Genomic DNA, 55,524 nt, shown 5'->3' with positions numbered 1-55,524 from the left:
TCTGCGTCTACCCGTTCGTCCGCTCGTACGAGTGGTACCTGCTCCCCGACGAGGAGCGTCGCAAGATGCTCGCCGATCACGGTATGGCTGCTCGTTCGTACAAGGACGTTCGCGCTAACACGGTCCCGGCCTTCGCGCTGGGGGACTACGAGTGGATTCTCGCGTTCGAAGCGCCGGAGCTCATCCGTATCGTCGATCTGATGCGCGATCTGCGTGCCACCGAAGCTCGCTTGCACGTTCGCGAAGAGGTGCCGTTCTTCACGGGGCCGCGCGTGGACATCGAGAAGCTGGTCCTTTCCCTTCCCTGACCTACTTCGAAGGTAGTTTCTGTGACAACTGCACCGAACCGGCGTCGTCAACACATGTCCCATTGGGGAATGTTCACCGCCGCGTCGGTCGCCGGCGAGGTGACCGCAGTGCATCCGTACGAGGGTGATTCGAACCCCTCGCCGATGCTCGGTAACCTCGCCGGTTCGGTGCGCAGTCGAGCTCGCGTTGCCGGCCCGGCGGTGCGCCGAGGTTGGCTCGAGAACGGACCGGGTCCCAGCGACCAACGTGGAGCGGACGAATTCGTCTCGGTCTCCTGGGACGAGCTGACCGAACTCCTCTCCCGTGAACTGCGCCGCGTGGTCGACACACATGGAAACAACGCGATCTTCGGTGGCTCGTACGGTTGGGCCAGCGCCGGTCGATTCCATCACGCGCAGAGCCAAGTTCACCGATTTCTGAATCAGCTGGGCGGATACACCAAGTCGGTCCACAGCTACTCACTCGGCGCCACCGGCGTCATCATGCCGCGCGTGGTCGGAACGCACTGGAAGTTGTTCGCGCGCTCCACGTCGTGGGACGTCATCGCGGAGCATTCCGATCTCCTCGTCTCATTCGGGGGAGTGCCGATCAAGAACACCGGAGTCAATGCCGGTGGTACGAGCGATCATCCGACGCTCGGGGCGCTCAACGCGTTTCGGGCCCGCGGCGGAAAGATCGTCTCGTTCAGTCCGCTGCGTGACGACGTCGATGGCGACTGCGAGTGGATCGCACCCGTTCCGGGCACCGACGTGGCAATCATGCTTGCCCTGGCGTTTGTCCTGGCGTCGGAGAACCTGCACGATCGCGAATTCCTGGGCCGCTTCTGTGTCGGCTACGAACGCTTCGAGGACTACCTGCTCGGACGGACGGACGGAGTCCCGAAGGATCCCCGCTGGGCGCAGGAGATCTCCGGAGTTTCTGCCGAGTTCATCACCGACCTGGCTCGGAGAATGGCGTCCGGCCGGACGCTGGTGACCGTCACGTGGTCGTTGCAACGCATCAAACACGGTGAGCAAGCGCCGTGGATGGGCGTGACACTCGCAGCGATGCTCGGTCAGTTCGGGCTTCCGGGTGGCGGTTTCGGGCACGGCTACGGTTCGATGAACGAGCCCGGTCTAGCCCCGGTCCCGTATCCGTTGCCGACATTTTCCCAAGGTCTGAATCCGGTGTCGGATTTCATACCGGTAGCCGCGATTTCCGATCTGCTGCTCTCGCCCGGGGAGGAGTTCGACTACGACGGCCGACGCCTGACCTATCCTGACATTCGGTTGGTCTACTGGGCCGGTGGCAATCCCTTCCATCACCATCAGGATCTCCCGCGGCTGCGACGCGCTTTTGCACGGCCGGACACGATCGTCGTTCACGATCCGTACTGGACGCCGATGGCTCGCAGCGCAGACATCGTTGTCCCGTCGACCACCTCGCTCGAACGAAATGACCTGAGCTGCACTCGGAACGACCCGCTTCTGGTTGCGATGCAGCAGGTCGTTCCACCTTTCGAGAACTCGCGTGACGATTACGACACGTTTGCCGATCTGGCTTCTGCGCTCGGATTCGGGGAACAGTTCACCGAGGGGCGATCCTCACAGGAGTGGATCGAGCACCTCTACGATCGATGGCGGCCGTTTGTCGATGCAGACGGCGGCAACACACCGACGTTCGAGGATTTCTGGGCAGACGGGCACTACCGGATGCGAACCGAAGACAACCTCGTGCTCTTCGGCGACTTCCGCGAGGATCCCGAGAAGTATCCGCTCTCGACTCCCAGTGGGAAGATCGAGATCTTCTCCGAGACCATCGAGTCCTTCGGCTACGACGACTGCTCCGGGCATCCGCGCTGGTACGAGCCCGACGAATGGTTGGGTGGCCCGCGTGCCTCGCAGTTCCCGCTTCACCTGATCGCCAACCAGCCCAAGTCGCGGCTGCACAGCCAACTCGATCACGGCGCTGCGAGCCAGGCGTCGAAGATTCAGGGACGCGAGCCGATTCGTATGCACCCCGATGCGGCGGCAGCGCGCGGCGTGTCGGGTGGTGACGTGGTGCGCGTGTTCAACGATCGCGGGGCGTGCCTTGCTGGTGTGATCGTCGATTCGGATTTGCGGAGCGATGTCGTCCAGCTGTCCACCGGTGCGTGGTACGACCCGCTCGATCCTGCCGATCCCGACGCCATGTGTGTTCACGGAAATCCCAACGTTCTGACGCCGGACATCGGTACGTCCTCACTCTCGCACGGGTGCACCGGCCAGCACGTTCTGGTACAGATCGAGAAATTCGACGGGGACCTGCCGCCGGTCAAGGCGTTCGATCCGCCGGTGCTTCGTTCGCGCTGACGGAACCGATCGGCCACCTCTCGCGTCGAACCTCGTGAGCGCCTGAATCAGGTGTCACGATCTATCGAAGGTGGGGGCCATCGTGAGTGCAGCGGATGTTGGTTCGATGCGAGGGCAAGTCGAAGTTCTTCGGGCCCAGATCGATTCGATGCAGGACGTTCTGTTGGAGCGGACCCGATCGCTGGCGGACTTGCAGGAGAGGATCGCTCGATCCGCGGCGAGCGCGCGTTCGAGTGACGGCTGCGTGGAAATCGTCGTGGACGCTTCGGGGGCAGTTGTCGAAGTTACCCTCTCGGGGAGTTCTTACGGCAAGCATTCGCCGGCAGCGTTGGGGAATCTGATTCTGGCTACGGCCACCTCTGCGGCAGAAGACATGCGCCGACAGGTTGCCGAGATGACGAAGCCGTTCACGGAGGCGGCCAGAATCGACTTGCCGGACCTGGTTCCGGGTGTGCTCGGATTGCGCGAGATTCTCGAGCCTCGTCCGAGCTCCACACCGGTCACCGGCGACGAACACTGGGACCGCACCGTTCTGAGGAGCTCCGGCAATGTCTGAACTAGGTGTGGACGTGGCCGCGATGAAGAGTGCTGCACCAGCCTTCGCGGTGGTCGCTGCCGATCTCGACGAGGCTCGGAGCGCTCTCGACGCAGTGGTCGCCGCCGAAGAGGGTTGCTGGGGAGGTGACCAGTTCGGAACCACATTCTCGGGCGCATACCTTCCCGGTTCGGCGTCAGCGGTCGGTGGGATGTCGCTGGTCGCGGGCGCGCTGCGCGAATTCACCGCCACGCTGATCGAGATCGCCGATCGTTTCGAAACGATCGACTCCTCGCTCGCCGACGACATGGCGGGTGGGCTCTGATGGGACTCGAGATTCCGGGCTGGTTACAGGCGGTTGCGTCGGTCGCGGTAGGCAGCGACTGGCCGCAAGGAGACGAAACGGCACTGTGGCGATTAGGTGATGCCTGGTCAGGTGCGGCTGATCAAATCGAGGCTTCGGCCGCTGCCGGTGGTTACGGATTGCAGGCCGTACTGGCATCGATCGACGGTCAAGCCGGCGACTCGTTGTCTCGGTATTGGTCGGAGGCCGGCGGAGTTGCGGAGGTCTTCGAGCGGTTGTCCTCTGCTGCAGCCGAACTGGGCCAGTCGTGCACCGACACAGGCACGGACATCGAGTACACCAAACTGTCGATCCTCGCGGCGCTGAGCGCACTGGCGCTCGAGATTGCCGCCATGGTGGCGGCCGCTGTCCCGACGTTGGGTGTCAGTACCGCCGGGGTCGTGGCGGCGGAGGTGGCAACAACCCTCACGGTCCGAATGTTGTTGCAGCAATTATTGATACGAGTGATCGAGGCTGCGGCAGTGGAAGCTGCGGCAGCCGTCTTCTCCGGTCTCGCCATTCAACTGGGCCAGATGTCGATGGATCACCGCCAGTCGATCGACGGTGGCAAGGTTGTGACCGAAGGGCGCGACGGTTTCATCAAGGGGCTCGCGAACGCAGGATTGAAGACGACGCCGGATCGTGTCGGGCCGGACCCGAACCCGCTTCCGACCGGTTCGAGGTTGCAGGAGATCGCGCGAGGCGCCTTCGACGACGCGGTCTCGGGAGCGTCCGCTGCGATCGTGACGAAGGAGGTCACGGGCGGCGACGCCTCACTGACGGACATCACTTCCGGCGCTATCGGTGGCGGGATCGGGTCCGTCAAAGACGGTCTTGTCGCTCGCAACGAGGACCTGAATGCGGCCGGTCTGAGCCCGACTGCGCTGAACTGGGACTTCTGAGTCGAAGTCTCGAACCGTGGGCTACTCCCGTACCACGGGGGTAGCCCACGGACTGCTTACTCAGCAGGCTTGAGAACCAGCGAGATCGAGTTGATGCAGTACCGCTGATCGGTCGGCGTCGGGTATCCCTCACCCTCGAAGACGTGACCGAGGTGGCTGTGGCACTTCTTGCAGATCACCTCGACGCGGCGCATTCCGAGGCTCACGTCTTCCTTCAGGATGACGGCGTCGGAGTTTGCGGGATCGAAGAACGACGGCCACCCGCAATGTGATTCGAACTTCTCCGTGCTGCGGAAAAGTTCGGCGCCGCACGCGCGGCAGGAGTACACACCTTCGGTGGTGGTGTCGGTGTATTCGCCCACGCCGGGCCGTTCGGTGCCGGCTTGCCGCAGAACCGCGAACTCCTCCGGCGTCAATTTTTCGCGCCACTCGCTCTCGGTGTACGTGACCTCAGGTGTGCTGTCGATGCCATCGTGTGAAGAACTCATGCCTCCACGCTAATGCTTTGTCGCCGTTTCGGCTTCGCCGGCAGGTGAGACGGCTGCGAGCGGGGGATCGAGGAGGTAGGCGGGATCGATTCCGCGATCCAAGCGACCTTCGCGACGCGCGACCAGATACCGGTATCCGAGGACACAGAAGATCACGATCAGCAGGAGGCTCCAGCCGAGGGTGCTCTTGGTGTATTCGGCGGCCCGACCGAAGGTCGGCCAGCGGTTCGACCACCAGCTGTCGAAAGTCATGAAGCCGTAGACGGCGAGCCAGGCCGGCCAGTTCCGCATGACCGAGTTCTTGAGCACCACGGACATCAGGAGCGGGAGCAGCATCATCGAGTAGTACATCTGACCGAGCGAGGGCAGCAGGAAGGATGCGGTCATGATCACACCGGTTGCGGTGGTGAGGAAGAAGAGTTCGTCGTTGCGGTAGTAGCGGTACAGAAGCCACAGAGAGACGGCGACCATGGCGGCCAACACGACGCGCAGCAGCAGGATCAACCATTCGGGCAGACCGAAGTAGGCGCCGTTTCCGACAATCGAACTGTTGAAGTAGTCACGCGATTCGAGAAGGTACGGCACGGTGCGGCGGACGAAGTCCATCGGATCCGACGCCAGTGGCCACGCCACGACGGTGAGAATGAACGGGATGCCCAGGGCGGTGACGAACACCTTCCACTGGCCGCGAACGAGTGGCAGCAGGAGCAGCGGCGCGAGAGTGGGTTTCACTGCGATGGTGAGCCCGATCGCGGCGCCGGCCCACAGATCCTTCTTGCGCATCAGCAGCAGGAGGAAGGCAATTTCGCCGAGCAGCACGAGCCCGTTGATGTTGGTGAACACCAATGTGTTGGTGACCGTCTCCGACATGAAAGCGCCGAGCACGAGAATCGGCGCGGCAATGGAACTGATCGTCAGGTCGAACAGGCGCAACAGCAGGTAGAGGGCCACGAGGATGGCGACGGCATTGACACCGATGAACAGCCACCGCGAACGCTCGGGATCGAGGATGGCCAGGGGCGCCATCAACAACGAACCCGATGGTGGGTACAGGTAATGGGGGTCTACCGAGTTGAAATCTGCGGTGTAGACGTCACGCCCGTTCCAGAACGCCAGCGCGGCGTTGTAGACCGGTCGGAAGTCATCGGTGATGGCGCCGTTGACTGCTGTGACGATGACACGATTGAGCACGGTCATCACGGCGATCGGCCACAAAACGAAGTTGACGACTTGTTGGGTTGTCCGCCCGGTACGCGGCTCGAGCTGTCGAAGGAACACTTCGGCACGGTACACCGGAGCAGGGTGTGATCGGGGGATGCACCCCTTTTCGGTCGTGGTGGACAAGCGCCCGAGTCAGGCCGGACACACGCTTCCGTTGCTGGGCAGGGAGGCGTCGCTGAGGTAGAGGCGCATCGCCTGTTGAGCGCACGTGGATTGCGCCGCGGGATGACCCGCACCCTGCCAGTCCAGGGTTGCGAAGCGCGACCCTGCGTTAGTCACGACGCCGGTGACGGTCGAGAGTCCGGAGTTCCCGACGGCCGGGTCACCCTGACCGCTCAGCACGAGGACTGGGGGCTTCAACTGATTTGGCAGGGGAGAGTTGGCGGTCGACGGCCAGCTGGCGCATGCGAGCAATCCGAGCGCGGCTTCTCGACCGAATACCGGATAGTTGGTGCCCCACGTGTCCGCCAGTTCGCGGACACGCCCGATCCCCGGCCACTGCATACCGTCGGTGCACCGTCCGATGAACTGGCCGTCGCCGTCCACCTCGTTCTCCGCCCGGGCGGCGCGCTCCCGAATCGGTGAAGCGTTTCCGGTACCGAGCGCGGTCAGAGCGTCGGCGAGTGAGCGGGTTTCTTGCTCACGATTGGTTCCGGCTGTCCACAGGCTTGCCGAAATCGCGTTAGACACTGCTGCGGCGGACAGTGGTTGGAATTCATCGGCCCGAGCGCGTTCCATCAAGTCGGTGACCGCTTTTTTCGGATCCGGTCCGAGCGAGCACCCCAGCGCCACGCATCGCTGAGCGAACGCGGTCAATGCCGCTTCCTCGCCCTGCACGCGGCTCTCGGCTTCGGTGGCAGCGTCAGTGGCCACAGGAGCGGGAGAATCGAGGATCAATCTCGCGAGGTTGTTCGGGTGGGCTGCCGCATAGCTCAGCGCTATGTCCGAGCCGGACCCTGCCGACCACAGAGCGATGGTCTCGACGCCCCACCGTGTGCGCAACGCGTCGATGTCCTCGGCTGCGGAGTCGGCGCCGAACTTCAGTTCTTGGGGGTCGAGGTAGTCCGTGCAGGCAATGGTGGCGTCGTGACCGAGGGCCGCGACCGCATCGGCGGCGTCACCGGTGGTGTCCGAGTCGAATTGGCCCAGATCGTGAAGTCCGCGCCGAATTTCCGGCGTCATGCAGTCGATTGCGGTGGACCTGTCGATTCCGCGGCGATCGAGGGCAACCACGGGATGTTCGGCGAGAACCGTGTTCAAGCCGGATGCGGCGAGCATGGCGAGCGAGTTTCCCGACGAACGATCGGTGCCGGATGTGAACACGATCGGGTATGCGTCGGCAGGCGTCGACGACGTACGAGCGCGGGTCAACCCGGCCGTGAAGTTGCCGTCGATGGCGCCGGTCACGTCGATGGGAGCACTGAATTCGGCGCATTCGAGGATGACTCCGGCGCTCGACGCTGCGAGAGCCTGGTCGGCGAGTGACGTGCCGGTGCAGTCTCGCCACGGAATGTCGTCGGTCGGGACGCCAGGGACAGCCGGCGGCGCATCGGGCGACGGGCCCTCGCTCTGGGCCGGGCTGCCGTCGGTGCGGCCTTCGACCGCGACGGCGGGCCGAAGCGACGGTCCGGCGCCGCACGCACAACACGTCGCGAGGACGACGGCCATCAAAGCAACTCTGCGCATGCCGACCAGAGTGCCAGGTTCATCGACGTGGCTGCTGACGAACCCATCGAGTGAGGATCGTGCCGTCCGAATCGCCGAGGATGTGCGCGGGACGCATGGCTGTGGGCATTGCGTTGGGGGAGAGTGAGATTCGGCCGACTTTGCTACCCACCAGTTGAGGTGACGTGGTGACGCAGAGTTCGTCGACGGCATTGTCCTCGATCAACTGGCCGAAAAGTGACGGTCCGCCCTCGCACAGCACGCGACGGAGCTTGCGAACCGACAAGGCCCTGTCGATGTCGCCGCTGGTGACGTTCGGTGAGTCCGTCACCTCCACCTGCGCTCCGGCAGATCTCAGCGCCGAAATTGCCGCGGAGTCCGCGTCGCGACCGACAACAAGGACCGGTGGAACTTCGGTATCGCGAAGGAGTCGGCTTTCGGGGTCGATCGACGCGTGCGCCGAGACGACCAGTATCGGTGGCACCGGAGCAAGGCCGCCTGCCGTGCGTCGGGCCCGGGCTGCGTCCGAGATCTGCACACCCCCGTAGTTCTCGGCTCGCGCTGTGCCTGCGCCGACCACGACGACGTCACAGAGTTCGCGCAAGATCCCGAATACCGACTTGTCTGCAGGTGTGCCCAGTCCGCCGCTCACCCCGTCGACGGAGACGCACCCGTCGATGCTGGAAACGAAGTTCACACGCATCCAGGGTTGCGAGAGATTCTCCGGATAGGCGTACAGGCTGCGGAGCTCGTCTTCGTGGCCTGGTGTGAAGTAGGTCGCAATATCCATACGGTGCACATGAGAGATCACATCACGTAGATACCCTTGACGGATGCATGAACGTCTTGTCGATCGCAGCCCGGTGGTACCCGCCGATCAACTGGTAGCTCAAATGGTGCCTCCCGCAATGTTCGACGAGGTGAGTTTTGCGTCCTACATTCCTGATCCGAAGGAACCGAGCCAGGCAGCTGCCGTTGCCAAGGCCGAGGAATTCTCCAAGCGCGTCACCAAGATCCGTAGTGGTGGACGCCGTGGATTGTTCGGGAAGAAGACCCAGGCGACCGGCGCCGGCCTGTACCTCGACGGTGGATTCGGTGTCGGTAAGACGCACTTGCTGGCATCGATCTTCCACAGCGTTCCGTCGCCGAAGGCGTTCGGAACTTTCGTCGAGCTGACACACGTCGTCGGTGCTCTCGGCTTCAACAAGGCTGTCGAAGCGCTCGCCGACCACAGCGTGCTCTGCATCGACGAATTCGAGCTCGACGATCCGGGCGACACCATGCTCGTCTCCCGCCTCCTCTCGGAGCTTTCCGCGCGCGGCGTGTCCATCGTCGCGACGTCGAACACGCTTCCCGGCCAGCTCGGTGAGGGTCGCTTCGCCGCTCAGGACTTCCTGCGTGAGATCAAGAAGCTCGGCTCGATCTTCGAGACGATTCGCGTCGACGGCCCCGACTACCGTCACCGTGACCTTCCGCCCGCGCCGGAGCCCATCTCGTCGGAGGAATTGGTTTCTCGGGCCGACGCCATCGACGGTGCCACGCTCGACAACTTCGACGAGCTGTGCAAGCACCTCAGCACTCTGCATCCGTCGCGGTACAACAAGCTGGTCGAGGGTGTGAAGGCCGTCTTCATCGACGGCGTCCACCCCGCAACAGATCAGTCGGTTGCACTGCGCATCGTGGTTCTCGCCGACCGCTTGTACGACGCGAGTATCCCGGTCACCGTCTCCGGCGCACGCCTCGACGCGATCTTCACTCCCGAGATGCTCGCCGGCGGGTACAAGAAGAAGTACCTGCGCGCGACCTCGCGTCTGCTCGCACTTTCTCGTTTCGAGGTCGCGGCCGGCTGATCGGCACGCCCGTCAGCTGACGGGGCGCTCCATCACGAAATCGTGGTGCAGTTGTGCGCCCACGAGGAAAGTCTTCGTGCCGACCTGGGTGAAACCGTGCTTGGCGTAGAACTTCTGGGCACGCAGATTCTCCTGATTGACACCAAGCCAGATCCCGGCACTTCCGCTGCGTCGTGCGTGGTCGACGACGGCGTCCATCAAGGATGCTGCCGCGCCGGTCCCGTGGTTACCCGGAAGCACGTACAACTTGCTCAGTTCTGTCGTCGGGCGAAGAGTCACAGCAGCTTTGACGTCCGGATCGGCGGGCTCGTCGTCGACAAGCATCGCGTAGCCGACGATCGAACCGTCGCGAATGACCTTGAGAACGGTTCGCGTCGGATCGGTCAGGTACTCGGAGAACTTGTCGACGGAGAGAACGTTGTCGATGAAGGCGCTGATGTCGTCGTCCGACGCGTCCGGCGGACAGGCCAATGGAAATGTCACCGCTGCCACGTCGGCGATTGCTTCGGAATCCCAGATTCCGGCCCGGTCAACGGTGATCGTCACGTCAGTTTCTACCTCTCGCGCACACAATTCGGTCGATCAAGTACACCACTTTCCAGGGGCGCAATGCTCAAGCGGCGTTCTCGGTGACCGGACTCGTGGCTCGTTTCGGCGCGAACGCGGGAGCAAGAACTATCAAGATCGCGCAGAACGCCAGCGGAATCAGGAACCCGATCCGAAGGTCACTGAAGGCAGCGACTGCGCCGACGATGCCACCACCGACCACGGTGCCGACGTAGTTGAAGAGGTTGATGCGTGCGATCACCGCGTCGACCTGATCCGGGGGCGCCATCCGGCCGGCGGCGCTGAAGCAGATCGGAGCGATCACTGGTACCCCGAACCCGACGATGAGGAAACCGGCGATGGCAACGGCGGGAGATTGCGCGAGCACAACGACTGTCATACCGACTACGCCGATGAGAGAGCCGATCCGCACGACGGTGGTCTCACCGAACTTCCCGACCCAGTAGTCGCCGGTCAGTCGTGCGATCAGTGCGGCGATTTGGTACGCCGCCACGGACAGGGCAGCGGTCCCGGCGTCGGCGAGCAGTTCGTCCTTGACGTAGAGAGTCGACCAGTTTCCGACGCTGAAGTCGACCGCGTAGAACAAAGCCATCGCGACGCCGAGGAGGACGAAGGCGCGGGTAGGGACGGTGAACTTCGCGGTGCTCGTGATGTTGGCATCGGCAACCGGAGACTCGGACCGATCCAGCAGTTGCGGGCCGAAGGCCAGAAGCATCAGTCCGACAACAACTCCCGCGATCACCTGCGTCACGCGGATCGAAATGTCGAGACCTGCGGTTGCCGAGATGAAGAGAGCGCCGACAATCGCTCCGACGCTCCAGGAAGCATGGAACGAGGAGAGGATGAACCGGCCCTTGGCGTGTTGGATCGAGACCGCCTGCATGTTGGCGGCCGCGTCGACCATGCCGAGTCCGATGCCGTAGATCGCCAGGAAGACGAAGAACATGGCCGCGTTGGGCGCAATACCCGTTGCCCCGCCGAGGACTGCGATGACGGCGAGTCCGGTTCGCAGAGTCATCTTGCTCGACGTCCGTACCGCCAGCATCTCGGCGAGCACGCTGCCGAGGCCGGCGATGACGGACACAGTGACAACCGCAACCACCACCAGCGTCTCGCTCAGCTCGAACAAGTCCTTGTACTGCGGAAGCTGCGTCAGAATGGCGGCGAGCAGAAATCCTTGAAGTCCGAAGGCCACCGAAGTGGCGATCCGGGCCCTCGTCAGGGTGCGGGTGTTATCCGTCATCAAGCAGGGCCTTTGTCTCGTTCGTTCGGTTAGGCCGAACGGTACTGGATCTTGATACTGGTCGAGTGTCCAACAAAGCTGCGTGTTTTGCACGGTTCTTTGATTAACTGACCGACATGACTCGGCAGCCGACACCAGAATTTCCGTCTTCCTTCGTCTGGGGAACCGCTACTGCGGCCTATCAAATCGAAGGAGCTGTGGCCGAAGACGGTCGCGGACCGTCGATCTGGGACGAGTTCTGTGACCGTCCCGGTGTAGTCGTCGGGGGCGACACCGGGACGGTCGCTGCCGATCATTATCACCGCTGGGAATCGGACATCGAACTAATGACACAGCTCGGGCTCGACGCCTATCGGCTCTCGCTGTCCTGGTCGCGAATTCTCCCCACCGGCTCGGGGACCGTGAATGCGAAAGGGCTCGACTTCTACGACCGATTGATCGATCGACTGTGTTCGGTCGGAATTACCCCCGCTGTCACGCTCTTTCACTGGGATCTGCCTCTCGCCTTGCAGGAGCAGGGCGGCTGGATGAACCGCGACACCTCGTATCGACTGGGGGAGTACGCGCAGGTCGTCGGTGAGCGACTGTCGGATCGCGTCGGAATGTGGATGCCGCTCAACGAACCGGTCGTGCACACGCTCTACGGCCATGCCCTGGGAGTTCATGCCCCGGGACTGGCCTTGGGGTTCGAGGCATTCCAGGCCGCGCATCACCAGCTGCTCGGGCACGGCCTCGCGGTCGAAGCGCTTCGTTCAACCGGGTGCACGAACATCGGAATCGCCTCCAATCATGCTCCGGTGCGGGCAGCTTCGGATTCCCCGGAAGACGTGATGGCTGCCGACATCTACGACCACGTTGTCAATTGGATGTTCGCCGACCCGGTCTTGGTCGGAAAGTACCCTGCAGACGAATTTGCGCAGCTGCTCAGCGGCCCTGTCGACGAGGACTTGAAAATCATCGGGGCGCCGCTCGACTGGTACGGGATCAATTACTACGAGCCGACGATGATTGCCGCCCCAGTGGAAGGCCAGGGGACCGAGGGCGTGCTCGAGGTCGACCTACCGCCAGGCCTGCCCTTTGCTCCTGTCGCGATAACTGGTTATCCCACAACCGATTTCGGGTGGCCGATCGTTCCGGAAGGACTGGGCGAGATCTTGCGGACGTTCCACGCGCGCTTCGGTGATGCACTGCCGCCGATCTACATCACGGAAAGCGGATGTTCTTTCCACGACTCGCCGGATGTCGCGGGGATCGTCGAGGACGAAGCACGAATCGATTATCACGACGCGCACCTTCGCGCCCTCCGGTCGGCCATCGACGACGGCGTCGACGTCCGCGGTTATTTTGTGTGGTCGCTTCTCGACAACTTCGAATGGGCCGCGGGATACAAGGAGCGATTCGGTCTGGTGCACGTCGATTTCGACACTCAGAAGCGCACACCGAAGACCTCTTTCGAGTGGTATCGGGCGTTGATCGCCGACCACAAGGCGGCTCAGGTCTGACCTGTGCGTAAGCGGTCTGGGTTGCTGTGCGGAAGCGGTCTGGGTTGCTTTATGGGACCAGGCCGCCTAGCCTCTTCTCTCATGAAGCGAATTCTCGTAGTAAGCCGCCGTAGCGGGGTCTGAATCGGACCGACCCCTCGCTGCGGGTCGTCTTGCTACCAGTTGGTCCTCCACTTCATTCCAGGAAGACCACGATCATGACTTACAACTTCGCCTTCGCTTCTGATTCTTCTTCTACGGCTGCTGATCCTTTCGCGGCGCGCCACGGAAAATCTCTGCCTGCCGGCCTGCGTGCCGAATGCTCTGCGATGTCCTGGACCGAGTTCGAGTCCACGTACGCGGCAATGAGCGGCCCGATCCGTCTGGGCGCGTGGTCATCCGAAAAGATTGCACCGGGTCGGTGGACCTTCGAAGCGACGCTCGGTCTGGGGGAGCGCATCCAGAAAGCGTCCGCCACCTCGACCGGCGCGATCTCGGCTATGACCTCGATGCTGCACGACGCGGGAATCTCGCTCGAGATCCTGTCTTTCCACCAGCACCAGATCGGTCACCGCACCGCGACGTTCATCTTCACCGAGTGCGACGGACGTCGGAGCTGGGCGATGGGTATTGCGGAGTCGTCCACGGAGTCCTCGTTGCGCGCGATGACCTCGGCAGCGAACCGCTTCTCTCACTGATCAGCTCCATCACCCTGATCAGCTACATCAACCGCAGTACTGACGTGGAATCCCCAGGGGGCTTGCGTCAGTACTGCGGTTGATGTGTTCGGCGCTCAAACGCAAAAAGCCGGAACCCTGAGGTTCCGGCTTCTTGCATTCTCAAATGGTGCGCGATACTGGGATTGAACCAGTGACCTCTTCCGTGTCAGGGAAGCGCTCTCCCGCTGAGCTAATCGCGCGGGTTCTGGAGAAAAATGGAGCGGACGACGGGATTCGAACCCGCGACCCCAACCTTGGCAAGGTTGTGCGCTACCAGCTGCGCCACGTCCGCATGAGCAATGAACTCCGTTACCGGAACTCAGTACTTTTCTAACTTATCAGACCTGCAAGCAGGCCTTGACCATCAGGCCCGAAGGCCTGACGTGGTGCGCGATACTGGGATTGAACCAGTGACCTCTTCCGTGTCAGGGAAGCGCTCTCCCGCTGAGCTAATCGCGCGAGGTGGAGACGGGAATCGAACCCGTGTGCACGGCTTTGCAGGCCGTTGCCTCACCACTCGGCCACTCCACCGTAAAAGGTTGAGTCACACCTCTCGAGCGGACGACGGGATTCGAACCCGCGACCCCAACCTTGGCAAGGTTGTGCGCTACCAGCTGCGCCACGTCCGCATCGCACCGTGTTGCTTGGGGAGCTGCTCGCTCTCCTCGGTGCGTTGGAAACATTAGCCGACCGTGTCGGATACACACAAATCACCAGCTCAGTGGCGTGTTCGGAGTCGAATCGGCCCGTCGCGCGCGTTGCAACTGTCCGTCTCGGCGATGAATACGGTCTGGAATCAGCTCGAATTCGTAGATTTCGGGGTCGCCTGGAGCAAAACGAATGCCAACCTGGTGATTCGTATTCATCGCGCAGCCGTGTTAATGTTCCAACTCGTTCGAGCGCATGCGTTCGGATGGCCTACGGTCCCGTGGCTCAGTGGGAGAGCGTCCGCTTCACACGCGGAAGGTCGCTGGTTCGATCCCAGCCGGGACCACAGAAAACATTGAAGGCGTTCCCGATCATCGGGGACGCCTTCAGTCGTTCGAGAGCACAGTCGTTCGAGAGCACAGTCGTTCGAGAGCACAGTTATTTTGACATGCATACCGTCGTCGCAGGTCGCCGGTCGACGATTTCGGTAGCCTGGTCGAAGAGACATTTCGCGACGGAAAAGGTGACCGACTTGAGTACCGAAAAGGTCGATTCTCCCGTCGACGATTCAGACCTGTCCGTCTTCCAAGACGCAGAGTCCCGCTGGGAGCGGTGGCGCGCTGGAATCGCCGCGCGGCCCACCCTCAATCTTGCGTACCGCATCGGCGTCGGAGTCGTAGGCGTGATCGTGCTCGCCGCAGGTGTCATAGCTATTCCGTACCCCGGCCCCGGATGGCTCATCGTGTTCGCCGGCCTGGGGATCCTGGCGTCGGAGTTCGCCTGGGCTCATCGACTCCTTCATTTTGCGAAGGCTCGATACGACAGGTTCATGGAATGGTTCGGCAAGCAGTCGCTGTTCGTCAAAGGGTTGGGCGTTCTGTTCACCACAGTGTTCGTCCTGGCGACTTTGTGGGTGCTCGGCACCTTCGGCCTGATCGGGACATGGGTAGGGCTGGACTACTCGTGGCTCGAGTCGCCACTGTGAGCTGAACGAGGCCGGTTTCCTTCACTCGGTTGTCTCGACATGTCGGTAGGGCCGATAACATGATCGTGCGCGTGCTCGCAGTGGGTACGACGCCTGCCTTAACTTGTCGCAATACCTTAGGAGCACATCGCCGTGACCAGTCCCGCGCCAGAGCACTCAGCCGCCCCACTTCGGGTGCCCGCGGGGACGACCGCCGGGACTGCAGTGCGCGAAGCCGGATACCCCACGAAGGGGCCCGACGTGATCGTCGTCGTGCGGGACGGCGAGGGAACGCTCAAGGATCTGTCGTGGACTCCTGAGGTCGATGTCGACGTCGAGCCGGTCGCGGCATCTACCGAAGACGGTCGCAGCGTCATCCGACACTCCGCGGCCCACGTCCTCGCTCAGGCGGTCCAGAAGGAATTCCCTGATGCGAAGCTGGGCATCGGGCCGCCGATCAAAGACGGCTTCTACTACGACTTCGCGGTGGATCGTCCGTTCACTCCGGAAGATCTGACCAAGCTCGAAAAGCGCATGAAGCAGATCATCAAGGGATCGCAGCGCTTCTCGCGTCGAGTCGTCGATTCGATCGAGGACGCCCGGGTCGAGTTGGCCGACGAGCCGTTCAAGCTCGAACTCATCGACGACAAGTCCGGAATCGACGATCCCGAGATCATGGAGGTGGGTGGCAACGAGCTGACCATCTACGACAATCTCGATCCTCGTACCGGCGACAAGATCTGGTCCGATCTGTGCCGCGGTCCGCATATTCCGACCACCAAGCACATCCCGGCGTTCAAGCTGACGCGTAGCTCCGCCGCGTACTGGCGCGGAAATCAGGACAACGCCGATCTTCAGCGTGTCTACGGCACCGCGTGGGAGTCCACCGAGGCTCAGGACGAGTACCTCGAGTTGCTCGCCGAGGCCGAGCGTCGCGATCACCGCAAGCTCGGTACCGAACTGGACCTCTTCAGCTTCCCCGACGAACTCGGCTCCGGTCTGCCGGTCTTCCATCCCAAGGGCGGCATCATCCGCACCGAGATGGAGAATTACTCCCGCAGCCGCCACATCGAGGCCGGCTACGAGTTCGTCAACACCCCGCACATCACCAAGGGCCATCTGTACGAGGTCTCCGGTCACCTCGACTGGTACCGCGACGGCATGTTCCCGGCGATGCACGTCGACGAGGAACTCAATGAGGACGGCACCGTGCGTAAGCCGGGCCAGGACTACTACCTCAAGCCGATGAACTGCCCGATGCACAACCTGATCTTCCGTGCGCGCGGACGTTCGTACCGTGAATTGCCGTTGCGGCTCTTCGAGTTCGGCTCGGTCTACCGCTACGAGAAGTCCGGCGTCATCCACGGTTTGACCCGTGTGCGCGGCATGACTCAGGACGACGCTCACATCTACTGCACCCGTGAGCAGATGCGCGACGAGCTGACCACCACGCTGCAGTTCGTGCTGAACCTGCTCAAAGATTACGGCCTCGACGACTTCTACCTCGAGCTGTCGACCAAGAACCCCGACAAGTTCGTCGGTAGCGACGACGTCTGGGAAGAGGCGACCGCAACGCTCGCCGAGGTCGGCGAAGCTTCCGGCCTGACTCTGGTGCCGGACCCGGGCGGAGCCGCGTTCTACGGTCCCAAGATCTCCGTTCAGGTCAAGGACGCACTCGGCCGTACCTGGCAGATGTCGACCATCCAGCTCGACTTCAACCTGCCCGAGCGGTTCGAGCTCGAATACACCGGCAACGACGGCGTCAAGACTCGTCCGGTCATGATCCACCGCGCTCTGTTCGGCTCGATCGAACGGTTCTTCGGTGTCCTCACCGAGCACTACGCCGGCGCTTTCCCGGCATGGCTGGCACCGGTGCAGGTCGTCGGAATCCCCGTGGCCGAGGCATTCGCCGATCACCTGTTCGACGTCACGAAGAAGCTCAAGGCTGCCGGTGTGCGCGCCGAGGTCGACTTCAGTGACGACCGCATGCAGAAGAAGATCCGCAACCACACCACGCAGAAGGTCCCGTTCATGCTCCTGGCGGGCGAGCGTGACGTGGAAGCCGGCGCGGTCAGTTTCCGCTTCCGCGACGGAACCCAGATCAACGGAATTCCCGTCGACGACGCCGTCCGGATCATCACCGAGTGGATCAGCCGTCGCGAGAACGCCTCGCCGACAGCCGAACTGGTGCAGCCAAGCGTGGCGCAGTGAGCGCCCCCGGTGACGAGGGACCAGGTTCGCTGATCGACCACGGCGTCGGCGACCCTGACCATTTGCAGCGCATTTGGTCGCCGCATCGGATGTCGTACATCACCGAGGCGCCCAACACCCCGGGCACGACGGGTGAGCCGTTCATCGACATCCCGAAGATGTCGGACGAAGAAGGGCTCATCGTTGCCCGCGGTGAGCATGTCTACGCGGTTCTGAACCTGTACCCGTACAACCCCGGGCATCTCATGGTGGTTCCGTATCGCAAGGTCGCGGCTCTCGAAGATCTGACGCCGGAGGAGAGCGCCGAGCTGATGGCGTTCACCCAGCGTGCGCTGCGGGTGATCAAGAGTGTGTCGAATCCTCACGGATTCAATGTCGGCCTGAATCTCGGTGCCGCTGCGGGCGGTTCGCTGTCCGAGCACCTTCACCAACACGTAGTGCCTCGCTGGGGTGGCGACGCCAACTTCATCACCGTGCTCGGTGGGGTGAAGGTGATGCCGCAACTGCTGCGGGAGACCAGGGGACTACTCGCCGGTGCCTGGCAACAATAGATCGATGCGTCCGGCTTCATGGCAGGATGCTGTGCTGCGACGAGTTCCAATCCGGAACTCACGACGGGGAGGTTTCCTGCGGTGTTGAGCTTCTTCGGACGCGAATCGGTGTCCAAGGTGACGGCACCTATGGGGAAGGCGCTGGTCAAGACCGGCCTGACGCCAGACGCGGTGACGGTGATCGGCACGGTGGCGAGTGTCGCCGGGGCGGTGACTCTGTTTCCGTCCGGACACCTGTTCTGGGGAACCATGTTCATTTGGTTCTTCGTCATGTTCGACATGCTCGACGGCGCCATGGCCCGTGCTCGCGGTGGCGGAACGCGTTACGGGGCCGTCCTGGACGCCACCTGTGATCGCGTGGCCGACGGTGCGATTTTTGCCGGCCTTGCGTGGTGGGCGGTCTACCACGAGAACAGCAAGTGGCTTCTCGTGGCGACGCTCATCTGCCTCGTCACCTCGCAGGTCATCTCGTACGCGAAGGCACGCGCCGAGGCGAGCGGGCTGACTGCCGACGGTGGTTGGATCGAGCGTCCGGACCGGCTGATCATCGTGTTGGTCGGCTCGGGCCTTACGGGCATGGGTCTACCGTGGGCAATCCACATCGCGATGTGGGTACTTGCCGCCGGAAGTATCGTCACTGTCTTCCAACGAGTGCTCGCGGTCCGCAATTCACCTGGCGCCCGGGAACTTCTGCCGATCGCCCCGGCGTCATCTACGACCGATGGTGAGTCGAACACCGACGGCGAGGCAGAGCAATGAGTTTTTCCGAGCGTGCAACCGATCTGGGATACGCCGCGGGTTGGCGTCTGGTGCGAAGCCTGCCGGAATCGGTGGCAGTCAAGCTGTTCGACGCCGGAGCGGATTTCGCGGTACGCAAGGGCGGACCCGAACAACTCAGGAAGAACCTCGCGAGAGTTCTGGGCACGACACCGGAGGAAGTCCCGGATCAGCTGATCAAGGATTCGATGCGCTCGTACGCCCGGTACTGGCGTGAGGCGTTCCGTCTACCGTCGATGGACCTGGTCGCCACCGGTAAAGCATTGCATGCGCTGGTCGAGGGCCAGGAACATCTGGAAAAGGCGATGGCGGCAGGTCATGGCGCAGTGCTGGCGCTGCCCCACAGTGGCAACTGGGACATGGCCGGCGTGTGGTGCGTTCAGCAGTGGGGTGGATTGACCTCGGTGGCCGAGCGGCTCAAACCCGAATCCCTGTACGAACGGTTCGTCGAATATCGCGAGAGTCTCGGCTTCGAGATCTTCCCGCTCAGCGGCGGAGAGCATCCTCCGTTCGTCGAACTCTCCAAGCATCTGCGTGAGAACAAGATCGTGTGCCTGTTGGGGGAGCGCGATCTGGCGAAGAAGGGTGTGCCCGTCACGTTCTTCGGAGAACCCACTCGCATGCCCGCAGGCCCGGCGAAGCTCGCGATCGACACCGGAGCGCCGCTTCTACCGGTCCACTGCTGGTTCACTCCCGACGGGTGGGGTTTCAAGATCGACCCGCCGATCGACGTTTCCGGCGGCGTCGGCCCGGCCACGCAGGCACTGGCCGACCGATTCGCGGTCAACATCGCAGAGCACCCCGCTGACTGGCACATGCTTCAGCCGCTGTGGCGCTCGGATCTCTCCGAATCGCGGCTCGCCCGCATGGAGGGTGAATGAAAATCGGCATGATCTGCCCGTACTCCTTCGACGTCCCCGGCGGGGTGCAGGCGCACGTGGTGGATCTGGCCGAGGTGCTGATCGAACGCGGCCACAAGGTGAGCGTCCTTGCGCCGTCGTCCGACGATGACGAGTTGCCGGATTTTGTGGTCTCCGCTGGTAAAGCTGTCGCGATTCCTTACAACGGTTCTGTTGCACGGTTGTCCTTCGGCCCGACGGCGAACGCCCGCCTCCGCAAGTTCATCGCGGAAGGCGACTTCGACGTTTTGCACATCCACGAACCCAATGCGCCGAGTCTGTCCATGCTCGCGTTGCGTATCGCGGAAGGCCCGATCGTCGCCACCTTCCACACGTCGACCACGAAGTCGTTGGTGCTGAGCACTTTTCAGGGTGTCCTGGCCCCGTATCTCGAGAAGATCAGTGGCCGGATCGCAGTGTCGGAGTTGGCGCGTCGTTGGCAGGTCGAGTCCCTCGGATCCGACGCGGTCGAAATACCCAACGGCGTCGACGTCGCAGCGTTTGCCGAGGCCGACATGTTGCCCGGCTATCCGCGCGAGGGTGGAACCATTCTGTTCCTCGGGCGCTACGACGAACCGCGTAAGGGGATGGCCGTCCTCCTCGGTGCACTACCGGAGTTGGTCGAGCGTCATCCTGATCTCGAAGTGATCGTGGTCGGGCGCGGCGACGAGGAAAAACTCCGCAAAGAAGCGGGCAAGTACTTCAAGCATCTCCGACTGCTCGGGCAGGTCAGCGACGAGGAGAAAGCGTCGGCGCTTCGTAGTGCGGACGTCTACTGCGCGCCCAACCTCGGCGGCGAGAGCTTCGGGATCGTGCTTGTCGAGGCCATGGCGGCCGGTACCGCCGTCGTCGCGAGTGAGTTGGACGCCTTCCGCCGTGTTCTTCGCGACGGCCAGGCCGGCTTGCTGGTCCCCATCGGGAACTCCGATGCCCTGGCCGAGGCAATCGATTCCGTTCTCGGCGATCCGGACCGACGCCGTGCTCTCGTCAACACCGCGACAAGTGTTGTCGCCGAATACGACTGGCCGGTCGTTGCCGAGCAGATCCTGCGTGTTTACGAGACCGTCACGGTCGGCGGCACCGGTGTTCGTGTGGTGGGGTCATGACCTTTTCCGCTTTGACGATCTTCATTCTCGGACTTGTCGCCGCCGTCGTCTTGGTCGTCGGGCTGTGGGCCTATGGGACGGCGAATCGACTCGATCGGCTGCATGTGCGTTCGGATCAGTCCTGGTTGGCGCTCGATGCAGCACTGTCCCGCCGTGCAGCGGTGGTCCGCGCGGCGGCCGTGGACATGAGCGCCGACGACGCTCGCAGATTCGTCACCTTGGCGGACGCCGCTGAACGGGCAGACCGGCAAGACCGGGAACTCGCGGAGAACCGGTTGTCCAACGCTCTAGCCGCCTACGGCACGACGTCGCTGCGACCTCAACTGGTGGCCGAGCTGGCCGACGCCGAAGCGAGGGTGCTGATCGCCAGGCGGTTCCACAACGACGCTGTGCGAGACACCCTTGCACTCCGTACGCGTCGTCTTGTTCGCTGGCTTCACCTCGGTGGAACTGCGCCGCTGCCTCAGTATTTCGAGATCTCCGAGCGCACCACCGCGGCCGCGGTGCCCGAGGGCATCACCGTCGATACGTCGCGGACCTCCGCCCGTGTGGTGATGCTGGACGAGGACGATCGGGTGCTGCTGCTGCGCGGGCACGATCCTCAGATCCCGAACACGTACTTCTGGTTCACCGTCGGCGGCGGGCTCGAACGCGGTGAACATCTGCGGGCCGCTGCCGTTCGTGAGATCGAGGAGGAAACCGGATTCGTCGTGGCTCCGGAGAATCTGCGAGGTCCGCTCTGGCGTCGTGTGGCGATTTTCCCGTTCGACGGTGAGCTGATCCGGTCGGAAGAGCTGTTCTTCGCAACGCGCACTCACGGCTTCGAGCCGGTCTTCCAAGGCCATACGGAATTGGAGCAGCGCGCGATTACGGGCCATCGCTGGTGCAGTGCCGACGAGATCCGCCGACTGGCCAAGTCCGGTGAGCCCGTCTACCCGTTGGATCTGGCAAACCTCCTGGTGGAAGCGGCGACGATTGCGGACGGTACCGAGGATCCGGAAGTGCGCTCCATCCGCTGATCCATTCGGCAGATCAGGTGCCGCGGCCATTTAAGGCCAGCAATGGCAAATTGGATACGGAATCGAAGGCCGGTTGGTCCTAGAGTTCTGGCCAGAGGCCTCCGTGCGAATGAACTCGTGTGTTCGCCGTGCCTCGTTTCTTTTGTCACGCCACTACTGCAGGAGTTTGCTGTGAGCACCCCCGACTCTGCCCCCACCACCGCCATCGGCACCGCACGCGTCAAGCGCGGCATGGCTGAAATGCTCAAGGGCGGTGTGATCATGGACGTTGTCACCGCTGAGCAGGCCAAGATCGCCGAAGACGCAGGCGCCGTCGCCGTCATGGCACTCGAGCGGGTCCCCGCGGACATTCGCGCACAGGGCGGCGTCTCGCGCATGAGCGACCCTGACATGATCGACAGCATCATCTCCACCGTCAGCATCCCCGTCATGGCAAAGGCACGCATCGGTCACTTCGTCGAAGCGCAGATCCTGCAGAGCCTCGGCGTCGACTACATCGACGAGTCCGAGGTCCTGACCCCGGCCGACTACGCCAACCACATCGACAAGTGGAAGTTCACCGCTCCCTTCGTCTGTGGCGCCACCAACCTCGGCGAAGCGCTGCGTCGCATCAACGAAGGTGCCGCCATGATCCGCTCGAAGGGTGAAGCCGGCACCGGGGACGTCTCCAACGCCACCACCCACATGCGCACCATCCGTGGCGAGATCCGCCGGTTGACCTCGCTGAGCGAAGACGAACTGTACGTCGCTGCCAAGGAACTGCAAGCCCCGTACGAGCTGGTCGTCGAGGTCGCCAAGGCCGGCAAGCTGCCGGTCACCATGTTCACCGCCGGCGGCATCGCCACCCCGGCAGACGCTGCGATGATGATGCAGCTCGGCGCCGAGGGCGTGTTCGTCGGATCGGGCATCTTCAAGTCCGGCAACCCGAAGCAGCGCGCCGAGGCCATCGTCAAGGCCACCACGTTCTACGACGACCCGGACGTGCTCGCCAAGGTTTCGCGCGGACTCGGCGAGGCAATGGTCGGCATCAACGTCGACGACCTGCCGGTTGGACACCGCCTCGCAGAGCGCGGCTGGTGACACCAGGTTCGACGGGCTCGGGATAGTTGTGTGAGACGGCGGTGGTTGCAGATGCAGCTACCGCCGTTTTCTTTCCTCGGTTCCCATTGCGATCTAGTCACGTAACGGGAAGGCGATCTGCAAGCGGGTTGCTATTGTTTCCTGATGACTAGCATTCGACAGGCATGGTGGTGGCTGCTTCCGCAGTCCGTCTAATCATGTTCACGGGCTGTACGTAGCCCGTGAATGCCTTGCTCGGCATATGGATTCGTGCAGCCCCCAAAACAGGAGCTGTATCGTGGATTCTTTCGAGAGCACTCTTCGACGAAGCGCAGAACTCAATGTCGATATCGCTTCCAACCCGGAGCGATACCGCCTCATTTCGGGTGAACGACCAACCGGATCGTTGCATCTCGGACACTACTTCGGCACGATCATCGAGCGTGTCCGTCTGCAAGCACTGGGGATCGAAACATTTGTCATTCTTGCCGACTATCAAGTGATCGCGGATCGCGACGCGATTGGGCGAGTGCGCGAGAATGTCTACAGCGCAGTAATCGATTATCTCGCCGCTGGTCTCGACCCCCATTGCTCGACGATATTCACGCACTCCGCAGTTCCAGAGTTGAATCAATTGATGCTGCCGTTCCTAAGCCTGATCACCGAGGCAGAACTGCATCGAAATCCCACTGTGAAAGCCGAACACGACGCTTCGGGAAGAGCGCTCAGTGGTTTGCTTCTGACGTATCCGGTACATCAAGCCGCGGACGTGTTGTTCTGCAAGGGCAACTTGGTGCCTGTGGGCAAGGACAACCTCCCGCATGTGGAGTTGACGAGAGTTATTGCGCGCCGTTTCAACGATCGTTATGGTCGCGTATTCCCGGAGCCACAAGCCTTGCTGACTTCTGCTCCGGAAGTACCAGGTATCGATGGAAGGAAAATGTCGAAGAGTTACGGCAACGCGATCTCACTGTCGATGACGGCCGACCAGACAGTGAAGTTGATCCGGAAGGCGCCGACCGACTCTGAACGGACGATCACTTTCGACCGCGCCAACCGTCCGGGGATATCTGCACTACTGACCACAGCGGCGCTGTGCCTGGGCAGGGACGAAGAGTCCCTTGCAGCTGAAGTTGGGAATGGTGGTGCTCGAGCGCTCAAGGAGCTCACCGCTACCGCGGTCAACGAATATTTCGCCGGCCACCGAATCCGTCGAAACGAGATCGCGGCCGATCCTGGGTTTGTTCACGGTGTCGTGAGAGCTGGTAATACCCGTGCCAGCGAGTTCGCGCGCCGAACCCTCGACGAGGTCCGGCGCGCGATGGGAACTACGTACTGATTGTTGGTCTTCAGACCTCGGAGACCTCGAACACGAATTCCACCTCGACGGCACTGTTCCGGGGGAGTTCTGCGACGCCGATCGCGGAGCGTGCGTGTTGTCCTGCGGTACCGAAGATCTCGGCCAGCAGGTCGGACGCACCGTTGATCACCTGGGGTTGCTGGGAGAATCCGGATCCGGAAGCAACAAATCCAACGACCTTGACGACGCGAACGATGCGGTCGAGCCCGACCAAGGCGTCGACGGCCGCGAGTCCGTTGAGAGTGCACAGCCGCGCCGCCTGGGCGGCGTCTTCGACGGAGACGCCTTCACCTAGCTTGCCGATGCACGTCGTGGTGCCGTCGACGAGCGGCAATTGCCCCGACGTGTAGACGAATGCCCCCGTCCGAACGGCGGGGAGGTAGGAGCCTGCCGGGGTAGCGACCGGCGGAAGCGTCAGGTCGAGTGCGGCGAGTCGTGCGGTCCAGGTACTGGCGTCGTTCATCGAGTTCCTCAATGGATTCTTTTGTCTGGGAATGATGTTCGAGTCTGTCATCGGGAGTCTCGGCAAGTCCAAGTCGTATTTGCGCCCACCTCATCACTTTTGGTGATATTCGCCGTCGTCGGAATCTAAATGGTGTTCGAATTGGCCACCTAAACTGTGTCGTATGTCGTCAATTCGTAACATCTCACTGGGGATACCGCTCCGTTCCGGTCACGTACTGGTGCTCGACGGCACGGACTCTGTCACGGGTGAGAACTTCCATCGATTGATCGGTGGCGGTATCGAGTTCGGTGAGACGGCCGAGGCAGCGCTGCGACGCGAGTTCGCGGAGGAACTCGGCGTCACGCTGGGAAGTGTCGAGTTGCTCGAGGTCGTCGAGAACATCTTCGAGTTCGAGGGGCTACTTGGGCATGAGATTGTTCATGTCTTTGCAGTCGACTCAGCTGACATCGATGCGTTTTCGCTCGACGTGCACCTCCGTGTCCTGGACGAAGGTAGTCCAGTCCACTGGGTGTTGGCAGGTGGGACCGACCGCCCTATCTATCCGGCCGAAGTCGCCCGCATTATCAACGCTCTGGTTCAGTAGTGGAATCCGTTGCCAGAACAAGAGTGGCCGCAAAGGGTGTTCCGCAACAATTTTCGGTCAAACGGGATTCTTCGGACTGATTTCTGGAAACTGTAGATAGTCGAACATAGTTTCGAATATTGTGGAGCAATGTTCGATGACGGAGTAGGAAGTTCGAGTGCCGCAGCGCAGCTGTTCGGTGCTGAATCCGACTGCGCCCTCATCGATCTCATCGCCGAACTGCATGCGCGTGAGTCGATGCTCGTGGAACGGAAACTCGCTGCCGTTGCCGAGTTTTTCGAGCGTCGCAGCGCTGAACACTCCGATGCCGGCGCGTGGTCGTCCACCGCGCACGAACTAGCTGAGGCCGAGCTCGGCGCCGCGTTGACCATGGGCCGTGCCGCGGCGGGAAAGTTGATCGGCCTCGGCTTTTCTCTGAAGACTCGACTCCATCGCACGCGTGCCGCTATGGCACGCGGAGAACTGGATCTGTATCGAGTCGGATTGATCGACTCCGCTACAGCCAATGTCGATGACGATTTGATAGACGAGGTGGAACGCCAACTCCTCGAGAAGATTTCAGCACCACAGATACATGGCGGTACCGGCTTGACCGGCCGCCGATTGACGGCGGCCATCGACCGAATCGTCGCCGTGGTGGATCCGGAGGGGATGCGGGAGCGTCGACGCCGCGCCCTGGCTGACCGATTCGTAGGTGTGAGCGCCGCAGAAGACGGAATGGCGCGGATCTTGGGGAGTATTCCGGCGGAGGACGCACGGGCTTTCGACGGTCGGTTGCGGGAGTTGGCGATGTCGGTGTGCCGACACGATTCCCGTAAATACGAGCAGCGACGAGCCGACGCTTTGGGAGCGTTGGTAGCTGGGTCGACAATTCTGCCGTGCGATTGTGACCGGGCCGACTGCCCACAAGACCGCAGCGGGATTGTTGTGGTGCGTCGGCCATTAGTGCACGTGGTCATGGTGGAATCCGCGCTCCAGGGCGGTGACTCGCCAGGTACAGACGAACCCGCTCACCTCGACGGATACGGAGTGATCAGTGCAGAGCATGCGCGTGACATCGCCGCGGGTGCGTTGATTCGGAATGTGAAGGTACCAGCCGATGCGGCGCTCGAGTCTGCCGATGAGGGCGAGCCAGTACCTTCGCCTGTAGTTCCGTCGCCTGTAGTTCCTTCGGCGATGGTGTACCGCCCGGGCGCTGTCCTCGACACGTGGGTGAGGGTGATATCGGGTAGCTGTCAGTGGTTGCACTGCGATGTCGCGGCATGGAATTCCGATCTCGATCACACCGAACCTTTCGATCATCGCGATCCAGCACGTGGTGGAAAGACCGTGGCCTCGAACTTGAGTGCCTATTGTCGAAATCATCACCGCCTCAAGCATTCCGGTCAGTGGGTGCACACCTCGAATCCGGACCGGAGCGTCACGCTGACCTCGGCGACCGGACATTGTTACCGAACTCGGCCGTCAGGTCTGCTCGCAGGAATGCTCGAGCCTGTACTGCCCGAGGGCGGTCGGCGTCGACGTACGCGTTTGGAGAACAAGGCGGCCCGCGTGCGGGGTGAACGCCGGCGCCAGCGGATACGGATGCACCTGCGGATGAAGAAGAAGGTCCAGAGGAGGACCGTCGATCGAGGAGACGATCTACCGCCATTCTGAGTAGATGCGCCCCGTCGCTCAGTGTTTTCGGGTGCCCAGTTTTCGGATGCCCACTTTGGTGGCCGGGGCTGCATCAGGCATTGTGTGAAGGTCGGTAGACGTCGGTACACGGGAAGATGTGGAGCATCGATGGCGAGGATCGAAGAAATTCTGGAGTTGGAACGCCTCGAGCGTGACATCTTCCGAGGAATCATCGCGGAAACCACCCTGACCCGTACTTTCGGCGGCCAGGTCGCCGGCCAGGCATTGGTGTCGGCAGTACGAACGGTCGATCCGGCCTATTCAGTTCATTCGTTGCACGGATACTTCCTGCGTCCGGGAAATCCGATGGAACCGACCGTCTTCCTGGTGGATCGTGTTCGCGACGGACGATCGTTCGCGACTCGCCTGGTCACCGGAATCCAAGACGGACAAGCCATTTTCACGATGTCGGCATCCTTCCACGTCCAGGACGAAGGCATCGAGCACCAGGACGAGATGCCGCCCGTCCCTGACCCTGAAACGCTCGCCATCGCCCAGGATTCGGAAGACCCCGAGACCGCATGGTTGGCTCGCGAGTGGTCCGACTGGGACCTGCGAATGGTGCCGAAGGCAGACATCAACAAACGCCCGGGCGCTGCCGCACAGCAGCAAGTGTGGTTCCGTTCCCGCGAGGCGCTCCCGGACGACCCGGTATTTCACGTCTGCACGCTCGCATACATGAGCGACATGACGTTGCTCGGATCTTCCCGCGGCCCCCACATGGACGTCGCGATGCAGAGCGCCTCGCTTGATCACGCCATGTGGTTCCTGCGGCCGTTCCGCGCCGACGAGTGGCTGTTGTACGACCAGACGTCGCCGTCAGCGGGCTTCGGTCGGGCACTGACGCAGGGGCGCATCTTCGACAGCCGAGGAAACATGGTTGCCGCGGTCGTCCAGGAAGGCCTGACCAGGCTCTATCGCCCGAAGTGAGATCAACCGCAGTGAAGTCAACCGCAGTGAAGTCAACCGCCGTGAAATCGAACGCGGCGAGAGCGCACCGCAGGCCGGGCCGGATGGTCGTACCTGACCTCGAAATCGACCTCCTCGGACACCGCTGAGCGGTGCGCGAGGAGTGCCTCGACGGTCCACAGATCTGCCTCCGGTGTGTGCCGCCGCATGGCGGGTTCGCTCATGTCCAGGCGGACGGTGACGTCGAACTCCAGTCCGCGCCCGAGCAACATCGGACCGGCGATCACGATGACCGCGCGCTCGTGGACAGGGATACGGGTCGAGCGAGCCGAGCGATCAGTGGTTTCGTCCCAGAGTTTCGGCAACAGCGTTCGTTTGGTGCGGGCCGCGGTGATCACTTCACGATCGAGTGCCGGGTAGTCGAACCAGATGGTGCGGTAACTCAGCGCATCCTCGTGGCCGAACTCGTATCGCAGCGACGCCGGCCGCACGTAGTCGTGCAGTGACACAACGGCACTCGGCCTGCTGTGCGACTCGACTGCAACCCCGACCAGATCCGCGAGCCGAGACGGCTGTGCACAATCAGGTCCGTCGATCGCTACTACCGCCACCGACGGAAACGATCCGCTCAGCGTTGCAATCTGCTCGGCCAGAGCGAGGGGACTGGACGGGATGAATGTACTCACGCCCACCATGGTGCCGTGCCCGCTCGCCAAGGCGATATTGTGAACCGTCATCGCGCCCAGTGCGGCGGCCTGTGTATGCGGTCAATGTTTCCGGAGGACTCATGGTTGGTATCGAGGAGATCCTCGCGCTCGAACACCTGGAGAAGGACATCTTCCGTGGTGCGGTCCATCCCACTGCACTTCAACGGACGTTCGGCGGGCAGGTTGCCGGGCAGTCGTTGGTTTCTGCCGTGAGCACCGTTGACGAGAGCTACCACGTGCACTCGTTGCACGGATATTTCCTGCGCCCGGGCAATCCGAAGATTCCGACGGTCTACCTGGTGGACCGCATCCGCGACGGGCGCTCGTTCTGCACCCGCCGGGTGAATGCAGTTCAGGACGGCAAGACGATCTTCACGATGTCGGCCTCGTTCCACGTCGACGACGAAGGTATCGAGCACCAGGATCGGATGCCCTCCGTTCCGGCGCCGGAGGACTTGCCGGATGCGCAGACCGTTCCCAAGTTGGCGGAATCGCAGTTCTACCAGGAATGGAAGAACTGGGACATCCGAATTGTGCCGGCCGAGCAGAGTGCGTCAGCGCCGGATCTGGCCGCCCAGCAGCGTGTATGGATGCGCTACCGCGAGGCTCTGCCGGATCGTCCGCTGCTGCACATCTGCACCCTCGCGTACCTCAGTGACATGACTTTGCTCGGAACTTCCAAAGTCCCGCACCGGGGCGTGAAGACGCAAACGGCTTCGCTCGATCACGCGATGTGGTTCCTACGGCCCTTCCGAGCCGACGAATGGTTGCTCTACGACCAGACCTCACCGTCGGCAGGTTTCGGTCGCGCGCTCACTCAGGGGCGTATCTACGATCGCGATGGCAACATGGTGGCAGCGGTGGTTCAGGAGGGTTTGACGCGACTGGAACGCGAACCCGACAGCAGTGAGAACAAGAACAGCAGTGCGAACAAGGACAGCCGTGAGAACAAGACAGGAACTGTGTGATGACTCGTCCGTTGATCGGTGTTCTCGCCCTGCAAGGTGATGTTCGCGAACATCTTGCCGCACTCGATGATTCGGGAGCGGACGCAGTCGGTATCCGGCGACCCGAGGAACTCGACAAGGTCGACGGCATCGTGATCCCGGGTGGCGAATCCACCACCATGAGCCGGCTTCTGCAGGTTTTCGAGCTGCTGGAACCGCTTCGTGATCGACTCCGCGGCGGGCTGCCGGCTTACGGATCGTGTGCCGGCATGATTCTGCTCGCCAGCGAGGTACTCGACACCCGGCCGGACGCCGAACATCTCGGCGCCATCGACATGACGGTGCGCCGCAACGCTTTCGGTCGTCAGGTCGATTCCTTCGAGTCCGACCTGGAGTTCGAGGGAATCGTCGGTGATCCCATCCGCGCAGTCTTCATCCGCGCACCGTGGGTCGAGCGGGTCGGTCCGGGTGTTGAGGTGCTCGCGCAGGTTCCCGCCGCGGCGGGGGAGGCCGCGGGCCGGATCGTCGCGGTTCGGCAGGGCTCGGTGATCGCCACTTCGTTCCATCCCGAGGTCACCGGGGACCGTCGAGTCCACGAGATGTTCGTCGATCTGGTGCGCGGCTAGGGCGCTAGTTCACTTCGGCTGAACTACAGCTCCAGTTCGCGGGCAAGGATCGCCGCCTGGACGCGTGAGGTGAGGTGCAGCTTCGACAGAACTCGCGACACATGCGACTTCACCGTCGGAGCACCGACACCGAGTTCACGCGACAGTTCGGCGTTGGACAGACCCATACCCAGTAGAACGAGAACTTCGCGTTCGCGATCGGTGAGCTCGCTCAGTCCGAGCGGCTCGGCGGGCTTGGGAGTGCGCTGAACGAACTCGCCGATCAGTGCGCGTGCGGCTCGGGGAGCAAGCACCGCATCGCCGCCCGCGACATTGCGGATGGCGCTGGTCAGTTCGTCCGCTGTCGCGGTCTTGAGCAGGAAGCCCGACGCACCGGCGCGCAGAGCTGCGAAGACGTATTCGTCGAGGTCGAAGGTAGTCAACACCAGAACGCGGCTGCGGGTCGTAGCGATGATCTGACGGGTCGCTTCGATGCCGTCGGTGCCAGGCATCCGGATGTCCATCAGCACGACGTCGGGTTGATGTGTGCGGGTGACGGTGATTGCCGACGCGCCGTCTCCCGCTTCCGCAACGACATCGATGTCGTCATGCTGCCGCAGAATCATCGACAGGCCGGAGCGGATCGCGGCGTGGTCGTCGACCAGGGCGACGGTGATCACCGATCCGTTCCGTTCGGTGTGTGGACCGGTAGCTGCGCGCATACCGTCCATTCTCCGTCGACCGGCAGTGCGTCGAGTGAACCGCCCAGCAGCTCGGCGCGATGACGCATGTTTGCAAGCCCGCGCGTTCGTGCCCGCGGACTGGATATGTCGGGACCGATGGGGTTTCGGATCTCGATCTGTAATGCATTGTGCTGGAGGGAGATCGACATCGAGATCGGCGCGCCCGGCGCATGCTTGAGCGCATTGGTCAACGCTTCCTGGGTGATTCGATACGCCGTGTGATCGACCACGCTCGGCAGCTCGGCGGCGTCGACGTCGATCGCTACATCCACTGCGCTGCCGGTGGCACGGGCCGCGTTCAGTAGAACGGGCAACTCGGTAAGCCGCGGGGGAGAGGAACGCGGGTCAGGCGTCTCGCAGTCCCCGGCGTGAAGCAGTTCGATCATCGACCGCATCTCGGAAAGCCCCGCGAGGCTGCTCGATCTGATCGCCCCGATCATTTCCCGCAAGCCATCGTCGGGTTCACCCCGTTCAGAGGAGAGAGTTGCGGTGGAGAGTGCAGCTTCGGAGTGGATGGCGATGGCAGAGAGGTGGCTTGCGATCACGTCGTGCAGATCCCGCGCCATGGTTGCCCGTTCGTGAGCGACCGCGGCCTCGCGGTCCAGAGCGGCGAGTGCTTCGTGGACTCTGGAACGCTCGCGTTCTGCCTCGGTCAGTTCGACTTGTCGACGGATGACCAGTGCCCACCACACCGGCGTACCGAAGAACAGAGCGGTCACGACGCCCGCCCCAGCCGCAGCGCGAACGTCCCTGGTGGACAGGTAAACGAGTGCGGTGAGCGCGGCAACCGTCACCGCGGTCAGAGAACACACCACTCGGCCCAGTCGCGCCGTCCCGTACAGAACTGCGGCGTAGGTGAGATCCGAGAGGACGAGCCACATCGGCAGAGTGGGGCCAAGGGCGGCGTCGACCGCGACGATGACGGCCCCCGCCGCCAAGGCCGTTGCCGGGCGCACCCGGCGGAACGAGTCGATCGCACACAGCAGAGCCAGCATCCCGATCCGAACCCCGACGGGAACGTCGGCGACACCTCCGACATCGGTCCACATTTTGTACAGGCCGACGAGGTAGAGAAGTACCCCGATCGCGAACAGACCGATGGCGATGAGCGGATCGTTCCACTTGCCGACGCTCCGACTTCTGGTCACCACAGACTTATCAGAGCACGTCGGGGCGCCTGACTTGTCATACCAAATGATGAGGTCGGCGTTGTTCCGACGGCTGATGCGCGGATCCGAGCGAGACGACACGCTCAAGGTATGAAAATTCGTTTCGAGATGATGATCGGCATTCTCCTCGTCGTCGGGGGCGCTTGTCTCTGGCTGTTCGCGCGTGACGCCGAGTTCTTCTGGTTTCGCGGCGGGCCACTCGGGGTGATTTTGGCGATCATCGGTGCTTTCGACATCGTGAACGCAGTCCGGACGAGGGACACGGTGACACCCGAGCGCCGACACGACTGACGTGGAACTCGTCCTTCTGACGACCCTGGGCGGCCTCGCCTTGCTGGACAGTACGAGCATCGGAACGTTGGTCGTCCCGGTGTGGATGTTGTTGAAACCGGGACGACCGCAGGTTCGCAGTCTGCTGACCTACCTGGTAGTGATCACGACGTTCTATTTTGTTGTCGGGGTAACCGTCTGGACGACGGCCCGCGTGGGCATGCCGGTTGTCGCCCCGCTTCTCGACACACCGGTAGCCCGCGGCGCACAGTTGATCCTCGGTATCGCGTTGTTCGCGTTGAGTTTTCGATTCGACTCCGAGAAGCGGCGCATATCTGGTCAGGCCGATCGAACGCACGCCTGGCGGGAGCGGGTACTTGATTCGAGTCGTTCGGCGAGAAGCGTCGTACTTCTGGCCATTGCAGCCGGAACCGCCGAATTGGTGACGATGCTGCCCTACTTGGCGGCGATCGCGATGATCACAGCTGCTGGGCTGTCCTCAGTCATGTCGGCGTCGATACTTGCCGGTTACTGCCTGATCATGGCCGCACCGGCAGTCATTCTTCTGTGCGGTCGGGTCGTGGCCGGGAACCGCCTGGACAAGCCGCTGCGCCAGGTGGACTCGCTGATGTCCCGTTACGGCGACAGTGCGATCGGATGGGTGTTCGGCATCGCCGGCTTCTACCTCGCCGGCAATGCCGCTGCCGTGTTGTTCGCCAATCAACCAGCCTGAACCAGCGAATTGATCAGCTTCACACCGTCTTCCGGGTGATCGACGGTTACGGCGAACAGTCGTCCGTTCTCGAGAGTGACCACTATCGCCTCACCTGAGCGGAGAGTGACGGCCGTTCCGCGCGGTGTGATCCGGTAGCCCCATCCACCCCATTCGGCCGGACGTATCGAATCGACCGATGCGGACTTCACCTTCGAGATGGGGATTTTCTTCCATCGAACGCCCCAGGAACTGATGCCGAGACCGTGACGGTCGACGCGCACGGTGACCGAAGCGAAAGCCGTGATCGCGAGAGTCGACACACCCAGGATCACGGCAACCCACCAATCCGAATACGCGGCAGTGGCGATCACGAGAACGACGAGGCCGGCGGTGAGGATCCACGGCCAGATGCTGCGGACCTGCCCGACCCACACTGCACGTTCGGAGGCCGCGAGCTGCGTGTCCAGCGTCGGGGTCGGCAGTGGTGACTCAGGTTCGTCTCGTCGCTGCTCAGGCAGTGCATACGCCAGAACTCCGACCAGTACGGCCGCGATCGGCGCAAGAACCCACCAACCGATACGCGCGTCTTCCGGTGCTCCGGCGTCGATCGTGAGGGCGACGCTCAGAATCCAGATCGTTGCCAACGTCGCACTCGAGATCGAGGTGACGGCCAGAAACAGGGGCGCGTTGGTGCTCGAACGGGCCGCGACAACACACGCGAAAACGACTGCCACCAGTGAAAGCGCCAGCGCGATGGTGAAGAACGTCGTTGTGGTGCTGAACCCGTCCGGGTTCGATCCGGACCAATGGCTCGCGACGGTCTCGGGTAGGCGGTCGCCCCACGCGAAGCGCGCGAGAACCAGGATCAGGGTCGGGATCAGAGTCAGTGAGGCTGCTGTCCAGAGTCGGATCTTGCTGGTCGTCATTGTGTGCTGGTCTCCTTGATGAGGTCGAGCATGTGCGCGGTGTCGAGTCCCAGATTTCGGGCCTGTCGAACGAACTCGCGTGCAGATTCGTTGAGAGCCGTTCTTCCCGAGTCGAATTCGGCGCGAATGACGGCGCCACGTCCGCGTCGGAGGTCGATCAGGCCTTCGTCGCGGAGTGTTGCGTACGCTCGAAGGACCGTATGGAGATTGACGTCGATCGACTCGGCGAGAGCGCGAGCGGACGGCAGTCGATCACCCGGGCCGATTTCGCCGCGGATGACCGAGCCACGAACCCCAGCGGCAATCTGTTCCGCGAGTGGAGTTGTGGAGGCGTGATCTATTCGCACCAACATGTTTGCATTCTATGCAAACAATGCTGTGTTTGGTCAATTCGTGTCGGGGGATGCAGCGAGTTGTGACGTGGGACGGGTAACATCGGCAGAGCTGAAAGACGCGCATTCGGCGTGCGCAACGCAGCAGGAAAGGGGCTTGAATCGCATGAGCGGCCACTCAAAATGGGCCACCACCAAGCACAAGAAGGCTGTGATCGACGCACGTCGTGGCAAATCCTTCGCGAAGCTGATCAAGAACATCGAGGTGGCGGCACGAACCGGCGGTGGCGATCCCACGGGCAACCCCACCTTGTTCGACGCCATCCAGAAGGCGAAGAAGACGTCAGTTCCCAATGACAACATCGAGCGTGCGCGCAAGCGCGGCGCCGGTGAAGAAGCGGGCGGCGCAGACTGGCAGACCATCATGTACGAGGGCTACGGACCCAACGGCGTCGCCGTTCTGATCGAGTGCCTCACCGACAACCGCAACCGCGCAGCCGGTGAAGTTCGCACCGCGATGACCCGCAACGGTGGCAACCTCGCCGACCCGGGTTCGGTCTCCTACCTGTTCGCTCGCAAGGGCGTCGTCACGCTGGAGAAGAACGGCCAGTCGGAGGACGACGTCCTGATGGCTGTGCTCGACGCCGGCGCCGAAGAGGTCACCGATCTCGGTGAAACCTTCGAAATCGTCAGCGAGCCACAGGATCTGGTTGCCGTACGTTCGGCACTGCAGGAAGCCGGCATCGACTACGACTCCGCCGAAGCCGATTTCCGCGCTTCCGTCGAGGTTCCGCTGGATGTCGACGGCGCTCGCAAGATCTTCAAGCTCGTCGACGCACTCGAAGACTCGGACGACGTGCAGAACGTCTACACCAACATCGATCTGTCCGACGAGGTTCTCGCGGCCCTCGAAGACTGATTGCCTTTCAACTCAGCCCGGCCCTGACGTCCTCGTCACGGCCGGGTTGCGTGTTGATGCGGGGCAGTAGTCCCGCGCACCGCTAAGCTATCGAACAGCTGTTCGGTATGGAGAGGTGTGACAAAGTGCGCGTGCTCGGAGTGGACCCAGGCTTGACTCGCTGCGGGTTGGGTGTGGTCGACGGGAGCAACGGCAGGAAAGTGCGCCCCATTGCCGTCGACGTGGTGCGGACCCCGGCAGAGATGGATCTCGGATCTCGGCTCCTACGGATTTCCGATGCGGCTGAACTGTGGATCGAGCAGTACAAGCCGGAGGTTGTCGCGATCGAGCGTGTGTTCGCGCAGCACAACGTCAGTACCGCGATGGGGACGGCGCAAGCAGGTGGAGTTGTGGCGCTCGCTGCCGCCAGACGCGGAATCCCGGTGTGTTTCCACACGCCCAGCGAGGTGAAGGCCGCCGTCACCGGTAGCGGTAACGCAGACAAGGCGCAGGTCACCGCGATGGTGACTCGAATCCTGAATCTGAAGACGGCGCCGAAACCGGCCGACGCCGCCGACGCTCTGGCGCTGGCGATCTGTCACTGCTGGCGAGCGCCCATGATCGAGCGAATGGCCCGCGCCGAGGCGATGGCCGCCGAACAAATGCGTAAGTATCAGGCAAAATTGGCCGAGATGAAGAAGGCAGGTTCACGATGATCGCGTCGGTACGCGGCGAGGTACTCGATATTGCGCTCGACCATGCGGTCATCGAAGCGTCGGGTGTCGGCTATCGGGTCAACGCCACCCCCGTGACGCTCGGTGCGCTCCATCGCGGAAGCGAAGCGCGCCTGTTCACGACGATGATCGTTCGCGAAGACTCGATGACGCTCTACGGATTTTCCGACACCGAGTCGAAGGACCTGTTCAGCCTCTTGCAGACGGTCTCGGGAGTCGGGCCGCGCCTGGCGATGGCAACTCTCGCAGTTCTCGAACCCGACGCATTGCGGCGTGCACTGTCGGAAGGCAACCTGACGGCGTTGACGAGGGTCCCCGGCATCGGCAAACGCGGTGCTGAGCGCATGGTCGTCGAATTGCGCGACAAGGTCGACGCGGTTGCGACGACGGCCGGCGCGGCCTCCGGTGTCGTCGCCGGTAGTTCGATCCGCGATCAGATCGTCGAAGCTCTCGAAGGTTTGGGTTTCCCGATCAAGCAGGCCGAGCAGGCCACGGATTCGGTTCTGGCGGAATCACCCGAGGCCACTACGTCGGTAGCGCTGCGTTCTGCCCTGTCGCTGCTCGGTAAGACTCGATGAACTTCGATCCGATCGACGATTTCGACGACGAATCGCAGGTCTCTGCCGAATTGGTGGCGGGAGACGGCGACGTCGAAGCGAGTTTGCGCCCCAAGAGTCTCGACGACTTCATCGGGCAACCCCGAGTCCGCGAGCAATTGCAGCTCGTGCTCACCGGAGCAAAACTTCGTGGCAGCACGCCTGACCACATCCTGATGTCCGGTCCGCCCGGACTCGGAAAGACGTCGATGGCGATGATCATCGCGGGGGAGTTGGGCTCCTCCCTGCGGCTGACTTCCGGGCCGGCGCTCGAACGCGCCGGCGACTTGGCGGCGATGCTGAGCAATCTCGTCGAGGGCGACGTGTTGTTCATCGACGAGATTCACCGAATCGCTCGTCCGGCCGAGGAGATGTTGTACCTGGCGATGGAGGACTTCCGCGTCGACGTCGTCGTCGGTAAGGGGCCCGGCGCCACGTCGATACCTCTGGAGGTCGCACCATTCACGTTGGTCGGTGCGACGACCCGATCCGGTGCGCTAACCGGTCCGTTGCGCGACCGCTTCGGATTCACCGCACACATGGACTTCTACGAACCCGAAGAGCTGCAACAGATTCTGATGCGCTCGGCGGGAATTCTGGGAGTCAATCTGGAAGTTGACGCCGGCGCCGAAATCGCGAGACGCTCGCGGGGGACACCGCGTATCGCGAACCGATTGCTGCGACGGGTTCGTGACTTCGCGGAGGTGCGCGCCGACGGAATCGTCACCATGGACGTCGCTCAGGCCGCCTTGGCTGTCTACGACGTGGACCAGTTGGGCTTGGACCGACTCGACCGATCCGTCCTGAGTGCGCTGGTGCGTTCATTCGGCGGCGGGCCCGTCGGCGTGTCGACGCTGGCCGTCGCTGTGGGCGAGGAACCGTCGACGGTGGAAGAAGTGTGCGAGCCCTTCCTGGTCCGTGCCGGGATGATCGCCCGGACGCCGCGAGGTCGTGTGGCCACCGCCGCTGCCTGGACTCAACTGGGAATGACGCCACCGCCGGATGCGGCCGCGGGCGGTATCGAGGTTCGCGTCAACGAACCGCAGGCCACGTTGTTCGATCCGAACGGAGCGTGAATTTCGACCGGAAAGGCCTCATTGGTCGGCCGATCTGTCAGGAATCCTCAGCAACTAATGGCACACTGGTGTATTGCGTAGGTCCATCCGGGGCCATCGCGGTGTAAAACGTGCAACACAACCGAGGTTGATCAACACATGTCGAGTTTGCTTTTCCCCCTCTTGATCCTCGCACTGCTCGTGCCCATGTTCCTGGGCATGCGCAAGCAGAAGAAGGCCTTGGCCGCGACTTCCGAGATGCAGGACTCGCTGCAGGTCGGCGATCGGGTGCAGACCACAGCCGGGCTCTACGCCACGATCGCTTCTCTAGGCGACGACACCGTTGACCTCGAGATCGCCGACGGTGTCATCACCACCTGGTCGCGTCTGGTCATCCGTGAGCGCGTCGTCGAGACGACCGAGACCGACGAGTACGACGACGACTCGATTTCCGAGATCGAAGAGTCTGCTACCGACACCGAAATCCGGCTCACCAAGGAGTCCTGACTTCGTCGACCTGGCACGTGTTCTAGAGTTGTGAACTCGGACACACGTCCAGATCGGTTTGTCCGTTCTTTCACCAGCAGCTCAGTTCAACCCGTTGATCAATCGTTGCAGTTCGAACGCCGCAGCTCGGGTGGTCGTCGACCACCCGAGCCGTGCAGTTACTGAAGCACTGCACTTACTGAAGCACTGCACTTACTGAAGCACTGCACCTACTGAGGAGACTTAAAGATCGTGGCACCTTCCACCGGAACGGTGCATCCGGTCCGCTACCTGGCCCTATTCGGGGTCTTGGTGGTGGCACTGTATGCCCTGGTGTTCTTCACTGGAGACAAGTCGGCCACGCCGAAACTCGGCATCGATCTGCAGGGTGGAACGCGCGTCACGTTGACCGCTCGTACCCCGGACGGCAGTGCTCCGAGTCAGGACAGTCTCAAGCAGGCGCAGGAGATCATCGAGACCCGCGTCAACGGTCTCGGCGTTTCCGGCTCCGAGGTCGTCGTCGACGGTGACAACCTCGTCATCACCGTTCCCGGAGACGACAGCGCACAGGCCCGCTCGCTCGGTCAGACCGCCCGCCTCTACATCCGGCCGGTGACCGGTTCGATCGATGTGGCCACCCGTGACGCGAGTCGGACGGCGACACCCGAGACACCAGCGGCCGAAACACCGGCCACCGATGCTCCGGCTCCCGAAGCACCCACTGACGGGACCCAGACTCCACAGAACCGTCCGTTCCTGGCTCAGGACCCGACAACTCCGGAGGCAACCCCTGCGCCGGAGACGACGACTCCGGCCCCCACCGGGGACGCGCCGAGCGACGGCACCGACGAAGGCGACGCAGCAGCAGCGGAAATCGCCGCAGCGCGCGCCCTCCGGCAGAGCAGCGATCCGACCGTCCAGCAGCAAGCAGTGGCCAACCTCGACTGCTCCGTCGCAGATCCGCTTCGTGGAAACGACGACCCCACGCTGCCGCTTGTCGCGTGCTCGCAAGACGGACTGAACATCTATCTCCTCGGTCCCTCGATCATCGACGGCCAGGAGATCGCCGACGCGTCGTCGGTCTTCAACTCACAGCAGTCGCGCCACGAGATCAGCCTCTCGTTCAAGACGACCGGCAGCAACACCTGGGCCGAGTTCACCTCAGCCAACATCGGCAAGCAGGCAGCGTTCACGCTCGACTCGAAGGTCGTCAGCGCTCCCACGATTCAAGGCGCAACGCCCGCGGGCAGCGCCACCTCGATCACCGGCAGCTTCACCGCGGACAGCGCCAAGGAATTGGCCAACACGCTCAAGTACGGTTCGCTTCCGCTCTCGTTCGCGGCCTCGGAAGCCGAGACGGTCTCGGCCACGCTCGGCCTGGCCTCACTGCAGGCGGCACTGATCGCCGGCGCGGTGGGTCTTGTGCTCGTTCTGCTCTACTGCCTCGTCTACTACCGAATGCTCGGCGTCCTGACGGCGTTGTCGCTGATTCTCTCGGGAGTCATGGTTTACGCAATCATGGTTCTGCTCGGTAGATACATCGGCTTCACACTCGACCTGGCCGGTATGGCTGGACTGATCATCGGTATCGGTATGACCGCCGACTCGTTCGTCGTGTTCTTCGAACGCATCAAGGACGAAATGCGTGAGGGCCGTAGCTTCCGCTCGGCGGTGCCACGCGGTTGGGCGCGAGCGCGTCGGACCATTCTTTCCGGCAACGCGGTGAGCTTCATCGCCGCTGCAGTTCTGTACGTGCTGGCGGTCGGACAGGTGCGAGGCTTCGCCTTCACCTTGGGCCTGACAACCATCCTCGACGTGATTGTCGTGTTCCTCGTGACGTGGCCACTGGTCAGCATGGCGTCCCGTTCGGCGTTCTGGTCCAAGCCCAGCGTCAACGGGCTCGGCGCAGTGCAAGAGGTTGCCCGCGAACGTAAGGTTGCCGCCGCTGCGTCGGCTAAGGAGACACGAGCATGAGCGAGTCCAACAACTCCCCGGTGGGGTCCGACAACAGTTCCTCGGCCGAGTCCGCAGACGCCGCCGCCCGATCGGAGATCACCGACTCCGGCGTCGATCAGGGCGCGATGCCCAAGCACAGCTGGCTCTCACGGCTGTACACCGGAACGGGTGCGTTCGAGGTCGTCGGCAAGCGTCGCTTCTACTACGGACTGACCGGCGCTCTGGTCGCGATCGCGCTGCTGAGCATCATCCTGCGCGGGTTCACCTTCGGTATCGACTTCGAGGGTGGATCACGCATTCAGTTCCCGGCCGAGGGTGGAGTCGAGACGTCGGCGGTGGAAACCGTCTACTCCGACACACTCGGGTTCGAGCCGGTCAGCGTGCAGACGGTCGGCTCGGGTGCCAGCGCCACCGTGCAGATCCGGTCGGAGACCTTGAATGCGACGCAGATCAACGAACTGCAGTCGGCGCTCTTCGACGAGTTCCAGCCCAAGGACAAGAACGGGAACCCGTCGGCGCAAGCCATCAGTTTCGCGGACGTGAGTGAGACCTGGGGCGGCCAGATCACCAAGAAGGCGCTGATCGCGCTGATTGTGTTCCTGGTGATCGTGAGTATCTACATCGCCATTCGCTTCGAGCGAGACATGGCGGTAGCCGCGATCGTCGCGTTGTTCTTCGACATCATCGTCACCGCCGGCGTCTACTCGCTCGTCGGTTTCGAGGTGACGCCCGCGACGGTGATCGGTTTGCTCACCATTCTCGGCTTCTCGCTGTACGACACGGTGGTCGTGTTCGACAAGGTCGAAGAGAACACCCGCGGTGTTCTGCACCTGACGCGCCGGACGTACGGCGAGCAGGCCAACCTCGCGGTGAATCAGACCTTGATGCGTTCGATCAACACGACCGTCATCAGTGTGCTTCCCGTGATCGCACTGATGGTGGTCGCGGTCTGGATGCTCGGCGTCGGCACACTCAAGGACCTTGCACTCGTTCAGCTCGTCGGCATCATCGTGGGTGCGTACTCCTCGATCTTCTTCGCGACGCCGCTACTGGTGTCGATGAAGGAACGCTGGGGACCCGTCGCCGCGCACACTCGTAAGGTGCTCTCCCGCCGGGCTACTCTGGCCGAGAAGGGTACGCAGGCGGTTGCCGTCGGCGCACCAGTTGCACGTCGTGCGCCGGTTGCTCCGCAGCCGGGTGCGCGGCCGACCGGAAAGCGAAACAAGAAGGGGCACTGAACATGCTCCCCAGAACACGCACACTGGTTCGATCGATGACGTTCGTTGCAGCCACCGCGGTGGCTGCGGGTTCGTTGGCGGCCTGCTCGGAAAGCGCCGAGCAGGTTCCGTCCATCGGATACGCCATCGACAACTCCATCACCACGTACAACGCCAATACGACAGCTGGGTCGGTGTCCGGAGCGATGGCCGCGTTCGGACGGGTGCTTCCCGGTTTCACGTTCACCGGTCCGGCGGGGGCGCCCGTGTCGGACACCGACATCGGAACGGCGTCGGAGTTGCCCGGTGACGTGCTCACCGTCTCGTACAAGCTCAATCCGGCTTCCGTGTACTCCGACGGGATTCCGATGTCCTGTGACGATCTGGTCCTCACGTGGGCGGCGTCGAGTGGCAAGTTCACCGAAGACGTCGACGGTTCCGTGAAGCCCATGTTCGACACGGCGAACAATCTCGGTTACGCGGACATCGACCGGATCGACTGCCAGAGCGGATCGAAGGACGCGACGGTGTTCTTCAAACCCGGGCGATCGTTCACCGATTGGCGGTCGTTGTTCGGTGCGACTGCGTTGATGCCTTCACACGTCGTGACGCAGCGCACGGGTGTGAGCGACGTGGTGAGCGCGGTGAATGCCGGTGACACCGAAGCATTGTCGAAGATCGCGGACTTCTGGAACACCGGGTGGAACCTGACTCCAGGTCAGGTGGACACGTCGGTACTGCCTTCCGCCGGACCGTATCGAATCGACTCGTACAGTGCCGATGACGGTCTGGTGCTGGTCGCGAACGAGCGGTGGTGGGGTAACCAGCCGGCGACCGATCGCATCGTCGTGTGGCCACGTGGGGTGAATCTGAACGAGGATCTCGACAAGAACTCGATCGAGGTCGTCGACGTCGCTTCAGGGTCGGCGGGCGAGCTCGGTACTCCGTCAGGTTTCGACGTCCAGCAGATTCCGTCGCGGTCGATCGAGCAGTTCGTTCTCGCGACGTCTGGTTCTCTGGGCGACGAAGCCGCGCGTCGAGCGTTCGCGCATTGTGTTCCGCGGACATCGTTGTTCGAGAAATTCGGGCAGACGGAGAATGCGCCGCAGGCGGGTCTGGGCTCCGGCGTGGTCGATTCGCGACTGATGGCGCCGGATTCACTGGTCTACAGCGACGCCGCTGCGGTCGACGGTGATCGGTACGCCAATTCCGACGTCGAGGCTGCGAAGACTTCGTTGTCGGAAGCGGGCCTCGACCAGTTGACCGTCCGAGTCGGCTACCTGGCGCCGGACCCGGTGCGGGCGCAGATCGTCTCCGAAGCAAAAGCAGCGTGCGCTCCGGCGGGAATCACGATCGAGGACGCGAGGAGCGACAGCTTCGATCCTGCGAGTCTGCAGTCCGGGGGAGTCGACGCTGTGCTTTCCGGCATGGCCGGCAAAGTCGGGGCGGGCGGAACAGCGAGCATGATCGACGCGCGCGGAGCGTTGCGATCGGGCAACGGCGCAAACCTCGGTAATTACGGAAACGCCAGGATCGATCAGATCATCGATCAGCTGAACGTGGATGCGAGCACGAGTGCGCAATTGGGACTCTCGGTGGAGGCGGAGAACATCCTCTGGACTCAGGTGCCTACGATTCCACTGTTCAATCAACTACGAACTGTCGCTGTGGCTCCAGGCATGTCGGCAGTCTTGGTCAATCCGACTCGGGCCGCTACCGGCTGGAACATGGACAGATGGGTACTACGCAGATGACCGTCTCGAATGGCGTTGCCTTGCACACGCCAGAAGAATTGATCGCCATCCACCGGGCCGCCGGAGACGCCGTTGTTCGGCTGACCCGCTGGGCAGACAATTTCCCGGGCCCTGGAGTGCGGTTCGCCGATCTGACTCCGGTGTTCGCCGACGCCGAGGGGTTCGGCGCCGTGCTCGACGCCCTAGTCGCCTGTGCCCCGGACGCCGACACGATCGCAGCCGTGGATGCCCGCGGGTTCCTGCTCGGTGCCGGCGCAGCAGCGAAGATGGGCGCTGGGGTGGTGGCCGTGCGTAAAGTCGGCAAACTGCCACCGCCGGTGCTCTCTCGCTCGTACAGCCTCGAGTACGGATCGTCGACTCTCGAAATCCCGGCGAACGGCTTCGATCTCACCGGGCGGAACGTTCTGGTGATCGACGACGTTCTGGCTACCGGAGGGACACTCGAGGCGGCTGTACAGTTGGTTGAGTTGGGTGGAGCGAACGTCGTCGGCGTCGCAGTGGTGCTCGAGATCGAGGAATTGCGCGGTCGAGATCGCTTCTTGAAGTACCCACTGACATCCCTGGTGAAGGTCTGAGTATTAAAGTTGTCTCCTGGGGGTCGAGTTAGACCTCCAGGGCAATTACCCGATGCAGGGCGGTTGCCTCATCGAACTCGGTGGTAGGAGGTGGCGACATGACGTCGAATCTTGATCGATCACAGAACTCGGGTGCAGTGTCGCAGGAGACGGATGCAGTTTCGTCTCCGGAGACGACACCATCGAAGTCCGCGGCGCCCGACGACTCGGGATCTGCGCAAACTACCGGCAATCGGGGTGGGCAGAACCTGGCCGTGCCCGCCTCCGCCTCCCGTAGGGTGCGTGCTCGGCTTGCTCGGCGCATCACCGGTCAGCGCAACGCCACCATCCGCCCGGTGCTCGAGCCGTTGGTCAGCCTCCACCGTGAGCTGTATCCGAAGGCCGACCTCGCGCTGCTCCAGCGTGCGTACGACGTCGCCGAGGACAGACATTCGAGTCAGCGGCGCAAGTCCGGCGATCCGTACATCACGCATCCGTTGGCCGTCGCAAGCATTCTGGCCGAGTTGGGAATGGACACCACCACCCTCGTCGCAGCCCTTCTGCACGATACCGTCGAGGACACCGGTTACTCACTCGAGGAGTTGACCAAGGATTTCGGTGACGAGGTCGCTCACCTCGTCGACGGCGTCACCAAACTCGACAAGGTCGTTCTCGGCACCGCAGCCGAGGGCGAAACCATCCGCAAGATGATCATCGCGATGGCGCGGGACCCGCGCGTGCTCGTGATCAAGGTTGCAGATCGCCTGCACAACATGCGCACGATGCGATTCCTGCCGCCCGAAAAGCAGGCGCGCAAGGCGCGAGAGACTCTCGAAGTCATTGCGCCACTTGCGCATCGGCTCGGAATGGCTACCGTCAAGTGGGAACTCGAGGACCTTTCGTTCGCGATCCTGCACCCGAAGAAGTACGACGAGATCGTTCGACTGGTCGCAGATCGCGCGCCCTCTCGTGACACCTATCTGGCCAAGGTTCGCGCCGAGATCAACTCGACTCTGTCCGCCTCACGGATCAACGCCATCGTCGAGGGCCGGCCCAAGCACTACTGGTCGATCTATCAGAAGATGATCGTCAAGGGCCGCGACTTCGACGACATCCACGATCTTGTCGGCGTCCGCATTCTGTGCGAAGAAGTGCGTGACTGTTACGCCGCGGTCGGCGTTGTCCACTCGCTATGGCAGCCGATGGCCGGTCGCTTCAAGGACTACATCGCACAGCCGCGCTACGGCGTCTACCAGTCGCTGCACACCACCGTCGTGGGACCGGAAGGCAAGCCCCTGGAGGTCCAGATCCGGACCCAGGACATGCACCGGACCGCCGAGTTCGGTATCGCCGCGCACTGGCGGTACAAGGAGACCAAGGGCAAGCACGCGGGCGACATCGCCGAGGTCGACGACATGGCGTGGATGCGTCAGCTACTCGACTGGCAACGAGAAGCGGCCGATCCGGGGGAGTTCCTCGAATCGTTGCGTTACGACCTCGCGGTCAAGGAGATCTTCGTCTTCACGCCGAAGGGTGACGTCATCACGTTGCCTGCCGGATCGACTCCCGTCGATTTTGCATACGCCGTGCACACCGAGGTCGGGCACCGATGCATCGGTGCCAGGGTCAACGGCCGATTGGTCGCGCTGGAACGAACTCTCGAAAACGGCGAAGTGGTGGAGGTCTTCACGTCGAAGGCCGCAACCGCCGGGCCGAGTCGCGATTGGCAGACGTTTGTAGTCTCCCCGCGCGCCAAGGCGAAGATCCGGCAGTGGTTCGCGAAGGAACGGCGCGAGGAGGCGCTCGAGTCCGGTAAGGATCAGATCGCGAAGGAAGTCCGCCGCGTGGGACTTCCGTTGCAGCGGTTGATGAATGCCGAATCGATGAGCACCATCGCGCACGAACTTCGTTATCCCGACGTCTCCGCGTTGTACACCGCCGTAGGCGAGAGTCAGGTGTCGGCGCACCACGTCGTGCAGCGCCTGGTTGCTCATCTGGGCGGCGTCGGCGCCGTCGAGGAGGAACTGGCCGAGCGTTCGACGCCGTCGACCATGCCGATGCGCACACGCAGCACGGGCGACTCCGGAATTCTGGTTCCGGGGGCTCCCGGCACGGTGGCAAAACTTGCGAAGTGTTGCACGCCGGTTCCAGGCGATTCGATTCTGGGCTTCGTCACACGCGGCGGAGCAGTCAGCGTGCACCGTACCGACTGCACCAACGCCAACTCGCTCCACGATCAGTCGGAGCGAATCATCGACGTCGAATGGGCACCGTCAGCGACCTCGGTATTCCTGGTCGCGATCCAGATCGAAGCGCTCGATCGTCATCGGTTGCTCTCCGACGTCACCAAGGCGTTGGCCGACGAGAAGGTGAACATCCTGTCTGCCTCGGTCACCACCTCCGGCGACCGGGTGGCGATCAGCAAGTTCACCTTCGAGATGGGTGACCCGAAGCACTTGGGTCATGTGCTCAACGTGGTTCGCAACGTGGAAGGCGTCTACGACGTCTACCGCGTGACTTCGGCCTCGTAAACTGCTGTGCGCCTTTATTAACCGCGGGCGGTTAATAAAGGCGCACAGGGGGTCAGGCGACTACTGCAGTCTCGATGGTGATCGGGGTGTTGGGTGCACCGCCGCCGGTTGCGCCCATGCCACCGTCGTCGCCGTCGGCCGCGATCTTTTCGATCGTCGCCAGGCCGGCGTCATCGATCTTTCCGAAGACCGTGTAGTTGGGCGGCAAGACCGAATCCTCGTAGACAAGGAAGAACTGACTGCCGTTGCTGCCCGGGGCACCTGAGTTGGCCATTGCCAGCGTGCCGCGGGGGTAGACGGCAGGCAAGGAGAGTGCCGGATCATTGGCCGGGTAGGCAGTGGTCGGGTACTCGTTGTCGAAGCCGTAGCCGGGTCCGCCCGTGCCCTTGCCCGAGGGATCGCCGCACTGCAGGATCTGTAGACCGGGTGTGGTGACGAGTCGATGGCACGGGGTGTCGTCGAAGTACTTCTGCTCGGTCAAGCTCACGATGCTGTTGACCGTGCAGGGGGCTTCTGCGCGGTTCAGTTCCATCCCGATCGGGCCGGCCGTAGTCGTGAGCGCGACGTTTACGGTTCCCTCGGTGGATACGCCCGTGGAGCTCGGCGGATTGACGGTTTTTGCTGCACCTGCTGCGCTCGGGTACGAGCAGTCGACGGTCGCCGATGCCGGAGTCGGGACAGGCGGGAGTGCGTCGAACTGTGACATGTCGAGCGGCGGCATGGCAGCCGTCGTCGTTTTCGCCTTGGAGGTGCTGGACGGCGAGTCCGAGCTACCGGAATCGCTGGAACAACCAGCCAGAAGCAGCGCCGCGGCGCTTGCAGCGGCAATAGCTACGGGAAAGCGCATCACAGGATTACGTCGCATCAGTCGAGCCTTACTGTCTTGATGTCGGTGGTCAGATTCGGCTTGCCGTCACCCTCAGGCGTCGATCCGCCGGCCGCGACCTTGTCCAAAGTGGCGAGACCGGTCTCGTCGATCGTGCCGAAAACCGTGTACTGCGGCGGGAGTTGCGAGTCGCCGTAGACGAGGAAGAACTGGCTGCCGTTGCTACCGGGTGCCCCGGTGTTTGCCATTGCAACCGTGCCGCGCGCGTAGGTGACTGCCTCTTGCGCTGCCGGGTCGGTGGTGGCGTACGCCGTGGTGGGGAACTCGTTGTCGAATCCGTATCCCGGGCCGCCGGTGCCGGTTCCCGACGGGTCGCCGCACTGGAGAACCTGGAGCGTGGGGCTGGTCGTCATGCGGTGGCAGGTGGTGTCGTTGAAGTAGTCCTGCTGCGCCAAGCTCACGAAGCTGTTCACCGTGCACGGAGACTTCGTTCCGTCGAGCGTGAGCCCGATGTTCCCCTGTGACGTCTCGACGCTGATGCTCGGTGTCGCGTCCGGGGCGGTGGTGGGGATGCCGTCGGTACGAGGCGGGTTGTTGGCCTTGGACGCAGTAGCACCGTCCGCCGGGTAGGAGCAGGAAACCGTGTCGGCAAGTGGCGTCGACAGACCGGCCGGCATCGCACCCGCAGTTTGCGGCGTGAGGCTCGAGTCGTCGGCTGCAGTGTTGGTGGTGTTCGCGTCGTCGTCGCTGCGGTTGCTCAGCCAGATGAGGCCGCCGACGACACCGACTACGACAACCACGCCGAGTGCAGTTCCGGCTATCGTCATCTGCTTGCGCTTGCGGGCACGTTCTGCGCGACGTTCGAGCTGACGCTCGAGCTTGCGTTTCGCCGCCTCGCGGCGTTGCTCGTTACTCGGCACTGCTGTAGTCCTCCGTATCGCGGGTGGATCGTGGTCGGCCGGCCGAGCGACACCCTGGGGTCGGCTTCGGCAGGCGGCTCTACTCGTCGTCAGAGTCTCCCATTGCAACCTGAGAACTTACTGGCGGGGCAGCAGCTTAGGCTGTAACCGACACCGTGTTGTTCGTTTCCGCCCTTCGAAGAGGAGTTGCCCCCGTGCTCGTCACTGGTTTTCCGGCCGGGATGTTCCAAACCAACTGCTACATACTCGCCCAGGACGACGCGTGCGAATGCGTAGTCGTCGACCCGGGGCAGGATGCGGCCGAGCCGCTCTTCGAATATCTCGACTCGAAGGACATGACGGTCAACGCGGTCCTCCTGACACACGGTCATCTCGATCACGTGTGGTCGGCCCGCGAGGTCTGTGAGCGGTATTCCGTACCCGCGTACATCCATCCCGAGGATCGCTACATGCTCAGCGATCCGGCACGGGGGATCGGCCCGACGATGAAGGAGTTCATTCAAGGCATGACGTTCGTGGAGCCGGACGAGGTGATCGAACTGGCCGACGGAGACAAGATCACCGAGGCCGGAATGACGTTCGTCGTCGACCACACACCCGGGCACACGCAGGGATCCGTGGTGTTCCGAACCCAGGCGAACACCGAGTCCGGACCCGTGGACTTGGCGTTCACCGGTGACACCCTGTTCCAGGGTTCCATCGGGCGCAGCGACCTGCCCGGCGGAAATCACGAGCAGTTGCTCGCCTCGATCGCCCGCAAGCTACTGGTACTCGGTGACGAGACAGTGGTCCTGCCCGGGCACGGCGGCAACAGTTCGATCGGCGCCGAGCGAAGCTCGAACCCGTTTCTCGTTGGACTCAGCGCACAAGAATAAGGAAAAGTACCTCTCGTGAGTAAAGCCAGCACCTTCTCTGCACCCAAGGGCATTCCGGACTACGTTCCGCCGCAGTCAGCCGAATTCGTCGCCGTTCGTGACGGTTTGACGCGCGCCGCCAGGTTGGCCGGGTACGGCCACATCGAATTGCCGATCTTCGAAGACACCGGCTTGTTCGCGCGCGGCGTCGGCGAGTCCACCGACGTCGTCAGCAAAGAGATGTACACGTTCGCCGACCGTGGCGATCGTTCGGTGACGTTGCGTCCCGAGGGAACCGCAGGCGTCATGCGTGCCGTCATCGAGCACAGCCTCGATCGTGGACAATTGCCGGTCAAGGTCAGCTACGCGGGCCCGTTCTTCCGCTACGAGCGCCCGCAGGCCGGTCGCTACCGTCAGTTGCAGCAGGTCGGCGTCGAGGCCATCGGGATCGACGATCCCGCACTCGACGCTGAGGTCATCGCGATCGCCGACGCCGGATTCCGGTCGTTGGGGCTCGACGGCTTCCGCCTCGAAATCACCTCTCTCGGCGACGACACCTGCCGACCGCAGTACCGCGAACTGCTGCAGGAGTTTCTCTTTGCACTTCCGCTCGACGAGGACACGCGTCGACGCGCGGAGATCAACCCGCTCCGGGTGCTCGACGACAAGCGCCCGGATGTACGTGAGATGACTGCGGGCGCACCGCTCATGCTCGATCACCTGTCGGAGAGCTGCAAGGCCCACTTCGACGAGGTGCTCGCGCACTTGGATGCCTTGGGCGTTCCCTATGTCGTCAACCCGCGCATGGTTCGCGGCCTCGATTACTACACCAAGACAACCTTCGAATTCGTGCACGACGGACTGGGCGCGCAGTCCGGAATCGGCGGCGGTGGTCGTTACGACGGTCTGATGGAACAACTGGGCGGACAGCCGCTCTCGGGGATCGGGTTCGGAATCGGCGTCGACCGCACGGTTCTCGCTCTCGAAGCCGAGGGAAAGTCGGTTGCACCACCGGCACGTGTCGATGTCTTCTGTGTGCCGATGGGCGCCGAGGCGAAGGCGGCACTGGTGAAGATCGCACATCAGTTGCGTGCCAACGGAATTCGTGTCGACCTGGCGTACGGAAATCGTGGCGTGAAGGGCTCGATGAAAGCAGCTGATCGTTCGGGTGCCGCAATCGCATTGGTTCTCGGCGAGCGTGAGCTCGAAGAGGGCGTTGTCGTTGTCAAACAGTTGGCAACAGGTGAGCAGGAGACGGTGGCGCTCGACCAGGTTGTCGACAAGCTCGGGGATCTCGTTGAGCACTGAGGCCGAACCGGTTTCACTCGATCTGGTTCCCGTGGCGTTGATCGCGCCGCGGCTGAAGAAGTTCGCCGTTGTTGTCGTGGTGTTCGGTGTGGTCGTCGGGTTGATCGTCGGTGTGTTCTCGACGGCGACCGTTGGAGTGATCGTCGGTGCCGTCATCGCGGTGCCGACGTCACTGGCGATCCTGATGACGCTGCGCCGACACATCACGTTGTACGGCAACAGGGTTCGTGCGCAAGCTGGTTTTCGAACCAACGACGTCGACGTGGCCGAGGTACTCACGGCGGCGTTGACGGTGCGATCCGGCCGGATCAGCGAGGTCAGCCTGACACTCGGCGACGGACGGTCCACCGTGCGGATACCGCTCGCGCTGTACACGGCAGGAGGCGGGCGCGAGTTGGAGATCCTTGCACTCCGCAAGCTCGCCGACGCCCTCGCTGCCAGCGAGTTGGTACCGGCTGCCGCGTTGTCCTCGGTGCTGATCGAACAGTTGCGTGCCGAAGCCCGCGGCGCCGGACTGGCCGAGCGTCCGCTGTATCGCGCCGTCGAACTCGTGACGGCGGAGGGACGAGTGCCGAGAACCACACTGACAGACCACGAAGTGGCCGGATTACTCGACTAGCGTGGAAACCGTTCTTACAGCGTTGTAGAACGGACAGTCGTGAAAACGGCAGGTGAGGAGTCGGCAATGAGTATTGCGCCCGTAACCGTCACGGTGACCGGAGCGTCGGGTCAGATCGCATACGGCATGCTTTTCCGCATAGCTGCGGGGGAGATGCTCGGCGCGGACGTCCCGATCAAACTTCGACTGCTCGAGATTCCCGCCGCTGTGTCCGCTGCCGAAGGCGTTGCGATGGAACTCGAGGACGGCGCATTTCCCTTGCTGAGCTCCATCGACATCACCGACGATCCCGACGTCGCCTTCTCCGGCGCGAACATCGGCATGCTGGTCGGTGCGCGTCCGCGGAGCAAGGGGATGGAGCGCGCCGACTTGCTGAGCGCGAACGGCGCGATTTTCACAGCGCACGGGAAGGCGATCAACAACAACGCAGCCTCGGACGTCAAGGTGCTGGTCGTGGGAAACCCGGCCAATACCAACGCACTTATCGCGATGAACAACGCACCGGATGTGCCGGACACTCGGTTCAGTGCACTGACGCGTCTCGACCACAACCGAGCGATCGCGCAGGTGGTGAAGAAGACCGGCGTTCGTGCGTCGTCGGTCCGCAAAGTATCCGTCTGGGGAAACCATTCGGCGACGCAGTACCCGGATCTGTCCCATGCGACCGTCGCGGGTAAGCCTGCGCTCGCGGTGATCGACGATCGCGACTGGGTGGAGAACGATTTCATCCCTACGGTTCAGGTGCGAGGCACAGCCATCATCGCTGCGCGTGGATCGTCCTCTGCGGCAAGCGCAGCCAGTGCGTCGATCGACCACGTCCGCGACTGGGTGATCGGTACTGCCGAGGATGACTGGGTATCGATGGCCGTGTGTTCGGACGGTTCCTACGGAGTGCCCGAAGGATTGTTCTCGTCCTTCCCGGTGACCTGTGCCGGTGGTGAATTCGCCATAGTTCAGGACCTCTCGATCGACGACTTCTCACGCGAACGGATTGAGCTGTCCGTCAGCGAATTGGAGCAGGAGCGCGCGGCGGTGCGGGAGTTGGGCTTCGTCTGAGGTTTGTCTTGATCAGAGATCTCGGAACAGGTACTGATCGGGATCCTCGGCGCCGAGCACGGGCGGCGACACCATCGGTAAATCGTCGACCATCGAATTTTCGTCGCCGGCATTGACGAGATACCCCGGAGTGGTGCGTGACGACTCGTCGTCTCGCGATCCGCGAGGTCCGCCGCCCATCATTCCGCTGGGCGTCATATTTCCGCCTCCGACCGCCGAAGATATTGCACCCAGGCCGGGCGTTGCTACCGGAACCGGTTGAACTGCAGCAACTCCCGCTGCGCCTCTCATCGTTCCACCGCTCGCGCCGTTCCCGCCCACCCACGCTCCGCCGGAGCTCGCGGTCGCACCGGGTGACGGCGACCCACCGGCTGCGAGTGACGCCGACGAATTGCCTGTGCCCCAGAGCTTCTCGACGCCGGCCGGAAGTCCGGCGCCTGCCTGCGCTGCCGAGGTCCGAGTTGCATCAGTGCCGGGGTGAGTGGAGTACCGTGCGTCGCCAGCGTTGATCGATGCCGGTGACTGTGACATGGATGCGGTCGATGCCGACAGAGGCTGGGTGATCCGGCGGGCGGCGTCGGCGAATGCCTCCGGAGCGGCAAGGTTGGCGAGCGCCTCACTGATCGGTGGAGTCGGAACCGGGATCGACCCGGCAAGGGCGTTCATGGCAGCGGTGTGCCCGAGCATTTCGCCGCGAGTCTGCGTCACCGCCGCGACCGCTGCCTGCATGTGTTCAGCTGCGGAGGCAATCAACATCGCCTGCCCGGGTGGTGTCCACGCGATCGGTGCAGCAGCCGCAACCGTGGCGGCGAAGGACTGGGCGATCGCCGCGAGATTTGCATTGCCTCGCTGCACCGATTCCGCGGCGGCAGCAGTGGTTTTCGATATCGCAGTTCCGCGTTCGCTCAATTCTGCGCCGCTGTTCTGTGCGGATCGCGACAGTTCGGTCGCGGCGTCACTGCCGGTGCTGTTCCATGTCTGCCCCACCTCGGCGACCGCGCTTTCGGACAGTCCCATGGCTTGGTCGATCAGCGTGGACGCCTGGTTGAAGATGCCGACGGGATCGATGCCGGCAAAAGCGCCTGTGCCGAGACTCTTCCCGAGTTCGATCAGGGGCGCGAACAGATCTTCGATTCCGGGGAGCGCCGGAACCGGTATGCCGGCGAGCATCGAGTCGACCGCGTTGTTCGGCAGTGCCGGGGCCTGTGGACTGACGAGGAAGCTCGGCATCGACGGCAGGGTCGGAAGTGACGCGAGCAGGTCCGAGAGATCCCCGAGCGCAGACAAGGCCATTGCCGGGTCCGGCGCACCACCTTGAAGGAGGTCGAGGACCGTCGTCGAGTCGACTTCGGTATTGACGCGATCGGTATTGACGCGATCGGTGTTCACGCTGTCACACTCGTCGATCCAGCCGCGCCGGTCAGATCTGACGCGATTGCATGATCTGTCGTGTCGTAGGCCTGCGCGGCTGCACCGGCAGTTGCGGCATTACCGGCGTAGAACGTAGCGAGTGCTGCAACGTCTTTGGTGTGCGCGGCCTGAGCGCGCGCGAATGCTTCGAGAAATTCGATCCCGACGGGGCCAACGGCCGGTGCGACTGCCGCGATGTTGGCGCCAAGATCGACGACGGCGGCCTGCGCGATGTGTCCTGCAGCTTCGGCCGACGTCGAGCCGTACTTACGGATGTCGTCAGTGACGACAGTCAATTCGCTCATCATTACCCCCCCAGTTGGTAAGCGTCGTGAGAACTGTATCGGACCACAGTCCGCCCTTGCAGGGAGAGAACGCGAGTTCGCCATCGCATCCAGACAACTTGGACGAAGTGGCGGAGATTACATTCGGATCCGGTGTTGGTATTGCGGGTGCGATCGATTTGGCACACTCGAACCATGCGAACCGCTGCGGACGTCATCCTCCGACTCACGTCCGATCCAGCTCGCTGTGGACTGGTGATGGATTTCGACGGTGTGCTTGCACCCATCGTCGATGATCCGTCGGCGAGTGCACTCCTGCCCGGCGCCGAGGACGTGCTCGCGACTCTGACGAAACACCTCGGTGTAGTCGGCCTGCTTTCGGGGCGGCCGGTGTCGTTTCTGCGAGAACGGCTGAGTCTGGATTCGGTTGTACTCATGGGTTCCTACGGTGTCGAGACCTGGACGGACAACGGAATCGAGGTGCTTCCGGCCGTCGCGGCGTTCAGTGATGCCGTCGCTGAAGCAGAAGCCGACCTGCGCCGCTTGTTCGATTCTCAGGCAGTTCCCGGCATCCATGTCGAGAGCAAAGGCCTTGCGGTGGCCGTGCATTGGCGTCGGGCTGCAGATCGAGCGGCCGCGCAGCGCCTGGTGGAAGCAGCGACAACAGAAATCGCGAGCCGGACCGGGTTGCATCGTGAGCCCGGCAAGCTGGTCGAAGAATTGCGCCCACCGGTCAAGGAGGACAAGGGGACAGGTCTTCTTCGTGCGATCGAGGCCGCGGGAGTCGACGTCGTTGCGTACGCGGGAGACGACCGCGGCGATCTACCAGCATTTGCGGCGGCCATCGCATTCGGGGGAGAAGCGCTGGTGGTCAAGGGCGATGACATTGCACCAGAAGTTGCCGCCGTCGACGGCGTCCAGTTCGACGGCCCGCAGGCATTCCTGGGTTGGATGAAAGATCTTGCCGCGCAACTCGAACGCTGATGCGTGATGTCAGTCGGCCAGGAACTCGACCAGGTCTTCTTTCGAGGTGCCGCGTGCACGGGGCAGAGTGACGCGAACCCGCTCGTGCCCTGTTCCTTGGCGTGATCGACAAGCGCTGTGGGTTCTGTCAACGCGAAACTGGCCGCACCGGAAGGGCTCCGGTGCGGCCAGTTTCGGTCTTGGTCAGTTCGTGACTCGGTCAGTTCGTGACTCGGTCAGGCGTCGCGCTTGTTGACGACGGCGATGCTGATTCCGAATATCACCAGCACAAATGCTGCGAAGTAGAACAGGCTTCCCCAAGGGCCCCAATGGAAATTGGTGCTCGAACCCGAAGAGAGGAAGTGGTCGGCATTGGCGAACGGGAGGAACGGTGTGACGTTTCTGCCGAAGGATCCGAACATGCCGAACAGGCTCTCGATGAGCAGCGGCCACAGCAGCAGTAGTGCAATGGCGCCGGCGGACTGACGAAGGAGTGCTCCGACGGCAATAGCAAGGGCGACGCAGAGGAACGCGAAGATCGGTACGCCGTAAACGGCGCGCCAGGCATCGGCGTTGTCGAGTGCCAGATTGGTGGAACCTTCAGATCCTGCAGCAGCTTTGGTGATGAATACCGCGCCGAGCATGAGAACGAAGGACAGTACCGCGCCGAAAGCCCCGATCAGGCCGGCTTTGGCGATCAGAACCGAAGCCCGACTCGGGATAGCCTGGAAGGTAGTACGGATGATGCCGAAGCGGTACTCGCTGGTGATCGCGAGCGCCGCCATGATCATCAGGACCATGACGCCGAATCCGGATACTCCTAGTCCCGCGTCGTTGAACGTGGGGAGGAATTTCTCGAAATCAGGAGTTCCTGATGCAGCTTCATCGTTGTACGCCTGAATGCTCGAACTCGACGAACGCCCGATCATCCAGGCGACGCCCAACCCTAGGATGATGATTGTGATCGTGCACCACAGCGGCGACTTGGTCGTGGTGATCTTGATACGTTCAGCACTGAGAACAGCCATTACAGTGCACCTCCCATAGCGTGCTGTGTGTTTGCGTGGTGTGCATTTGCTTGGTGTGCACCGGCGCCCGGATCGATACCGGATGCGTGGTACTGGACATCGTCTCCGGTCAACTTCATGAACGCATCCTCGAGCGACCCCTGCACAGACGCCAACTCGTACAACATGATTCCCTGCGA

56 protein-coding genes, 6 tRNA genes and 1 pseudogene (1 of these 63 only partly in view) are annotated in these 55,524 nt (G+C 62.7%); 40 read left to right on the top strand and 23 right to left on the bottom strand.

Going from position 1 to position 55,524, the window contains the following annotated elements; genetic code table 11:
* The 5 genes from hemQ to ACFQ6H_RS20355 all read left to right on the top strand — a co-directional run.
* A protein-coding gene (gene hemQ / locus ACFQ6H_RS20375) for a hydrogen peroxide-dependent heme synthase (RefSeq protein ID WP_378648193.1) crosses the window boundary here: on the top strand, positions 1–308 show its final stretch. Its footprint begins 388 nt before the window's first position; only the last 308 of its 696 coding nucleotides appear in the window; the start codon falls outside the window, past its left edge; the stop codon is at positions 306–308.
* A 54-nt stretch (positions 309–362) separates the two neighbouring features.
* Positions 363–2,639, top strand: a complete 2,277-nt coding sequence (locus ACFQ6H_RS20370) for a molybdopterin guanine dinucleotide-containing S/N-oxide reductase (RefSeq protein WP_378648211.1) — start codon at positions 363–365, stop codon at positions 2,637–2,639.
* 82 nt (positions 2,640–2,721) lie between these two features.
* Entirely contained in the window at positions 2,722–3,195 is a 474-nt protein-coding gene (locus ACFQ6H_RS20365) for a YbaB/EbfC family nucleoid-associated protein (RefSeq protein ID WP_378648191.1), read from the top strand.
* Positions 3,188–3,499 (top strand): hypothetical protein, encoded by a 312-nt coding sequence (locus ACFQ6H_RS20360; RefSeq protein ID WP_378648189.1) that lies wholly within the window; start codon positions 3,188–3,190, stop codon positions 3,497–3,499. The genes ACFQ6H_RS20365 and ACFQ6H_RS20360 overlap by 8 nt, the downstream gene beginning before the upstream one ends.
* Positions 3,499–4,419 (top strand): hypothetical protein, encoded by a 921-nt coding sequence (locus tag ACFQ6H_RS20355; protein WP_378445847.1) that lies wholly within the window; start codon positions 3,499–3,501, stop codon positions 4,417–4,419. Before ACFQ6H_RS20360 ends, ACFQ6H_RS20355 begins: the two co-directional genes overlap by 1 nt.
* A gap of 56 nt (positions 4,420–4,475) precedes the next feature.
* Here the strand turns inward: ACFQ6H_RS20355 and msrB are convergent, their stop codons facing one another.
* The 4 genes from msrB to ACFQ6H_RS20335 are packed head-to-tail and all read right to left on the bottom strand — an operon-like array spanning position 4,476 to position 8,583.
* Complete coding sequence (msrB, locus tag ACFQ6H_RS20350; protein ID WP_378533315.1) at positions 4,476–4,907, bottom strand: peptide-methionine (R)-S-oxide reductase MsrB; 432 nt, start codon at positions 4,905–4,907, stop codon at positions 4,476–4,478.
* 9 nt (positions 4,908–4,916) lie between these two features.
* A complete protein-coding gene (locus ACFQ6H_RS20345) occupies positions 4,917–6,200 on the bottom strand; it encodes a glycosyltransferase family 87 protein (protein ID WP_378533313.1) in 1,284 nt (427 codons plus the stop codon).
* Between the two features lie 60 nt (positions 6,201–6,260).
* Positions 6,261–7,814 (bottom strand): alpha/beta fold hydrolase, encoded by a 1,554-nt coding sequence (locus ACFQ6H_RS20340; RefSeq protein WP_378648187.1) that lies wholly within the window; start codon positions 7,812–7,814, stop codon positions 6,261–6,263.
* 19 nt (positions 7,815–7,833) lie between these two features.
* The gene (locus tag ACFQ6H_RS20335; RefSeq protein WP_378648185.1) at positions 7,834–8,583 is read right to left on the bottom strand and encodes a pyrimidine reductase family protein; all 750 of its coding nucleotides are present in this window, start codon (positions 8,581–8,583) and stop codon (positions 7,834–7,836) included.
* A 43-nt stretch (positions 8,584–8,626) separates the two neighbouring features.
* Here ACFQ6H_RS20335 and zapE point away from each other — a divergent pair, with 43 nt between their 5' ends.
* Positions 8,627–9,643, top strand: a complete 1,017-nt coding sequence (gene zapE, locus ACFQ6H_RS20330) for a cell division protein ZapE (protein ID WP_378648183.1) — start codon at positions 8,627–8,629, stop codon at positions 9,641–9,643.
* A 12-nt stretch (positions 9,644–9,655) separates the two neighbouring features.
* Here zapE and ACFQ6H_RS20325 read toward each other — a convergent pair whose 3' ends face one another.
* Positions 9,656–10,189: an N-acetyltransferase gene (locus ACFQ6H_RS20325; RefSeq protein ID WP_003942603.1), complete on the bottom strand. Its 534-nt coding sequence runs from the start codon at positions 10,187–10,189 to the stop codon at positions 9,656–9,658.
* 67 nt (positions 10,190–10,256) lie between these two features.
* Positions 10,257–11,453 carry an MFS transporter gene (locus ACFQ6H_RS20320; RefSeq protein ID WP_378648180.1) on the bottom strand — a complete coding sequence of 399 codons (1,197 nt, stop codon included), beginning with the start codon at positions 11,451–11,453 and terminating at the stop codon, positions 10,257–10,259.
* A 116-nt stretch (positions 11,454–11,569) separates the two neighbouring features.
* Here ACFQ6H_RS20320 and ACFQ6H_RS20315 point away from each other — a divergent pair, with 116 nt between their 5' ends.
* Both ACFQ6H_RS20315 and ACFQ6H_RS20310 read left to right on the top strand, forming a co-directional pair.
* Positions 11,570–12,955, top strand: coding sequence for a GH1 family beta-glucosidase (locus tag ACFQ6H_RS20315; RefSeq protein WP_378648178.1), 1,386 nt, complete (start codon positions 11,570–11,572; stop codon positions 12,953–12,955).
* Positions 12,956–13,152: 197 nt separating this feature from the next.
* Positions 13,153–13,632 (top strand): alpha-isopropylmalate synthase regulatory domain-containing protein, encoded by a 480-nt coding sequence (locus ACFQ6H_RS20310; RefSeq protein ID WP_166809520.1) that lies wholly within the window; start codon positions 13,153–13,155, stop codon positions 13,630–13,632.
* A gap of 146 nt (positions 13,633–13,778) precedes the next feature.
* On the opposite strand, the gene ACFQ6H_RS20305 is transcribed toward ACFQ6H_RS20310, so the two are convergent.
* The 5 genes from ACFQ6H_RS20305 to ACFQ6H_RS20285 form a co-directional block, all read right to left on the bottom strand.
* Positions 13,779–13,853, bottom strand: a tRNA-Val gene (locus ACFQ6H_RS20305).
* 16 nt (positions 13,854–13,869) lie between these two features.
* A tRNA-Gly gene (locus ACFQ6H_RS20300) sits at positions 13,870–13,945 on the bottom strand.
* Between the two features lie 92 nt (positions 13,946–14,037).
* A tRNA-Val gene (locus ACFQ6H_RS20295) sits at positions 14,038–14,112 on the bottom strand.
* A gap of 1 nt (position 14,113) precedes the next feature.
* Positions 14,114–14,184 (bottom strand) — tRNA-Cys (locus ACFQ6H_RS20290).
* A 25-nt stretch (positions 14,185–14,209) separates the two neighbouring features.
* Positions 14,210–14,282 (bottom strand) — tRNA-Gly (locus ACFQ6H_RS20285).
* 293 nt (positions 14,283–14,575) lie between these two features.
* On the opposite strand from ACFQ6H_RS20285, the gene ACFQ6H_RS20280 reads away from it, so the two are divergent.
* The 10 genes from ACFQ6H_RS20280 (at position 14,576) to trpS (ending at position 24,226) form a co-directional block, all read left to right on the top strand.
* A tRNA-Val gene (locus ACFQ6H_RS20280) sits at positions 14,576–14,647 on the top strand.
* A 186-nt stretch (positions 14,648–14,833) separates the two neighbouring features.
* On the top strand, positions 14,834–15,286 hold the full coding sequence (locus ACFQ6H_RS20275; protein ID WP_230817236.1) for a TIGR02611 family protein: 453 nt from the start codon (positions 14,834–14,836) through the stop codon (positions 15,284–15,286).
* Between the two features lie 132 nt (positions 15,287–15,418).
* Positions 15,419–17,476: a threonine--tRNA ligase gene (gene thrS / locus ACFQ6H_RS20270; RefSeq protein WP_378533299.1), complete on the top strand. Its 2,058-nt coding sequence runs from the start codon at positions 15,419–15,421 to the stop codon at positions 17,474–17,476.
* Entirely contained in the window at positions 17,473–18,027 is a 555-nt protein-coding gene (locus tag ACFQ6H_RS20265) for an HIT domain-containing protein (RefSeq protein ID WP_264614478.1), read from the top strand. The genes thrS and ACFQ6H_RS20265 overlap by 4 nt, the downstream gene beginning before the upstream one ends.
* An 81-nt stretch (positions 18,028–18,108) precedes the next feature.
* Positions 18,109–18,786, top strand: coding sequence for a phosphatidylinositol phosphate synthase (pgsA, locus tag ACFQ6H_RS20260; RefSeq protein WP_378533297.1), 678 nt, complete (start codon positions 18,109–18,111; stop codon positions 18,784–18,786).
* Positions 18,783–19,685 (top strand): phosphatidylinositol mannoside acyltransferase, encoded by a 903-nt coding sequence (locus ACFQ6H_RS20255; protein WP_378648177.1) that lies wholly within the window; start codon positions 18,783–18,785, stop codon positions 19,683–19,685. The genes pgsA and ACFQ6H_RS20255 overlap by 4 nt, the downstream gene beginning before the upstream one ends.
* Positions 19,682–20,809 (top strand): glycosyltransferase family 4 protein, encoded by a 1,128-nt coding sequence (locus ACFQ6H_RS20250; protein WP_378533293.1) that lies wholly within the window; start codon positions 19,682–19,684, stop codon positions 20,807–20,809. The genes ACFQ6H_RS20255 and ACFQ6H_RS20250 overlap by 4 nt, the downstream gene beginning before the upstream one ends.
* A complete protein-coding gene (locus ACFQ6H_RS20245) occupies positions 20,806–21,828 on the top strand; it encodes an NUDIX domain-containing protein (RefSeq protein WP_378445867.1) in 1,023 nt (340 codons plus the stop codon). Before ACFQ6H_RS20250 ends, ACFQ6H_RS20245 begins: the two co-directional genes overlap by 4 nt.
* A 171-nt stretch (positions 21,829–21,999) precedes the next feature.
* Positions 22,000–22,908 (top strand): pyridoxal 5'-phosphate synthase lyase subunit PdxS, encoded by a 909-nt coding sequence (gene pdxS / locus ACFQ6H_RS20240; protein WP_003943338.1) that lies wholly within the window; start codon positions 22,000–22,002, stop codon positions 22,906–22,908.
* Between the two features lie 277 nt (positions 22,909–23,185).
* Entirely contained in the window at positions 23,186–24,226 is a 1,041-nt protein-coding gene (gene trpS / locus ACFQ6H_RS20235) for a tryptophan--tRNA ligase (protein ID WP_378648176.1), read from the top strand.
* Between the two features lie 10 nt (positions 24,227–24,236).
* On the opposite strand, the gene ACFQ6H_RS20230 is transcribed toward trpS, so the two are convergent.
* Complete coding sequence (locus tag ACFQ6H_RS20230; protein ID WP_378648175.1) at positions 24,237–24,710, bottom strand: RidA family protein; 474 nt, start codon at positions 24,708–24,710, stop codon at positions 24,237–24,239.
* Positions 24,711–24,873: 163 nt separating this feature from the next.
* Between ACFQ6H_RS20230 and ACFQ6H_RS20225 the strand changes: the two genes are divergently transcribed.
* The 3 genes from ACFQ6H_RS20225 (at position 24,874) to ACFQ6H_RS20215 (ending at position 27,903) form a co-directional block, all read left to right on the top strand.
* Entirely contained in the window at positions 24,874–25,296 is a 423-nt protein-coding gene (locus tag ACFQ6H_RS20225) for an NUDIX domain-containing protein (RefSeq protein WP_378648173.1), read from the top strand.
* Positions 25,297–25,425: 129 nt separating this feature from the next.
* Complete coding sequence (locus ACFQ6H_RS20220) at positions 25,426–26,952, top strand: DUF222 domain-containing protein (RefSeq protein ID WP_378648171.1); 1,527 nt, start codon at positions 25,426–25,428, stop codon at positions 26,950–26,952.
* Between the two features lie 129 nt (positions 26,953–27,081).
* On the top strand, positions 27,082–27,903 hold the full coding sequence (locus tag ACFQ6H_RS20215) for an acyl-CoA thioesterase II (protein WP_019748291.1): 822 nt from the start codon (positions 27,082–27,084) through the stop codon (positions 27,901–27,903).
* A 32-nt stretch (positions 27,904–27,935) separates the two neighbouring features.
* Here ACFQ6H_RS20215 and ACFQ6H_RS20210 read toward each other — a convergent pair whose 3' ends face one another.
* Entirely contained in the window at positions 27,936–28,619 is a 684-nt protein-coding gene (locus ACFQ6H_RS20210) for a hypothetical protein (protein WP_378648169.1), read from the bottom strand.
* 50 nt (positions 28,620–28,669) lie between these two features.
* On the opposite strand from ACFQ6H_RS20210, the gene tesB reads away from it, so the two are divergent.
* Together tesB and pdxT are read left to right on the top strand one after the other, a co-directional pair.
* Complete coding sequence (gene tesB, locus ACFQ6H_RS20205) at positions 28,670–29,557, top strand: acyl-CoA thioesterase II (RefSeq protein WP_378544535.1); 888 nt, start codon at positions 28,670–28,672, stop codon at positions 29,555–29,557.
* Positions 29,557–30,162 (top strand): pyridoxal 5'-phosphate synthase glutaminase subunit PdxT, encoded by a 606-nt coding sequence (gene pdxT / locus ACFQ6H_RS20200; RefSeq protein WP_378630477.1) that lies wholly within the window; start codon positions 29,557–29,559, stop codon positions 30,160–30,162. Before tesB ends, pdxT begins: the two co-directional genes overlap by 1 nt.
* A 23-nt stretch (positions 30,163–30,185) precedes the next feature.
* On the opposite strand, the gene ACFQ6H_RS20195 is transcribed toward pdxT, so the two are convergent.
* Positions 30,186–30,863 (bottom strand): response regulator, encoded by a 678-nt coding sequence (locus tag ACFQ6H_RS20195; RefSeq protein ID WP_378648167.1) that lies wholly within the window; start codon positions 30,861–30,863, stop codon positions 30,186–30,188.
* Positions 30,818–32,032, bottom strand: coding sequence for a sensor histidine kinase (locus tag ACFQ6H_RS20190; protein WP_378648165.1), 1,215 nt, complete (start codon positions 32,030–32,032; stop codon positions 30,818–30,820). Before ACFQ6H_RS20190 ends, ACFQ6H_RS20195 begins: the two co-directional genes overlap by 46 nt.
* A 111-nt stretch (positions 32,033–32,143) precedes the next feature.
* Here ACFQ6H_RS20190 and ACFQ6H_RS20185 point away from each other — a divergent pair, with 111 nt between their 5' ends.
* Complete coding sequence (locus ACFQ6H_RS20185) at positions 32,144–32,344, top strand: hypothetical protein (protein ID WP_378648163.1); 201 nt, start codon at positions 32,144–32,146, stop codon at positions 32,342–32,344.
* Position 32,345: 1 nt separating this feature from the next.
* Entirely contained in the window at positions 32,346–33,056 is a 711-nt protein-coding gene (locus ACFQ6H_RS20180) for a GAP family protein (RefSeq protein ID WP_378648161.1), read from the top strand.
* Here ACFQ6H_RS20180 and ACFQ6H_RS20175 read toward each other — a convergent pair.
* Together ACFQ6H_RS20175 and ACFQ6H_RS20170 are read right to left on the bottom strand one after the other, a co-directional pair.
* On the bottom strand, positions 33,044–33,964 hold the full coding sequence (locus ACFQ6H_RS20175) for a hypothetical protein (RefSeq protein ID WP_378648159.1): 921 nt from the start codon (positions 33,962–33,964) through the stop codon (positions 33,044–33,046). The genes ACFQ6H_RS20180 and ACFQ6H_RS20175 overlap by 13 nt on opposite strands.
* Positions 33,961–34,317, bottom strand: coding sequence for a GntR family transcriptional regulator (locus ACFQ6H_RS20170; protein ID WP_003943322.1), 357 nt, complete (start codon positions 34,315–34,317; stop codon positions 33,961–33,963). The genes ACFQ6H_RS20175 and ACFQ6H_RS20170 overlap by 4 nt, the downstream gene beginning before the upstream one ends.
* Positions 34,318–34,462: 145 nt before the next feature.
* On the opposite strand from ACFQ6H_RS20170, the gene ACFQ6H_RS20165 reads away from it, so the two are divergent.
* The 10 genes from ACFQ6H_RS20165 to ACFQ6H_RS20120 all read left to right on the top strand — a co-directional run bounded on the left by ACFQ6H_RS20165 (position 34,463) and on the right by ACFQ6H_RS20120 (position 46,077).
* Complete coding sequence (locus tag ACFQ6H_RS20165) at positions 34,463–35,215, top strand: YebC/PmpR family DNA-binding transcriptional regulator (RefSeq protein WP_230817251.1); 753 nt, start codon at positions 34,463–34,465, stop codon at positions 35,213–35,215.
* 125 nt (positions 35,216–35,340) lie between these two features.
* Positions 35,341–35,910, top strand: coding sequence for a crossover junction endodeoxyribonuclease RuvC (gene ruvC, locus ACFQ6H_RS20160; protein ID WP_243617247.1), 570 nt, complete (start codon positions 35,341–35,343; stop codon positions 35,908–35,910).
* Positions 35,907–36,506: a Holliday junction branch migration protein RuvA gene (gene ruvA, locus ACFQ6H_RS20155; protein WP_003943318.1), complete on the top strand. Its 600-nt coding sequence runs from the start codon at positions 35,907–35,909 to the stop codon at positions 36,504–36,506. Before ruvC ends, ruvA begins: the two co-directional genes overlap by 4 nt.
* Complete coding sequence (ruvB, locus tag ACFQ6H_RS20150; protein ID WP_378445879.1) at positions 36,503–37,600, top strand: Holliday junction branch migration DNA helicase RuvB; 1,098 nt, start codon at positions 36,503–36,505, stop codon at positions 37,598–37,600. The genes ruvA and ruvB overlap by 4 nt, the downstream gene beginning before the upstream one ends.
* Before the next feature lie 138 nt (positions 37,601–37,738).
* Entirely contained in the window at positions 37,739–38,086 is a 348-nt protein-coding gene (yajC, locus tag ACFQ6H_RS20145) for a preprotein translocase subunit YajC (protein ID WP_230817254.1), read from the top strand.
* Between the two features lie 231 nt (positions 38,087–38,317).
* Positions 38,318–40,039 carry a protein translocase subunit SecD gene (gene secD / locus ACFQ6H_RS20140; protein ID WP_378648157.1) on the top strand — a complete coding sequence of 574 codons (1,722 nt, stop codon included), beginning with the start codon at positions 38,318–38,320 and terminating at the stop codon, positions 40,037–40,039.
* Entirely contained in the window at positions 40,036–41,259 is a 1,224-nt protein-coding gene (gene secF, locus ACFQ6H_RS20135) for a protein translocase subunit SecF (protein ID WP_378648155.1), read from the top strand. The genes secD and secF overlap by 4 nt, the downstream gene beginning before the upstream one ends.
* A 2-nt stretch (positions 41,260–41,261) precedes the next feature.
* Entirely contained in the window at positions 41,262–42,992 is a 1,731-nt protein-coding gene (locus ACFQ6H_RS20130; RefSeq protein WP_378648153.1) for an ABC transporter substrate-binding protein, read from the top strand.
* The gene (locus ACFQ6H_RS20125) at positions 42,989–43,567 is read left to right on the top strand and encodes an adenine phosphoribosyltransferase (protein WP_251012150.1); all 579 of its coding nucleotides are present in this window, start codon (positions 42,989–42,991) and stop codon (positions 43,565–43,567) included. Before ACFQ6H_RS20130 ends, ACFQ6H_RS20125 begins: the two co-directional genes overlap by 4 nt.
* Positions 43,568–43,665: 98 nt before the next feature.
* The gene (locus ACFQ6H_RS20120) at positions 43,666–46,077 is read left to right on the top strand and encodes a RelA/SpoT family protein (RefSeq protein ID WP_378630412.1); all 2,412 of its coding nucleotides are present in this window, start codon (positions 43,666–43,668) and stop codon (positions 46,075–46,077) included.
* A gap of 52 nt (positions 46,078–46,129) precedes the next feature.
* Here the strand turns inward: ACFQ6H_RS20120 and ACFQ6H_RS20115 are convergent, their stop codons facing one another.
* Both ACFQ6H_RS20115 and ACFQ6H_RS20110 read right to left on the bottom strand, forming a co-directional pair.
* Positions 46,130–46,942 (bottom strand): peptidylprolyl isomerase, encoded by an 813-nt coding sequence (locus tag ACFQ6H_RS20115; RefSeq protein WP_378648151.1) that lies wholly within the window; start codon positions 46,940–46,942, stop codon positions 46,130–46,132.
* Complete coding sequence (locus tag ACFQ6H_RS20110; RefSeq protein ID WP_378648149.1) at positions 46,942–47,823, bottom strand: peptidylprolyl isomerase; 882 nt, start codon at positions 47,821–47,823, stop codon at positions 46,942–46,944. Before ACFQ6H_RS20110 ends, ACFQ6H_RS20115 begins: the two co-directional genes overlap by 1 nt.
* Positions 47,824–48,017: 194 nt before the next feature.
* Between ACFQ6H_RS20110 and ACFQ6H_RS20105 the strand changes: the two genes are divergently transcribed.
* The 4 genes from ACFQ6H_RS20105 to ACFQ6H_RS20090 all read left to right on the top strand — a co-directional run bounded on the left by ACFQ6H_RS20105 (position 48,018) and on the right by ACFQ6H_RS20090 (position 51,660).
* Positions 48,018–48,698 carry an MBL fold metallo-hydrolase gene (locus ACFQ6H_RS20105; protein WP_378544493.1) on the top strand — a complete coding sequence of 227 codons (681 nt, stop codon included), beginning with the start codon at positions 48,018–48,020 and terminating at the stop codon, positions 48,696–48,698.
* Positions 48,699–48,713: 15 nt separating this feature from the next.
* Positions 48,714–49,985 carry a histidine--tRNA ligase gene (hisS, locus tag ACFQ6H_RS20100; protein ID WP_378533258.1) on the top strand — a complete coding sequence of 424 codons (1,272 nt, stop codon included), beginning with the start codon at positions 48,714–48,716 and terminating at the stop codon, positions 49,983–49,985.
* Positions 49,975–50,604, top strand: coding sequence for a hypothetical protein (locus ACFQ6H_RS20095; protein ID WP_378533256.1), 630 nt, complete (start codon positions 49,975–49,977; stop codon positions 50,602–50,604). Before hisS ends, ACFQ6H_RS20095 begins: the two co-directional genes overlap by 11 nt.
* Positions 50,605–50,670: 66 nt before the next feature.
* The gene (locus tag ACFQ6H_RS20090) at positions 50,671–51,660 is read left to right on the top strand and encodes a malate dehydrogenase (protein WP_378648147.1); all 990 of its coding nucleotides are present in this window, start codon (positions 50,671–50,673) and stop codon (positions 51,658–51,660) included.
* A 12-nt stretch (positions 51,661–51,672) separates the two neighbouring features.
* On the opposite strand, the gene ACFQ6H_RS20085 is transcribed toward ACFQ6H_RS20090, so the two are convergent.
* Together ACFQ6H_RS20085 and ACFQ6H_RS20080 are read right to left on the bottom strand one after the other, a co-directional pair.
* On the bottom strand, positions 51,673–53,049 hold the full coding sequence (locus ACFQ6H_RS20085; RefSeq protein WP_378648146.1) for a hypothetical protein: 1,377 nt from the start codon (positions 53,047–53,049) through the stop codon (positions 51,673–51,675).
* Positions 53,046–53,375 (bottom strand): type VII secretion target, encoded by a 330-nt coding sequence (locus tag ACFQ6H_RS20080; protein ID WP_378533250.1) that lies wholly within the window; start codon positions 53,373–53,375, stop codon positions 53,046–53,048. Before ACFQ6H_RS20080 ends, ACFQ6H_RS20085 begins: the two co-directional genes overlap by 4 nt.
* A gap of 174 nt (positions 53,376–53,549) precedes the next feature.
* On the opposite strand from ACFQ6H_RS20080, the gene otsB reads away from it, so the two are divergent.
* The gene (gene otsB / locus ACFQ6H_RS20075; protein ID WP_378533248.1) at positions 53,550–54,338 is read left to right on the top strand and encodes a trehalose-phosphatase; all 789 of its coding nucleotides are present in this window, start codon (positions 53,550–53,552) and stop codon (positions 54,336–54,338) included.
* Between the two features lie 215 nt (positions 54,339–54,553).
* On the opposite strand, the gene ACFQ6H_RS20070 is transcribed toward otsB, so the two are convergent.
* Complete coding sequence (locus ACFQ6H_RS20070) at positions 54,554–55,345, bottom strand: ABC transporter permease (RefSeq protein WP_378445893.1); 792 nt, start codon at positions 55,343–55,345, stop codon at positions 54,554–54,556.
* A pseudogene (locus ACFQ6H_RS20065) lies at positions 55,345–55,524 on the bottom strand (ABC transporter ATP-binding protein); the annotation flags it as partial. The pseudogene ACFQ6H_RS20065 and the gene ACFQ6H_RS20070, both read right to left, overlap by 1 nt.

The organism is Rhodococcus sp. NPDC056506, assembly GCF_042794945.1.
GTDB lineage: Bacteria > Actinomycetota > Actinomycetes > Mycobacteriales > Mycobacteriaceae > Rhodococcus_F.
The sequence above is the reverse complement of the archived record's forward strand: the minus strand, read 5'-3'. Positions and strand labels throughout refer to the sequence as shown.

Coding starts and splice junctions, on each gene's coding strand:
- secF (WP_378648155.1), top strand. CDS start 40,036: ATGAGCGAGTCCAACAACTCCCCGGTGGGGTCCGACAACAGTTCCTCG.
- ACFQ6H_RS20340 (WP_378648187.1), bottom strand. CDS start 7,814: ATGCGCAGAGTTGCTTTGATGGCCGTCGTCCTCGCGACGTGTTGTGCG.
- ACFQ6H_RS20245 (WP_378445867.1), top strand. CDS start 20,806: ATGACCTTTTCCGCTTTGACGATCTTCATTCTCGGACTTGTCGCCGCC.
- ACFQ6H_RS20195 (WP_378648167.1), bottom strand. CDS start 30,863: ATGCGCGCAGCTACCGGTCCACACACCGAACGGAACGGATCGGTGATC.
- ACFQ6H_RS20070 (WP_378445893.1), bottom strand. CDS start 55,345: ATGGCTGTTCTCAGTGCTGAACGTATCAAGATCACCACGACCAAGTCG.
- ACFQ6H_RS20115 (WP_378648151.1), bottom strand. CDS start 46,942: ATGCGACGTAATCCTGTGATGCGCTTTCCCGTAGCTATTGCCGCTGCA.
- ACFQ6H_RS20355 (WP_378445847.1), top strand. CDS start 3,499: ATGGGACTCGAGATTCCGGGCTGGTTACAGGCGGTTGCGTCGGTCGCG.
- ACFQ6H_RS20320 (WP_378648180.1), bottom strand. CDS start 11,453: ATGACGGATAACACCCGCACCCTGACGAGGGCCCGGATCGCCACTTCG.
- ACFQ6H_RS20120 (WP_378630412.1), top strand. CDS start 43,666: ATGACGTCGAATCTTGATCGATCACAGAACTCGGGTGCAGTGTCGCAG.
- zapE (WP_378648183.1), top strand. CDS start 8,627: ATGCATGAACGTCTTGTCGATCGCAGCCCGGTGGTACCCGCCGATCAA.
- ACFQ6H_RS20130 (WP_378648153.1), top strand. CDS start 41,262: ATGCTCCCCAGAACACGCACACTGGTTCGATCGATGACGTTCGTTGCA.
- ACFQ6H_RS20080 (WP_378533250.1), bottom strand. CDS start 53,375: ATGAGCGAATTGACTGTCGTCACTGACGACATCCGTAAGTACGGCTCG.
- yajC (WP_230817254.1), top strand. CDS start 37,739: ATGTCGAGTTTGCTTTTCCCCCTCTTGATCCTCGCACTGCTCGTGCCC.
- ACFQ6H_RS20335 (WP_378648185.1), bottom strand. CDS start 8,583: ATGGATATTGCGACCTACTTCACACCAGGCCACGAAGACGAGCTCCGC.
- ACFQ6H_RS20165 (WP_230817251.1), top strand. CDS start 34,463: ATGAGCGGCCACTCAAAATGGGCCACCACCAAGCACAAGAAGGCTGTG.
- ACFQ6H_RS20225 (WP_378648173.1), top strand. CDS start 24,874: ATGTCGTCAATTCGTAACATCTCACTGGGGATACCGCTCCGTTCCGGT.
- ACFQ6H_RS20220 (WP_378648171.1), top strand. CDS start 25,426: ATGTTCGATGACGGAGTAGGAAGTTCGAGTGCCGCAGCGCAGCTGTTC.
- ACFQ6H_RS20215 (WP_019748291.1), top strand. CDS start 27,082: ATGGCGAGGATCGAAGAAATTCTGGAGTTGGAACGCCTCGAGCGTGAC.
- ACFQ6H_RS20370 (WP_378648211.1), top strand. CDS start 363: ATGTCCCATTGGGGAATGTTCACCGCCGCGTCGGTCGCCGGCGAGGTG.
- ruvA (WP_003943318.1), top strand. CDS start 35,907: ATGATCGCGTCGGTACGCGGCGAGGTACTCGATATTGCGCTCGACCAT.
- ACFQ6H_RS20310 (WP_166809520.1), top strand. CDS start 13,153: ATGACTTACAACTTCGCCTTCGCTTCTGATTCTTCTTCTACGGCTGCT.
- ACFQ6H_RS20315 (WP_378648178.1), top strand. CDS start 11,570: ATGACTCGGCAGCCGACACCAGAATTTCCGTCTTCCTTCGTCTGGGGA.
- pdxT (WP_378630477.1), top strand. CDS start 29,557: ATGACTCGTCCGTTGATCGGTGTTCTCGCCCTGCAAGGTGATGTTCGC.
- ACFQ6H_RS20170 (WP_003943322.1), bottom strand. CDS start 34,317: ATGTTGGTGCGAATAGATCACGCCTCCACAACTCCACTCGCGGAACAG.
- ACFQ6H_RS20210 (WP_378648169.1), bottom strand. CDS start 28,619: ATGACGGTTCACAATATCGCCTTGGCGAGCGGGCACGGCACCATGGTG.
- otsB (WP_378533248.1), top strand. CDS start 53,550: ATGCGAACCGCTGCGGACGTCATCCTCCGACTCACGTCCGATCCAGCT.
- ACFQ6H_RS20255 (WP_378648177.1), top strand. CDS start 18,783: ATGAGTTTTTCCGAGCGTGCAACCGATCTGGGATACGCCGCGGGTTGG.
- ACFQ6H_RS20175 (WP_378648159.1), bottom strand. CDS start 33,964: ATGACGACCAGCAAGATCCGACTCTGGACAGCAGCCTCACTGACTCTG.
- ACFQ6H_RS20230 (WP_378648175.1), bottom strand. CDS start 24,710: ATGAACGACGCCAGTACCTGGACCGCACGACTCGCCGCACTCGACCTG.
- ACFQ6H_RS20185 (WP_378648163.1), top strand. CDS start 32,144: ATGAAAATTCGTTTCGAGATGATGATCGGCATTCTCCTCGTCGTCGGG.
- msrB (WP_378533315.1), bottom strand. CDS start 4,907: ATGAGTTCTTCACACGATGGCATCGACAGCACACCTGAGGTCACGTAC.
- ACFQ6H_RS20360 (WP_378648189.1), top strand. CDS start 3,188: ATGTCTGAACTAGGTGTGGACGTGGCCGCGATGAAGAGTGCTGCACCA.
- ruvB (WP_378445879.1), top strand. CDS start 36,503: ATGAACTTCGATCCGATCGACGATTTCGACGACGAATCGCAGGTCTCT.
- ACFQ6H_RS20250 (WP_378533293.1), top strand. CDS start 19,682: ATGAAAATCGGCATGATCTGCCCGTACTCCTTCGACGTCCCCGGCGGG.
- ACFQ6H_RS20125 (WP_251012150.1), top strand. CDS start 42,989: ATGACCGTCTCGAATGGCGTTGCCTTGCACACGCCAGAAGAATTGATC.
- tesB (WP_378544535.1), top strand. CDS start 28,670: ATGGTTGGTATCGAGGAGATCCTCGCGCTCGAACACCTGGAGAAGGAC.
- ACFQ6H_RS20090 (WP_378648147.1), top strand. CDS start 50,671: ATGAGTATTGCGCCCGTAACCGTCACGGTGACCGGAGCGTCGGGTCAG.